53 protein-coding genes and 4 pseudogenes (1 of these 57 cut by a window edge) are annotated in these 56726 nt (G+C 58.3%); 29 read left to right on the top strand and 28 right to left on the bottom strand.

Annotation, left to right across the window (positions count from 1 at the left end):
• Together L248_RS06715 and L248_RS06710 are read right to left on the bottom strand one after the other, a co-directional pair.
• A protein-coding gene (locus L248_RS06715) for an IS4 family transposase (RefSeq protein ID WP_051999884.1) crosses the window boundary here: on the bottom strand, positions 1-844 show its 5' portion. It extends 557 nt beyond the left edge of the window; 844 of the gene's 1401 nt are visible here — the first part of the coding sequence; its start codon is at positions 842-844; its stop codon lies off the left edge, out of view.
• A 147-nt stretch (positions 845-991) separates the two neighbouring features.
• Entirely contained in the window at positions 992-2029 is a 1038-nt protein-coding gene (locus L248_RS06710; RefSeq protein ID WP_022529386.1) for a branched-chain amino acid aminotransferase, read from the bottom strand.
• Between the two features lie 245 nt (positions 2030-2274).
• Between L248_RS06710 and L248_RS06705 the strand changes: the two genes are divergently transcribed.
• Both L248_RS06705 and L248_RS06700 read left to right on the top strand, forming a co-directional pair.
• A complete protein-coding gene (locus tag L248_RS06705) occupies positions 2275-3378 on the top strand; it encodes a phosphomevalonate kinase (protein WP_022529385.1) in 1104 nt (367 codons plus the stop codon).
• Between the two features lie 151 nt (positions 3379-3529).
• Complete coding sequence (locus L248_RS06700) at positions 3530-4639, top strand: lactate oxidase (RefSeq protein ID WP_022529383.1); 1110 nt, start codon at positions 3530-3532, stop codon at positions 4637-4639.
• Between the two features lie 131 nt (positions 4640-4770).
• Here L248_RS06700 and L248_RS06695 read toward each other — a convergent pair whose 3' ends face one another.
• Positions 4771-5172, bottom strand: coding sequence for a GntR family transcriptional regulator (locus L248_RS06695; RefSeq protein WP_196812001.1), 402 nt, complete (start codon positions 5170-5172; stop codon positions 4771-4773).
• A gap of 296 nt (positions 5173-5468) precedes the next feature.
• Here L248_RS06695 and L248_RS16515 point away from each other — a divergent pair.
• The 3 genes and pseudogenes from L248_RS16515 to L248_RS06685 form a co-directional block, all read left to right on the top strand.
• Positions 5469-5966: pseudogene (locus L248_RS16515) on the top strand (coiled-coil domain-containing protein); the annotation flags it as partial.
• Positions 5967-6305: 339 nt separating this feature from the next.
• Positions 6306-6554, top strand: a pseudogene (locus L248_RS16510) (hypothetical protein); the annotation flags it as partial.
• Between the two features lie 93 nt (positions 6555-6647).
• The gene (locus tag L248_RS06685) at positions 6648-7031 is read left to right on the top strand and encodes a hypothetical protein (protein ID WP_022529380.1); all 384 of its coding nucleotides are present in this window, start codon (positions 6648-6650) and stop codon (positions 7029-7031) included.
• Between the two features lie 61 nt (positions 7032-7092).
• Here the strand turns inward: L248_RS06685 and L248_RS06680 are convergent, their stop codons facing one another.
• Complete coding sequence (locus L248_RS06680) at positions 7093-7464, bottom strand: DUF488 domain-containing protein (protein ID WP_022529379.1); 372 nt, start codon at positions 7462-7464, stop codon at positions 7093-7095.
• A 53-nt stretch (positions 7465-7517) separates the two neighbouring features.
• Here L248_RS06680 and L248_RS06675 point away from each other — a divergent pair, with 53 nt between their 5' ends.
• Both L248_RS06675 and L248_RS06670 read left to right on the top strand, forming a co-directional pair.
• The gene (locus L248_RS06675) at positions 7518-8189 is read left to right on the top strand and encodes a DNA-3-methyladenine glycosylase (RefSeq protein WP_022529378.1); all 672 of its coding nucleotides are present in this window, start codon (positions 7518-7520) and stop codon (positions 8187-8189) included.
• 135 nt (positions 8190-8324) lie between these two features.
• Entirely contained in the window at positions 8325-8573 is a 249-nt protein-coding gene (locus tag L248_RS06670; protein ID WP_040535332.1) for a hypothetical protein, read from the top strand.
• Between the two features lie 123 nt (positions 8574-8696).
• Here the strand turns inward: L248_RS06670 and L248_RS06665 are convergent, their stop codons facing one another.
• Both L248_RS06665 and L248_RS06660 read right to left on the bottom strand, forming a co-directional pair.
• Entirely contained in the window at positions 8697-9035 is a 339-nt protein-coding gene (locus L248_RS06665; protein WP_040535330.1) for a DsrE family protein, read from the bottom strand.
• A complete protein-coding gene (locus L248_RS06660) occupies positions 9028-10488 on the bottom strand; it encodes a DUF2252 domain-containing protein (RefSeq protein WP_022529375.1) in 1461 nt (486 codons plus the stop codon). Before L248_RS06660 ends, L248_RS06665 begins: the two co-directional genes overlap by 8 nt.
• Positions 10489-10643: 155 nt before the next feature.
• Between L248_RS06660 and L248_RS06655 the strand changes: the two genes are divergently transcribed.
• The gene (locus tag L248_RS06655) at positions 10644-10823 is read left to right on the top strand and encodes a hypothetical protein (RefSeq protein ID WP_022529374.1); all 180 of its coding nucleotides are present in this window, start codon (positions 10644-10646) and stop codon (positions 10821-10823) included.
• 22 nt (positions 10824-10845) lie between these two features.
• Positions 10846-11505: a hypothetical protein gene (locus L248_RS06650; RefSeq protein ID WP_155828583.1), complete on the top strand. Its 660-nt coding sequence runs from the start codon at positions 10846-10848 to the stop codon at positions 11503-11505.
• 98 nt (positions 11506-11603) lie between these two features.
• Here L248_RS06650 and L248_RS06645 read toward each other — a convergent pair whose 3' ends face one another.
• Positions 11604-13463 carry a heavy metal translocating P-type ATPase gene (locus L248_RS06645; RefSeq protein WP_022529372.1) on the bottom strand — a complete coding sequence of 620 codons (1860 nt, stop codon included), beginning with the start codon at positions 13461-13463 and terminating at the stop codon, positions 11604-11606.
• A gap of 143 nt (positions 13464-13606) precedes the next feature.
• On the opposite strand from L248_RS06645, the gene mutY reads away from it, so the two are divergent.
• The 10 genes and pseudogenes from mutY (at position 13607) to L248_RS06595 (ending at position 21530) form a co-directional block, all read left to right on the top strand.
• The gene (gene mutY / locus L248_RS06640) at positions 13607-14710 is read left to right on the top strand and encodes an A/G-specific adenine glycosylase (RefSeq protein ID WP_022529371.1); all 1104 of its coding nucleotides are present in this window, start codon (positions 13607-13609) and stop codon (positions 14708-14710) included.
• 14 nt (positions 14711-14724) lie between these two features.
• Positions 14725-14976, top strand: a complete 252-nt coding sequence (locus L248_RS06635; protein ID WP_022529370.1) for a hypothetical protein — start codon at positions 14725-14727, stop codon at positions 14974-14976.
• Between the two features lie 273 nt (positions 14977-15249).
• On the top strand, positions 15250-16245 hold the full coding sequence (locus tag L248_RS06630; protein ID WP_022529369.1) for a mannose/fructose/sorbose PTS transporter subunit IIA: 996 nt from the start codon (positions 15250-15252) through the stop codon (positions 16243-16245).
• 45 nt (positions 16246-16290) lie between these two features.
• A complete protein-coding gene (locus tag L248_RS06625) occupies positions 16291-17109 on the top strand; it encodes a PTS mannose/fructose/sorbose transporter subunit IIC (protein ID WP_022529368.1) in 819 nt (272 codons plus the stop codon).
• Positions 17110-17126: 17 nt separating this feature from the next.
• Positions 17127-18033, top strand: a pseudogene (locus tag L248_RS06620) (PTS system mannose/fructose/sorbose family transporter subunit IID).
• Positions 18034-18189: 156 nt separating this feature from the next.
• Positions 18190-18639, top strand: coding sequence for a DUF956 family protein (locus tag L248_RS06615; protein ID WP_022529365.1), 450 nt, complete (start codon positions 18190-18192; stop codon positions 18637-18639).
• Between the two features lie 132 nt (positions 18640-18771).
• On the top strand, positions 18772-19131 hold the full coding sequence (locus L248_RS06610; RefSeq protein WP_022529364.1) for a DUF956 family protein: 360 nt from the start codon (positions 18772-18774) through the stop codon (positions 19129-19131).
• A 150-nt stretch (positions 19132-19281) separates the two neighbouring features.
• Positions 19282-19830 carry a restriction endonuclease gene (locus L248_RS06605; RefSeq protein WP_022529363.1) on the top strand — a complete coding sequence of 183 codons (549 nt, stop codon included), beginning with the start codon at positions 19282-19284 and terminating at the stop codon, positions 19828-19830.
• Positions 19831-19875: 45 nt separating this feature from the next.
• The gene (locus tag L248_RS06600; protein WP_022529362.1) at positions 19876-20706 is read left to right on the top strand and encodes a TIM barrel protein; all 831 of its coding nucleotides are present in this window, start codon (positions 19876-19878) and stop codon (positions 20704-20706) included.
• Positions 20703-21530: an SGNH/GDSL hydrolase family protein gene (locus tag L248_RS06595; RefSeq protein ID WP_040535328.1), complete on the top strand. Its 828-nt coding sequence runs from the start codon at positions 20703-20705 to the stop codon at positions 21528-21530. The genes L248_RS06600 and L248_RS06595 overlap by 4 nt, the downstream gene beginning before the upstream one ends.
• Here the strand turns inward: L248_RS06595 and L248_RS15135 are convergent.
• Both L248_RS15135 and L248_RS15130 read right to left on the bottom strand, forming a co-directional pair.
• Complete coding sequence (locus L248_RS15135) at positions 21520-22092, bottom strand: TetR/AcrR family transcriptional regulator (RefSeq protein WP_022529360.1); 573 nt, start codon at positions 22090-22092, stop codon at positions 21520-21522. The two genes, L248_RS06595 and L248_RS15135, sit on opposite strands and share 11 nt — an antisense overlap.
• Positions 22093-22144: 52 nt before the next feature.
• Complete coding sequence (locus L248_RS15130) at positions 22145-22651, bottom strand: VanZ family protein (RefSeq protein ID WP_051999882.1); 507 nt, start codon at positions 22649-22651, stop codon at positions 22145-22147.
• Between the two features lie 175 nt (positions 22652-22826).
• On the opposite strand from L248_RS15130, the gene manA reads away from it, so the two are divergent.
• On the top strand, positions 22827-23801 hold the full coding sequence (gene manA, locus L248_RS06580) for a mannose-6-phosphate isomerase, class I (protein ID WP_040535326.1): 975 nt from the start codon (positions 22827-22829) through the stop codon (positions 23799-23801).
• A gap of 588 nt (positions 23802-24389) precedes the next feature.
• Positions 24390-24665, top strand: coding sequence for a hypothetical protein (locus L248_RS06570; protein ID WP_022529357.1), 276 nt, complete (start codon positions 24390-24392; stop codon positions 24663-24665).
• 101 nt (positions 24666-24766) lie between these two features.
• On the opposite strand, the gene L248_RS06565 is transcribed toward L248_RS06570, so the two are convergent.
• On the bottom strand, positions 24767-25699 hold the full coding sequence (locus tag L248_RS06565; protein WP_022529356.1) for a hypothetical protein: 933 nt from the start codon (positions 25697-25699) through the stop codon (positions 24767-24769).
• A 274-nt stretch (positions 25700-25973) separates the two neighbouring features.
• Between L248_RS06565 and L248_RS06560 the strand changes: the two genes are divergently transcribed.
• From L248_RS06560 to L248_RS06540, 4 genes are all read left to right on the top strand, one after another.
• On the top strand, positions 25974-27278 hold the full coding sequence (locus L248_RS06560) for a hypothetical protein (protein WP_022529355.1): 1305 nt from the start codon (positions 25974-25976) through the stop codon (positions 27276-27278).
• A 28-nt stretch (positions 27279-27306) separates the two neighbouring features.
• Complete coding sequence (locus tag L248_RS06555) at positions 27307-30066, top strand: transglycosylase domain-containing protein (RefSeq protein ID WP_245585278.1); 2760 nt, start codon at positions 27307-27309, stop codon at positions 30064-30066.
• A 236-nt stretch (positions 30067-30302) separates the two neighbouring features.
• Entirely contained in the window at positions 30303-30944 is a 642-nt protein-coding gene (locus L248_RS06550; protein ID WP_022529353.1) for a hypothetical protein, read from the top strand.
• Positions 30945-31433: 489 nt separating this feature from the next.
• On the top strand, positions 31434-32540 hold the full coding sequence (locus L248_RS06540; RefSeq protein ID WP_022529352.1) for an SLC13 family permease: 1107 nt from the start codon (positions 31434-31436) through the stop codon (positions 32538-32540).
• Between the two features lie 6 nt (positions 32541-32546).
• Here the strand turns inward: L248_RS06540 and L248_RS06535 are convergent, their stop codons facing one another.
• Genes L248_RS06535 through L248_RS06525 form a run of 3 tightly spaced genes read right to left on the bottom strand, consistent with a single transcriptional unit; the run spans position 32547 to position 35081 of the window.
• Positions 32547-33833: a ferric reductase-like transmembrane domain-containing protein gene (locus L248_RS06535; protein WP_022529351.1), complete on the bottom strand. Its 1287-nt coding sequence runs from the start codon at positions 33831-33833 to the stop codon at positions 32547-32549.
• A complete protein-coding gene (locus tag L248_RS06530) occupies positions 33817-34602 on the bottom strand; it encodes an FAD:protein FMN transferase (RefSeq protein WP_022529350.1) in 786 nt (261 codons plus the stop codon). The genes L248_RS06535 and L248_RS06530 overlap by 17 nt, the downstream gene beginning before the upstream one ends.
• A complete protein-coding gene (locus tag L248_RS06525) occupies positions 34599-35081 on the bottom strand; it encodes an FMN-binding protein (protein WP_040535320.1) in 483 nt (160 codons plus the stop codon). The genes L248_RS06530 and L248_RS06525 overlap by 4 nt, the downstream gene beginning before the upstream one ends.
• 164 nt (positions 35082-35245) lie before the next feature.
• Between L248_RS06525 and L248_RS06520 the strand changes: the two genes are divergently transcribed.
• Positions 35246-35590 (top strand): hypothetical protein, encoded by a 345-nt coding sequence (locus tag L248_RS06520; RefSeq protein ID WP_022529348.1) that lies wholly within the window; start codon positions 35246-35248, stop codon positions 35588-35590.
• A 53-nt stretch (positions 35591-35643) separates the two neighbouring features.
• Here the strand turns inward: L248_RS06520 and L248_RS06515 are convergent, their stop codons facing one another.
• From L248_RS06515 to gnd, 4 genes and pseudogenes are all read right to left on the bottom strand, one after another.
• Positions 35644-36312: a DUF6198 family protein gene (locus L248_RS06515; RefSeq protein ID WP_483826410.1), complete on the bottom strand. Its 669-nt coding sequence runs from the start codon at positions 36310-36312 to the stop codon at positions 35644-35646.
• 294 nt (positions 36313-36606) lie between these two features.
• A pseudogene (locus tag L248_RS06510) lies at positions 36607-37958 on the bottom strand (gluconate:H+ symporter).
• A gap of 24 nt (positions 37959-37982) precedes the next feature.
• A complete protein-coding gene (gene gntK / locus L248_RS06505) occupies positions 37983-39548 on the bottom strand; it encodes a gluconokinase (protein ID WP_022529344.1) in 1566 nt (521 codons plus the stop codon).
• Positions 39549-39566: 18 nt separating this feature from the next.
• A complete protein-coding gene (gene gnd / locus L248_RS06500) occupies positions 39567-40463 on the bottom strand; it encodes a phosphogluconate dehydrogenase (NAD(+)-dependent, decarboxylating) (protein WP_040535380.1) in 897 nt (298 codons plus the stop codon).
• A 164-nt stretch (positions 40464-40627) separates the two neighbouring features.
• Between gnd and L248_RS06495 the strand changes: the two genes are divergently transcribed.
• Entirely contained in the window at positions 40628-41476 is an 849-nt protein-coding gene (locus L248_RS06495; RefSeq protein WP_022529342.1) for a MurR/RpiR family transcriptional regulator, read from the top strand.
• A 682-nt stretch (positions 41477-42158) separates the two neighbouring features.
• Here the strand turns inward: L248_RS06495 and L248_RS15125 are convergent.
• The 4 genes from L248_RS15125 to L248_RS06475 form a co-directional block, all read right to left on the bottom strand.
• Positions 42159-43673 (bottom strand): TPM domain-containing protein, encoded by a 1515-nt coding sequence (locus tag L248_RS15125; protein WP_051999881.1) that lies wholly within the window; start codon positions 43671-43673, stop codon positions 42159-42161.
• 49 nt (positions 43674-43722) lie between these two features.
• Positions 43723-44046 carry a hypothetical protein gene (locus tag L248_RS06485; RefSeq protein WP_022529340.1) on the bottom strand — a complete coding sequence of 108 codons (324 nt, stop codon included), beginning with the start codon at positions 44044-44046 and terminating at the stop codon, positions 43723-43725.
• Positions 44047-44107: 61 nt separating this feature from the next.
• Positions 44108-45343 carry a glycosyltransferase family 2 protein gene (locus L248_RS06480; RefSeq protein ID WP_022529339.1) on the bottom strand — a complete coding sequence of 412 codons (1236 nt, stop codon included), beginning with the start codon at positions 45341-45343 and terminating at the stop codon, positions 44108-44110.
• Entirely contained in the window at positions 45340-47295 is a 1956-nt protein-coding gene (locus L248_RS06475; protein ID WP_040535317.1) for a glycosyltransferase family protein, read from the bottom strand. Before L248_RS06475 ends, L248_RS06480 begins: the two co-directional genes overlap by 4 nt.
• A gap of 425 nt (positions 47296-47720) precedes the next feature.
• On the opposite strand from L248_RS06475, the gene nagB reads away from it, so the two are divergent.
• Complete coding sequence (gene nagB, locus L248_RS06470; RefSeq protein WP_022529337.1) at positions 47721-48428, top strand: glucosamine-6-phosphate deaminase; 708 nt, start codon at positions 47721-47723, stop codon at positions 48426-48428.
• A gap of 77 nt (positions 48429-48505) precedes the next feature.
• On the opposite strand, the gene L248_RS06465 is transcribed toward nagB, so the two are convergent.
• Both L248_RS06465 and L248_RS06460 read right to left on the bottom strand, forming a co-directional pair.
• Complete coding sequence (locus tag L248_RS06465) at positions 48506-49021, bottom strand: hypothetical protein (protein WP_040535314.1); 516 nt, start codon at positions 49019-49021, stop codon at positions 48506-48508.
• The gene (locus tag L248_RS06460) at positions 49014-49238 is read right to left on the bottom strand and encodes a helix-turn-helix transcriptional regulator (protein WP_040535311.1); all 225 of its coding nucleotides are present in this window, start codon (positions 49236-49238) and stop codon (positions 49014-49016) included. The genes L248_RS06465 and L248_RS06460 overlap by 8 nt, the downstream gene beginning before the upstream one ends.
• A 160-nt stretch (positions 49239-49398) precedes the next feature.
• Between L248_RS06460 and L248_RS06455 the strand changes: the two genes are divergently transcribed.
• Positions 49399-50373 (top strand): aldo/keto reductase, encoded by a 975-nt coding sequence (locus L248_RS06455; RefSeq protein WP_022529334.1) that lies wholly within the window; start codon positions 49399-49401, stop codon positions 50371-50373.
• Positions 50374-50513: 140 nt separating this feature from the next.
• Here L248_RS06455 and L248_RS06450 read toward each other — a convergent pair whose 3' ends face one another.
• The 5 genes from L248_RS06450 to L248_RS06430 all read right to left on the bottom strand — a co-directional run bounded on the left by L248_RS06450 (position 50514) and on the right by L248_RS06430 (position 56649).
• Entirely contained in the window at positions 50514-51494 is a 981-nt protein-coding gene (locus L248_RS06450) for an ABC transporter ATP-binding protein (RefSeq protein ID WP_022529333.1), read from the bottom strand.
• 16 nt (positions 51495-51510) lie between these two features.
• Positions 51511-52563 (bottom strand): ABC transporter ATP-binding protein, encoded by a 1053-nt coding sequence (locus tag L248_RS06445; protein WP_040535308.1) that lies wholly within the window; start codon positions 52561-52563, stop codon positions 51511-51513.
• Positions 52564-52574: 11 nt separating this feature from the next.
• The gene (locus L248_RS06440; RefSeq protein ID WP_040535305.1) at positions 52575-53591 is read right to left on the bottom strand and encodes an ABC transporter permease; all 1017 of its coding nucleotides are present in this window, start codon (positions 53589-53591) and stop codon (positions 52575-52577) included.
• The gene (opp3b, locus tag L248_RS06435) at positions 53588-54517 is read right to left on the bottom strand and encodes an oligopeptide ABC transporter permease (RefSeq protein ID WP_022529330.1); all 930 of its coding nucleotides are present in this window, start codon (positions 54515-54517) and stop codon (positions 53588-53590) included. The genes L248_RS06440 and opp3b overlap by 4 nt, the downstream gene beginning before the upstream one ends.
• Positions 54518-54705: 188 nt before the next feature.
• The gene (locus tag L248_RS06430; RefSeq protein WP_022529329.1) at positions 54706-56649 is read right to left on the bottom strand and encodes a fructose-bisphosphatase class III; all 1944 of its coding nucleotides are present in this window, start codon (positions 56647-56649) and stop codon (positions 54706-54708) included.
• Between the last annotated feature and the right edge of the window lie 77 nt (positions 56650-56726).

The raw sequence follows: 56726 nt of genomic DNA, 5'->3' as shown, positions 1-56726 counted from the left end.
GATGCTCTCGGCGCAGTGTATCGTATATGTTTTTCACGCTCCGCAATTTGCCCTGGAACCGGTAATACACTTTCTCGGTGCGCTTGACCATACCCAAGCCGTGCATACCCAACCGACGCAATTGGAAGAACATCTTAGGCGAGCTGAACCAACTGTCAAATAACACAATCGATGCATGGAGACCGCACTCCTGTGCTTTCTGAAGAAGAATAAGGGCGACTTCATTCATCGGCCTCATCGCCAGGGTCCGGCGTTGGCCTGCATTGGAACGGCAATCGATAGTCTGTGCTGGTGCACCGACCCGATTCTTAGCCGCCTTGCTCGACAGTGGGAGGTTATTGACCGGCATGAAGTTTTTCCCGTCGCTCAGGCCCAGGGTGAGATCGCGAAAGCTGCGTTTGTACTGACTGGAGTCGTGGTCATATCCGTTGGCGAGCAGCTCAGTTTTCTTACCCTGAGGACGAGGCATGATCGTATCATCCAGGATAAAGGCCAGGTTGGCGCGGTTGTCGAAGATAAAACCAGCGTTGACCAGGAGTCCGGCAAGGAATCCGCTGGTCAGCTTACACCAGTTGATACGTCCGTCTTCTAAGACGTTATATGCGGTCCGCTTGGTAAAGCAGGCCGGCCAATCTGACCGGTAAAGCGACCGACCGGCAAATTTCACCCAAGAAAGGATGGCCCCCAAGACATCGGGGAAGGAAAGAGACGACCGCCGCTTATAATTAACTTGGCGGGTCAACCGGGTTATGTGGACCAGGTGAAAGGCCATCTGGATTGGCTTCTTTAGCCAACTTTCAACTTTGTTCTGCTTCTGAGACCGGTTCTGTGTTATATTACTCATGGCGCAAGCTCTCCTTTGTTACTGATTTTCGTCGAATCCAGTATACAACGCAGGAGAAAACTTGCGCTTTTATTGTGCAGTCATAAAGCCCAGAACGACGGGCTTGAAGAGCAAAAAAAGACCGATTGAACTTTCACATTTCAGAAACTAAGTTAAAGGCACTTCCTGTACCCAGCCAGCGGGGCCGTCCACATCGCCGAACTGGATCCCCGTCAGCAAGTCATACAGCTTGTGGGTGATCGGGCCGACTTTCTTCTCGTCGTAGAACACGTGGTAGTGGTCGCCGTACTGAATGCCGGCAATGGGAGAGATGACCGCGGCGGTACCGCAGGCAGCGGCTTCGCCGAACTCGTCCAGCTCGTCGATGCTGATGCGGGTCTCCTCCGTCTTCATGCCCAGCACGTGCTCGGCCAGGTAGAGGCTGGAGTACTTGGTGATACTGGGCAGGATCGAGGGCGACTTGGGCGTCTTCAGGGTCTTGCCGTCCTTCGTGAAGGCCAGGAAGTTGGCGGAACCGACTTCTTCGATGTAGCGGTGGTGCACCGGGTCGAGGTAGATGGCGTCGCTGAAGTGGTGGGTATGGGCCTCCTGGCCGGCCAGGAGGCTGGCGGCGTAGTTGCCGCCGACCTTGCTTTGGCCGGTGCCGTTATGGGCCGCGCGGTCGTAGTCCACGACCAGGAAGCTGGTGGGAGTCAAGCCGCCCTTGAAGTAGGGGCCGACCGGCATGGCGAAGATGCGCAGGACATACTCGGGCGCTGGGTGCACGCCAATGTTTTCACCGACCCCGATGAGCAGCGGGCGAATGTAGAGCGTGGCACCGGTGCCGTAAGGCGGGACGTAATCGGCGTTGGCCGCCACGACCAATTTGACGGCGTTGAGAAAGTCGTCGGTGGGGTATTCCGGCATCAGCAGCCGGTCAGCGGAATGCTGCAAGCGCTGGGCATTTTGGTCCGGGCGGAACAGCAAGATGCGACCGTCCTTGGCCCGGTAAGCCTTCATGCCTTCGAAAGCGCCTTGACCATAGTGGAGAATCGGTGAGCTTTCGTTCATTGTCATATTAGGGTCTTTGGTGAGCTGGCCCGGTTCCCAGGCCCCATCCCGCCAGTGTGCTTCAAAGCGGTAAGGTGTCTGCATGTACTCGAAGCCGAGATGCTGCCAGTCAATCGTCTTGGGATCAGTGAGCATGGGTATTCCCTCTTTTTCAGTAATTTACTACACATCATACACTCACTTTCTGAGATGTCCAGAGATTTCATAATATTTTTGGCAAGTTTCTTAACATTGTCCATTTCTCTGGTCCAGTCCCGCTGGCCGAGAATTTCTGATGATTTGGGAAAGATGGCGGACCGCGGTTGCGCCGCAGGGGTGGTGACTGGTACTATTTTCCCTAGACTTACGATAATGTCACATAGACAAGGACGGGCTATTACGTGATTACTGTCAAAGCACCAGGAAAGTTATATATTGCCGGCGAGTACGCTGTTGTGGAAGCGGGCGAACCCGCAGTCATCGTGGCCCTGAACCAATTCGTCACGGTGCGCATCGAAGCCGCCCACGGGATGGGCCGTATCCAATCGAAGCAGTACCAAGAAAACTCGATCACCTGGCAGCGCCAGGGCGACGAAATGGTCTTCGATAACCGGGACAATCCCTTCCATTACATCCTTTCGGCGATTCGGCTGACGGAAGCGTACGCTAGCGAGCAGGGCAAGGCCTTACGGCTGTTCAATCTGTATGTTGATTCCGACTTGGATTCTGCCGACGGCCGTAAGTTCGGTTTGGGCAGCTCAGCGGCGGTGACCGTCGGCACGGTCAAGGCTCTGCTGCAGTTCTACGGCCTGGCCCTCAGTCAGGAACAGATCTATAAGCTGGCCGCCATCGCTCACTTGGACATCCAAGGAAACGGGTCGCTGGGCGACATCGCCGCCAGTGTTTTCGGCGGCTGGATCGCTTACCGGTCCTTCGACCGGGAATGGCTGCGGGCCCAGCGCAACCTGGCCTCGCTCAGCGAACTGCTGGCGATGCCCTGGCCGGGGCTGGATATCGAACTGCTCACCCCACCGGAGAGCCTTCGCTTGCTCATCGGCTGGACCGGTTCGCCGGCTTCTACCTCCCACTTGGTGGACCAGATCAAGGCGGCCACGTCCCGCTCCCGGACCGAGTACAAGCATTTCTTGCACCGCAGCCGGGCCGTTGTGGAGAAACTGGTCCAGGGTTTCCGGGAGGGCAACTTGGCCCTCATCAAGCAGCAGATTGGCCGCAACCGTTTCTTACTCCAGCAACTGAGTCAGTTCAGCCACGTCCATATTGAGACCGCCAAACTGACCCAGCTCTGCGACCTGGCCATTGCGGCCGGCGGGGCGGCGAAGACCTCCGGTGCCGGCGGCGGCGATTGCGGCATCGTGATCCTCGACCGGCATATCGACCCGGAGACACTGATCGCTCAGTGGCACCAAATCGGTGTCCAGCACTTGCCGCTCAGCGTTCATCTGATTCCGGCGCCGGCGGTCACGGCCCTGCGGGAAGCACGGTAGCTAATTAGTCCACATTCGCATCCAGGGGAGTCCCGGTTTGGGGTTGTCCTGGTATTTTTTTGCAGAAAGCCTTGCTTACTTTTTGTAAGTGGATATAATGGGTCTTGTAGCGGTGCAGGTGCCGCATTGAAATTGGAGGTTGATTTTACTTATGACAATGACCAATGGTTACGAGCAAAGTGATCGTGAACAAAAACTGGATTTCATTAATGTCAACGACTTGGCCAAAGAGGCCCAAGCCATCATCCCTAAGGGCGGCTACGGTTATATCCGCGGCGGCTCCGAGGACGAGTGGACGTTGCGGGAGAACACGCTGGCCTTCAACCACGCCCAGATCATTCCCCGGGCGCTGACGGACATGGAGAACCCCGCCACCGACACCGAAGTCTTCGGCTTGAAGCTGAAGACCCCGCTGATGATGGCGCCGCTGGCGGCCCAGGGCTTGGCCCACGCCAAGGGTGAGACCGACACGGCCCGCGGCGTCGCAGCTGTCGGCGGCTTGATGGCCCAAAGTACTTACTCGTCCACGTCCATTGCGGACACAGCGGCGGCCGGCAACGGGGCCCCGCAGTTCTTCCAGCTCTACATGAGCAAGGATTGGGACTTCAATCACCATCTGTTGGACGAAGCCAAGAAGGCCGGCGTGAAGGGCATCATCTTGACCCTTGACGCACCGGTGGACGGCTTCCGGGAAGACGATTTGCGCAATCACTTCCAGTTCCCGATTCCCATGGCCAACCTAACGGAGTACTCTGAGGGCGATGGTTCCGGCAAGGGTATTGCGGAGATTTACGCCGCAGCGGCCCAGAAGATCGGCCCGAAGGATATCGAGCGGATCGCCGAGTACACCGATTTGCCCGTCATCGCCAAGGGCATCATGAGCCCGGACGATGCGATGAAGGCCATTGGCGCCGGCGCGGCCGGGATCTACGTTTCTAACCATGGCGGCCGTCAGCTGAACGGCGGCCCGGCCTCCTTCGACGTGCTGCCGAGCATCGCCCAGGCGGTCAACCACAAGGTACCGATCATCTTCGATTCCGGCGTTCGCCGCGGTTCCCACATCTTCAAGGCCCTGGCCGCCGGTGCTGATCTGGTTGCTTTGGGCCGGCCGGTCGTCTACGGCTTGGCTTTGGGCGGTGCCCAAGGTGTCCAGAGCGTCTTCGAGCACTTGGCCGACGAGCTGAAGATCGACATGCAGCTGGCAGGGACGAAGACCATTGCTGATGTGAAGAACACCCGCCTGGCCCATTTCCCAGCTTAATTCGGACAACATTCGGACAACATAATATAGATAGAAAAGCGCCTGTGCGGACGATTCGGTCCGGGCAGGCGCTTTTCTCGTATGCTGGTAAGGATGGGGATAGGGGGATGACACGAATACGGGAATGATGGCTAGGATTGGGGCATCTTCGGTGTCGATTGCGGCAGCGGGTGGAAATGGAGCAGGATCTGCTGGCAAAGGTCTTGCAGCTGTCGAATGGTCAGACCCTGCAATAATCCCTTCGCCAACGCCACGGTCAATTCCGGCGTGATGATCTCGTCTGTGGTGATGGGCAGCTGGGTGCTGATGCGGGTGCCGCGGTGGCGGTCGCCCTCCACGTAGCCGTCCGTCTTAAGTAACTGGTAACACTTGGAGACGGTCATCGGATCGATGTTCAGACTGGTGCCGAGTATCCGGGTGGCAGGGAGCTGCTCGCCGGGGTGCAGCTCGCCCGTGGCCACGCCGATAATGATCTGTTGGGCCAGCTGGATGTAGATAGGTTGGGCACTGTCTTCCGTGATGTGGAACTGCACGAAAATCACCGCCTTGGGTTGTATTGCTTGCATTAATACAATAACGGCAAGTTACGTATATTATAGAACAGCTTGTATGACATTCATAGACCGTTTACATTATTTGCTGAACCCGTGTTGATACGCGTATCTAGCGGGTTTCATGACATTCAGGCCCTGTCAATATTGCTTATAGGCCCTCCTTTATTACAGATTTGTTGACCTTACAAGTTGAATGTGGCAACCTGTAAAGATCTCGTTACGAAACTGTAACAATCACCGTGTTATCGTGTACAGAGTTCAGGAGGTCATCAAACATGAAGAAAATTTCACGCGTTTTAGCAGGGATTGCCGCCCTTATGATGCTCGGCAGTCTCGTCACTCCCGTGAATGTACACGCTGATTCGGTCTCCGATGCGAAGTCCGCCATCAGCAGCAAGAAGGATATTTCGAACAAGCTGGTCAATGAAATCAATGACCAGACCAACAAGTTGAACGATTTAAACAAGCAAGTCGTCGCCAAGCAAAGCGAGTTAGACAGTACCGAAGAGGCGATCGACACCGCCCAGGCGCGGATCAGTGAACTGTCGGGGAAGATCAGTGCCATGCAGACCCAGATTGCGCAGCGTAAAGACACGCTGAAACAGCAGCTGATTGCTTTACAGAAACAGAACGCCGATACCGTAACCGGTAATATCTACATCGACTTTCTGCTCAAGAGCGACAACTTGTCCGACTTGATCAGCCGGACCTTCACCGTCAACAAGATCTCTGGGGCCACCAAGGATGCCTTAACGGCCGTCCAGGACGCCCAGAAGCAGCTGGCCAGTCTGAAGACTGAGCAGCAGCAGAAAGAAACCCAGCTGCAGAGCCAGAAGCAGCAGATCGTGCAAGACCAGAATGACTTGCAGGCGGCGCAAAAAGCCGCGCAAGACCAGCAAACGAAGCTCCAGCAAGAATTGAATGACAATAAGTCCCAGCTGTCCGGCCTGCAAGCCCAGCTGACTTCTGCCCTGGCTGCCCAAAAGGCCCAGCAGGAAGCCTTAGCGGCGAAACAGTCCAGCAGTACCGCCGCGAGCAATACGAGCGCCGCGCCGACGAATACCAGCACCAGCACCGGTACCAGCAGCAGTTCATCCGGTATGCGGGTCATGAAGATTTCGTTCTATGACCCCGCCGTTCTCGGGTCCAGTATGGGCTACGGCGGTGTTGCCGCCGCACTGTCCATCTATCCGAAGGGCACTCGGTTGAAGATCGTCTTCGCCGATGGTACCGAGATCCACCGGGTCGTCAACGATACCGGTACGTTCGCCTACAGCAATCCGAACCAGTTGGATGTCGCTTGGCCCAACGCGTCAGTACCCTCTTACGGGGTGACCACTGCGGTCGTTACCGTCGAATAATCAATGAAACTTTCATTCTCCAGGCTGCGGTCTGGGGATTTTTTTCACCCCGGCTTACCAAACGCGCTATAATGGTGTACGAGGCGATGAATTATGGCAGATAGCGAAAAGAAAGACACTGCAAAGAACACAGCACCCAAAGTCGAAATCAAAGACGACGTGAAGGCCCTTGGCGAAAAGCTGATGACCCGCGGCTACATTACCGAGAAGGACACCCCGAACATGAAGGATGCCGTATACGCCAAGGCACTCGCCAAGGCTATCGACAAGGAAGTACGGAGTGAAGAAAAAGACCCGTTCATCCAGTTCGAGAGCTTCGACTACCAAAAGGGCGACATTAAGAACATCATCTTCAACATGGATATTATCAAGTCCCGGGACGACGCCATGGATACCTTGAGCGCCGAACTGGGCGAGAAAGAAATCAAAATCACCAAGCAAGCCGAGGAAGAAATCAACGAAATCGGCAACGTTTGATTGTTATTTAAAATGCCGGATCCCTGCGCGTGAGCAGAGAACCGGCATTTTTTCGTCGTTGTTATTGGATGCCTTTAGCCGCTAAGTAGTCTTGCAGGACGACGGCTTGGTTGTGCGTCTCGTCCTTGGCGCCGAAGAGCAGGACCACCGGACCGGTTGCGGCCTTATCCTTGACCAGCTGCAAGAAGTCCGGGGTCGCCGGATTGGCGTCCAGTTCTGCAATGTAGCGCTGCTTGAACTCCGGGTACTTCTCCGGGTCATGGCCGAACCACTGGCGCAGTTCGGTGCTCGGGCCAATCTGCTTATCCCATTCGTCCAATTCCGCCTTGACCTTCGACACACCCCGGGGCCACAGCCGGTCCACCAGAATCCGGTAGCCATCCTTCGGGTCGGGTAACAAGTCCCCGTAGATACGTTTGATTTTGACACTCATCGGACTCACCTCTAAGATAAGTTTAGCATTTCAGGAAGAAAGGAGCGGAGCAAATGGCATACGCCGACTTTTTCACCGGACGTTCAACGCAGGCCATTGCCCAGGACTTGTTAGGCCGGCCGCTGCTGTACCATTCACCGGCAGGGCTCGTAGGCGGCTGGATCGTTGAGACCGAGGCCTATCTCGGTCAGGCCGATAATGCGGCTCACGCCTACCAAGGCCACCGGTCACCCGCCAACGAGGCCCTGTACGGCCCGCCGGGGACGATTTATATCTATGAGCGGCGCGGCTTGTTTATGTGCGATATTGCCGTGCAAGCCGCAGAGGTCCCCCAGGGGGTGCTGCTGCGCGGCATTCAGCCCGTCTGGGGGATCGACATCATGCAGGCCAACCGTGCCGGCCGGTCCTTGGGCGAGCTGACCAATGGGCCAGGCAAGCTGTTTCGGGCGTTCGGCGTGCGCGACAAAAGCTTGAACTTACATCATTTAGCGACGGCGCCGCTGACGGTGGTGCTGGCCGATGAATGGCGCAGCCTTCCCCGGACGATCGCGGATTCTGCCCGGGTTGGCGTCCGCGCCGGCGGCTGGCATGACCGGCCGTATCGGTTTTACGTTGCCGGGAACCCGTGGGTGTCGAAGACGGCGAAGCGGTCGTGGCGGGCAGATCATGGCTGGGCCCGCGAAGCTCCGGTGGATTTGCCGAGGACATTATTACCTGGGAAATAATGGCGCTTCTCATTGATGTGTCAGTACGCACGGGTGACAGAGCAGACCCAATCCCGAATTGAGAACTGCCAATGTAGAGATATACGTTCTTACTGTGATACAATTTCTTCAGGGTCAAAGATTGGGGTGTTGACGATGAGTTTCCTAAACCTTTTGACTGTAGTGACGAGGCCCTTCGTCCAAACAGTTACTGGTGTTAGCCGCATCATTACTAAAGTGATGCAGCCTGTGGCGGCCAAAAAGCGCTCTTACTACCCAGCCATGTCAAAGAAAAGCGATGAAGCGAAAATTTCTGGTGATTTTCGAGCAATTGGAAATGACCTCTTTAAGGTGCTGAATAATTACGAGCAAAAACACCGACACCCACTCACCAACCGGTGGTAATGATATCGACCGTGCGGTAAACCAAGTGCATCAATTACCGCCAAGCGATAACCAGACTCAAGACGTCAATCAGAAATAGAAAAAAAGAGAGCGCGGATTTTGTTCGCCCTCTCTTTTTCTATTCTAGGGCTTGATGTATCGGTACCCGTCATCCTGCAGCGCCGCCAGGTCAGCCACCCCCGCCGGCACCACCGTCACGCCCGCCGGCAGCTGGCTGTCTGCTAAGCCATGGCTCTGCATCGAGTTATGGCAGGCGTGGAAGGCCACACCGGCGCTTTGCAAGGTATCCACCTGGTCCCGCAAACGGGCTACCAAATAACCCATGATGGCGTCGCCGTTGATCAGCACAACGATGGTGTAGGACGTGCCGCTGCTTTTGCCGTAAGCCAGCAGGTTCTGGACGTTGCTTAGTGCGTGGTCCCACTTTTCTAACTCATCCACATGGAATACGACCTTAGTCATCGTCATCGTCCTCCTCATCTTCGGCAGCCGGCAGCGCCAGCGTCTGGTCGTTGATGGCCGCCATGAAGGCGTCGTAGTCGGCGTGGACTTGCTGGGCATAGGCCTGGGACCAGTCGATCAGCGCACTGACCAGCTTCCTCTTCTGACCGGCGTAACCCCGGACCAGGGCCCCGGTGGGACTCTGGGCGTGGCCCCGGGCCAGCAGCAGCGCACAGATGCGGGCGTAGGTATCGAAGTCGTCCTTGTCCATTTTCTCAATATCCATGGATTCCTTCATGTCGCGGAATTGGCGGACGTAGAAACTGCGGCCGGTGTCGTCGTTATGGTAGAAGCCCAGGAACGGGTCGGAGGCGCGCTGCAGGATCTGCTGGCAGGTGACGATACGCTCGCCGTTGTCGGGGCCGTCCTGGCTGAAGCGGGTGGTCACGTCGAAGCCTTGGAACCGGCGAGTGGGCAGGGCTTCCTTGATCTGCAGGACCAGGTGGCTGCCGTCGATGGCGGTGAGCAGGACCAGGTAGCAGCGGGTGCCGAAGCTGCCGACCCCGACGCTGTGGCGGACGATGTCGCTGACGTGGAACTGGGACAGGAGCACCGCCACGTCGGGCTTGACGGTCTGAATATAGGTCCGCAGATGGGTGGCGATCTCCTTGAACCGTTTGTCAGAAACATGTACCGTCCTCGGTGCGTTCTCCTTGAAGATCAGGTGACCGCGGTCGTCCAGCGTCGTGAACTTGCGGACGACTTGCTCGGAATCCCGGGCGGGGGCGTTGTCCTTGATCTTGCGCCACAACTTGGGCAGTGACGCCCCCTCGGCCTGGGCCGTCAGGAAGCTCTCGACTTCAGTGGAGAAGTAATAGCGTTCCAGGGCACTATGGTCGTCGAAGCACTCGATGATGATCTGCTGGTAGGTCTGGACGGTGTGGGTCATGATATCTTCCAGATCGTCCTCGTCCAGCTTGATCTGCTCCCCCGCCAAGATAATGCTGACGAGCAGCCGGCGGACGTCCCAATCCCAGCTGCCGATGGTCGACTCATCGAAGTCGTTGAGGTCGAAGAGCAGCTTGCGTTCCGGCGAGGCATAGAAGCCGAAGTTGCCGACGTGGGCATCACCGGAGATGACGACGGGAATATTCGTGGCCGTCTGCTTGGTCAAGTCGTAAGCCATCAGTTCATCGGTACCGCGAAAGAAAGAAAAGGGCGAGGCCGCCATCCGCTCGTGACGCAGCGGGACCAATTCCTTAATGAAGGCCCGTTCCACGTGCTGGATGCCTTGGACGACATCCCGGTGGACGGGCTTGAACTCTGCGAGCGCACTGAAGGGCACCTTGTCCCGGATGTCCTTGCCCATATTCTGCAGCTCGCTGACCGTGTTCTTGATGCGGATCTGACTTAGGTCATACCGCAAACGGGACACCTTTTTAGGTGTCGTGAGCGGTTTCGTTTCGTTCGCCATACTAAGACCCCTTTGCGTACAATGATTACTTCCATTGTGGGCACGGCAGGCAGTCAAGTCAACGGTTTTGCTAATCTGACAAATTGTGAGACAGTTTTGTTCACGCTGGCACATGTAAGCGGTACACTATGGGCAATATGGAGGAGGTTGCTGGCATGCAAAATTTCAAAGGAATTCAAGGCATTCTGCGTATCGTCGCATTGATTGGGCTGTTGCTTGCAGTGGTCACGTTCTTCGTGCAGTCACTGCGTCAGTTTTTGCCGGTAGCAATCGTTTTGGCTGGCGTTGCCGGTATTGCCGGCCAGCTGGTCAACAGAACCCCGCGGCCGCACTGATCGGCAGATTGGAGAAAATATCATGGGCACTCTACTGTGGTCTGAATGGTGTCAAATGGGCCGGGATTGGTTTCATTGGTGGGGCCTCGCGGGGGTGGCCGTCGTCCTGGCCGCCGGGGCGATTTTTAGTCAAGGCGGCTGGTGGCTTGGCGCAGTTATTGTGGCCATAGTCGCCATTATTGCCGCGGTCTATCACCTTTTTGCGCTTGACACCCAGCACCAGCAACTGGCGGGGGAATTGGCCGCCGGCCAGTCCCCGCTGACCGTCGCCGCCGTGCGCTGTCTCAGCGCTCTGTTGGCTTTGGTGGTCGCTGGGGCCGTCGCACTGGGCTATTTAGCCCTGCTGCACCGGTTTGAGCCGGCGGTCGTCTCTGCCCGGGCAGTGGCCGTTATTGGCGGTGCAGCCATTGTGATTTTTTGGTGGCTGCTTTTCTGGTTAATGCCGTTTCTGTTCTCCGGGTCGCCCAATGGACCCGTGGGCGGTATGCTGCTCCTTTTCGGCGGTGCCTACGCGCTGGTCCAGTTCGTTATTCCGCCTCAGGTCATTACGGCGTTCACCGCACCGGCCCGCCGGGTGATGATGTTGGTCACCGTGAGCGCAGCCTCGGCGGGCCTGATGCTCCTTTCATTTCTGGCAAGTATCCTGGTACTCCGTCACCGTATCCGCACCAATGACTTCTAGACGGCATACAAATACCCCTGACCGGATCATCCCAGTCAGGGATATTTTCTGATCGTAATAGAATTCAGAAACGGGGCGTTTCTTACCTCACCCGGGCATTATTCCCGCACAGCGTTGGCCTTGCCGACCACCCGGTGCTGGGGCCGGTTGTTGCTGTCGCTGGGCGCTAGGGACTTGCCGTGACGCGCCCGCAGTGCCCAGAGAATGGAGACGGTGTCGATGACTTCCTGGAGCATCGCGCCGAAGAGGGCGGGGATGGCGCCAGTCGAGGCCACCAGCATCAGTGCGGTACAAATGAAGATGCCCAGCAGAACGGACTGCTTGGCCACGTTCATGGTGTCCCGGGAGATGCGGACGGCACGGGTCACTCGGCCCAAGTCGTCCTTGAGAATGACCATGTCGGCCGATTCACTGGCCGCGGTGGAGCCGTGGGCGCCCATGGCGATCCCGACATCGGCTACGGACAGGGACGGGGCGTCATTGACCCCGTCACCGACCATCACGCTGGGCCGCTGATCGTCAGGGAGACTGTTCAGCATGTCGATCTTATCCTGGGGCAGGCACTCGGCCTGCAGGTCGTCAATGCCCACCTCGTCGGCAATCGCCTGGGCGGTCTCCTTCTTATCCCCCGTGAGCATCATGACGTGATTGATGCCCAGGGTATGCAAGTCGGCAATGGTGTCCTTCGCTTCGGGCCGCAGTTCGTCATTGAAGGTGATCAGACCGGCATAGGTGCCATTGATGCTGACGTAGACCGCGGTCCCGTCCACGACGGCACTAGCCGGTGCGCCCGCGAAGTCGGCCTTGCCGACGCGGATGGTCTCGCCGCCGACCTTGGCGGTGACCCCGGCGCCAGTGGTTTCTTCAATACTATCGGTGGCCAGCAGCTTATCCCGGCGGGCACTCTTGACCAGCGAGCGGGCGAGAATATGGTTAGACTGCTGCTCAGCACTGGCGGCCGCTTGGAGCAGATGGGTGGCAGAAATGTGGTCCGTGGGCCGTACTTTGTCCACGGCCAATACACCGCGGGTAATTGTGCCGGTCTTATCGAAGGCAATCGTCTTGGCGCCGGCCAATTTCTCAATCACGGTCCCCGTCTTGACGATAATGCCGTTGCGGCTGGCCCGGCTCATGCCAGAAACCAGGGCCACTGGCGCGGCCAAGATCAGCGGGCAGGGTGAGGCGACGACCAGCACTTCAGCGAACCGGTGGGGGTCGCCGCTGACCGCCCAGGCAATGCCGGCGATCAAGTACGCAACGAGGGTAAAGGGCACGGCGTACCGGTCAGCTAAACGGACAAAGTGGGCTGGCCGGGCTTCGGACTCTTTAACCAGCGCAACGATCTTCTGATACTGACTGTCGGCGGCGGCCTTCGTGGCCCGAATCGTCAGCGCCGTATCGCCGTTGACCGCCCCGGACATCACTTCGTCGCCGGTGCGCCGCTCCACCGGCCGGGATTCCCCGGTCAGCGATGATTCGTCCAGCGTGGAGCGCCCGTTAATGATGATGCCGTCGACAGGAACGACTTCGCCGGGCTTGACCAGCAGATGATCGTCGATGTGCACATCTTCAATGGTAATGTCCTTCAGCCGGTCCCCTTCGAAGCGATGGGCCGTGGATGGTGAATTATCGAGTAAGCTCTTCAGCTCAGAGCCGGCTTTATGCTGGGCATAATCCTCCAGTGCATCGCCGCCGGTGAGCATCACCAGAATCATCAGCGCGGCCCAGTATTCACTGATCGCCAGGGTGGCGATGATGGCGGTGATGGCCAGGATATCGACCCCGTACTTGCCGGACCGTAATGTTTTGATCATTTCAATAAGCATGGTGAACGCAATGACTGACCCCATGAGGGTGACGATGACTTGGGCAGCAATATTCAGATGGAAGACGAATTGCAGGACGAGTGCCAGGACACCAATGGCAATGGTGGTCAGCAGCTTGGTTTTGTGTGACATAAGAAACGCCCCTTTCTGTAACTACTCCTAAATTATAATCATTCTAAATTAGGAATGCAAGCGTGGAGATGGGAATATACCGAGGTATCTTTACATATCCATGGTACCATGATGGAGCAAGAAAAGCGAAGGGCGGATTCAAAATGATCCAATGGGATGCAGCAACCATTAAGCAATTTCAAGACACCTTACTGGGCTGGTACGATGCCCATGGCCGGGCTTTGCCCTGGCGGCGGGACCACGCGCCATACCACGTCTGGCTGTCCGAAGTGATGCTCCAGCAGACCGGGGTGCAGACCGTGATTCCTTACTATGAGCGGTGGCTGGCCCATTGGCCCACCCTGACGGATCTAGCCGCCGCGGATGAGGCAGCCGTTCTCAAAGAGTGGGCCGGCCTGGGCTATTATTCCCGGGCCCGCAACCTGTTGAAGACCGCCCAGATCATCACCCAAGAACGGGGTGGTCAGTGGCCGACGACGGCAGCGGGGCTGAAGCAATTGCCGGGCATCGGCGATTACGTCGCCGGCGCCGTAGCCTCCATTGCCTTCGGCGAACCCGTCCCGGCCATTGACGGGAATGCCTACCGGGTCTTTGCCCGGCTGCTGCTGATCGATACAGACATCCGCAGCGGCGCCGCCCAGAGGGTGTTCCGGGCAGCCATCACCCCCCTGATCCCCCAGGACCGGCCAGGGGATTTCAACCAGGCGGTCATGGATCTAGGGTCCAGCTACATGACGGCGAAGCATCCGGATAGTGCCCATTCTCCGGTGGCCGCTTTCGACGCTGCGTACCAGCAGGGCGTCACAGATCAGTATCCCGTGAAGAGCGCGAAGAAAAAGCCAGTGGCAAAGACATACACCGCCCTGGTCCTGACGACACCGGACGGGCAAGCAGTGTGGCAGCAGCGGCCCAGTCGAGGGCTGTTGGCCAGTTTGTGGACGTGGCCGCTGCTGACCGGGGACCAGCGGGCAGCGACCGTACCGGAGCTGCTGACGCAATTGGCGGCCGCTCACGCCATCACCATGGCGTCAGCGGCAGTGCTGCGGGACCAGTCGGTGGGCGCCGGCAGCGTCACTCACGTGTTCACCCACCAGCACTGGACGGTGTATCTGCGGCACTTGACCTTGGCGGCGCCAACAGCACTCCCGGCCAATGCCCGCTGGCTGCCGCTGGCTCAGCAGACGCTGGCTGAACCCACACTGCAGAGGAAGATGGCGGCGTACTATAATAAGAACAAGACAGATTAAGGAGGCGGCCAGCCATGCGGGCAGCAGCAGCAACGATCGGCATTTTTCTCCTCGGCCTAGTGGCCATCATTATCCTCGCCCGGGAAGTGGGCTTACTGCACCGCATCAAACCCGCGGGGATGAAATTCGTGGGCTGGTGTGCCGGCTTAGGGCTGGTCTTCCTCCTGCTGGGGGCCTCTTGGGCCGCCGTCGCCGGCACTCTGGCGGCCCTGGCGGCGGTGGGCATCTTACTAGCCGCCCTCCACTTCAGCAATCGGTTGCAGTAATATTCACTTTTTAGAAAAAAGGCTTCACAAATCGTTCGAAAGCGGTTAAAATAATTGAGGTCGAAGTTGTCTAGACCAGTTGGGCGTTCGCCATGCATTGACAAGTGTTATTGCTAACAGGTGCCCTGGTCAAGATGCTATGATATTTACAGATGGGAATTTTCCTCGGCAAAGCCCTGCGTGATGGGGTTTTGCCGGTTTCGTGCCCATTGCTAGTGCCGTTTGGAACGGCCTCGCGGCTGTTCCGCACAGAAGTTTATAGGAGGCGAAGTTATGGTTGGCATCATTCTTGCAAGTCACGGTCAATTTGCCGCCGGGATCAAGCAATCCGGGCAAATGATTTTCGGTGAGCAGGAGAAGGTCGAAGCAGTGACCTTCATGCCCAACGAAGGACCGGCTGATTTGAAGGCCCACTTGGAAGAAGCCATCAGCAAGTTCGATCCGGACGATGAAGTGCTCTTCCTGATTGATTTGTGGGGCGGTTCTCCGTTCAATCAGGCCAATGGCTTGTATGAGGCCCACAAAGATAAATGGGCGATCGTCACCGGGTTGAATCTGCCCATGCTGGTGGAGGCATACGGCTCACGGTTGACGATGAATTCCGCGCAAGAGATTGCAGCGCATATCGTTGAGGCGGGTCGCGACGGTGTGAAGATCAAGCCCGAAGACTTGGAACCGAAGAGTACTGGGAATGCCGCCGCGCCGGCTGCCGATGCGGCACCGACGACCACCAACGGTCAGGTGGGGGCACCTGGGTCGATGCAGTACGTGCTGGCCCGGATCGATTCCCGGCTCCTCCACGGCCAGGTTGCCACGACTTGGACAAAGACATCCGGGGCAAACCGCATCATCGTGGTATCGGATGCCGTCGCGCACGACGAGTTGCGCAAGAAGCTGATCATGGAAGCAGCACCAGTGGGTGTGCATGCCCATGTGGTGCCGATTGACCAAATGATCAAGCTGGCCAAAGACGACCAGCATTTCGGCGGGCAAAAAGCATTGCTGTTATTCGAGAATCCAGAAGACGCATTGAAGGCTATCGAAGGCGGCGTGCCGCTGAAGGAACTGAACATCGGTTCCATGGCTCACTCCGTCGGCAAGGTCCAGCCCAACAAGGTGCTGGCCTTCAACCAGGAAGATATCGATACATTCAAGAAGTTGAAGGACATGGGCGTCAAGTTCGATGTGCGTAAAGTGCCGGGCGACAATGCCGACAATATGGACAACATCTTGAAGAAAGCCCAGTCCATGCTGGATCAGCAGAAATAATTGAATATCCTATTTCATTGAGAGAGAAAGAGAGGACTAATACCCATGAATTTGAACTGGATTCAGATCGTATTAGTCATCGGCGTGTCGTTTTTGGCGGGGATGGAAGGTATTTTGGATGAATTCCACTTCCATCAGCCGATTATTGCCTGCACGCTGATTGGCTTAGTCACTGGGAACTTGATTCCCTGTGTCATTTTGGGCGGTCAATTGGAAATGATCGCCTTAGGGTGGGCCAACATTGGTGCCGCCGTTGCGCCTGATGCCGCCTTGGCATCTGTTGCATCTGCTATTATTCTGGTTCTAGGCGGTCAAGGCCAAAACGGTGTCCACGCGGCCATCGCTATTGCCATCCCGCTGGCCGTCGCCGGCTTGCTGCTGACGACTGTTGTCCGGACCTTGGCCACTGGTGTTGTCCACCTGATGGACCGGGCTGCTGAAGAGGGCAGCTTCGCGAAGGTCGATATGTGGCAAATCGTTGCCATTATCATGCAGGGCCTGCGGATCGCCATTCCGGCCGGGTTGATTCTGGCCGTCGGGGCGTCTCGGGTGAGCGACTTGCTGCACATGATGCCGGCTTGGCTGACCGATGGCCTGGGCGTCGGCGGCGGCATGGTCGTGGCCGTTGGGTACGCGATGATCATCAACATGATGGCCACGAAGGAAGTTTGGCCGTTCTTCGCCATCGGCTTCGTGATGGCGACGGTGAAAGACTTGACCTTGATCGGCTTAGGGGCTATTGGTGTTGCCTTGGCGTTGATCTACTTGACACTGTCCAAGATGGGCGGCAGTTCAAACAGCGGCAACGGTTCTGGTAACAACAATACCGGTGATCCCGTCGGTAAGCTGATTGACGATTATTGAGAAAGGGGGGCTAACCAATGGCAGATCGTATTACGTTATCTAAAGCCGACCGGCTGCACGTTTGGTGGCGGTCGACGTTCATTCAAGGGTCTTGGAACTACGAGCGGATGCAGAACGGCGGCTTCGCCTATTCCATGATTCCGGCACTTAAGAAATTATACAAGACAAAGGAAGACCGGGCGGCAGCACTGAAGCGCCACTTGGAATTCTTCAACACGCACCCGTACTTGGCCTCCCCGATTATCGGGGTCACCCTTGGAACAAGACCGGGCCAACGGCGCACCAGTCGATGATGTCGCCATTCAAGGGGTCAAGGTCGGCATGATGGGTCCGTTGGCCGGTATTGGGGACCCAGTATTCTGGTTCACCATCAAGCCGATCATCGGTGCCCTGGCCGCTTCCCTGGCCATGACTGGGAATATCCTCGGCCCGCTGATTTACTTCTTTGCTTGGAACATCATCCGGATGGCCTTCACCTGGTATACACAGGAGTTCGGCTACCGGGTGGGATCTCGTATTACCGATGACTTATCCGGCGGCTTGCTGCAGGATGTCACGAAGGGCGCCACGATTTTGGGTATGTTTATCCTGGGATCGTTGGTCAACCGGTGGGTCGCAGTGAAATTCACACCTGTCGTTTCCACTGTGCCGAACCAAGCCGGTGCTTACATTGACTGGAGCAAGTTGCCCAGCGGTGCCAAAGGAATTCAAAAGGCACTGCAGCTGCAGCAGCAAGGCTTGTCTCTTACCCGAGACAAAGTCACGACCTTGCAGCAAAACCTGGACAGCTTGATTCCTGGGTTGGCAGCCTTGGGCCTGACCTTCCTCTGCATGTGGTTACTGAAGAAGAAGGTTTCACCCATCGTCATCATCCTCGGCCTGTTCGTGGTTGGTGTTGTGCTCCACGTTGTTGGCTGGATGTAATTCAATCACCTAATCAGCGTCAGTACGCAAACAAGTGAAGCTGCATACCCCTTACCGGATATGCAGCTTCATTGCGTTCAGCCCCCGGCCAGCGCGGGTTGAACCGGGCGTGTTACAATAGAAATAACATCAAGCAGAGGAGAAAGCGAGCACGATATGGTTGAATCATTGAACACAAAAGTCGACTTGGTGGTAGATGCCACATCGTACCTGGGCATGCCGGAATACGGCAAGATCATGGTGGGCGACAAAGGTTTCGAGTTCTACAACGAGAAAAACCTGAACCATTATATCCAAATCCCTTGGGACGAAGTGCGTCTGGTGATCGTCTCGTTCGTTTTCTGGAATAAGTGGATTCCCCGTTACGCCGTGGAAACCCAGAAAGCCGGCACGTATTCTTTCTCCTCCAAGGAACCTAAGCGCGTCCTGCGGGCGATACGGGAGTACATCCCGGCAGACCACATCGTCAAGTCGCTGAGCTTCTTCCAGGTCATCGGCCGGGCGTTCCACCGGCGCAAACAGCCGGCGGGCCAGACGGCTTCTGGGCCGGCCGTAAAGACAAGCAAGCTCACCAAGAAAAAGAAAAAAAGAGCGGGTAAGAAATGAGCGTATTCGTTGGCAGAAACCCGATGTTGTGGTAACCTCGACGCATCGATGAAGTGACGACTGGTCATCGGCCCTGCCGGCTGGTGGCGGCACCGTTGTCAGGAGACTGGCAGCGAGAAAGGAGCGGTCCCTATGGATCAACCGCTAAATCAAGAAATCGAATTGACCGTGCGCGCCCGCACCAACATGACGGGCAAGTATCGGGCAGGGATGCTGGCGTTGGGTAATGCTGGCATCGAATTTATCACCCGGGCCGCTCACGCCAAGAATTTTACCTGGCTGCCCTGGGCCCAGATCCAGTATGTCTGGATTGAGACGTTCTTCGGCGGCCGGATGACCAAGGGCTTTCAAGTGACCACTGTGGACGGCAGCCAGTGGGACTTTACCGTGAGTCACAGCCAAGCAGTGCTGGATTACATGGCTCGGCACTTGACCAGTCGTCAACTGTTGCAGGACGGCCGCACGTGGCGGCCAACAAATACCGCTGAATAAGACAATACACAATGGGTCGTCGCCAGTCTGGGCGGCGGCTTTTTTCGTGGGCGCCTTTCTGTTAAAAGTACGCCCTGGGGCCGATTGCGAAGACCTGGCCCGCGCCCGTACAATGAGGATAATGACACCTTCGGAAAGGAGACCGGGTCCATGCGCCGCATTGGCATCATCATCAGTGTTCTCCTGGCGGCCGCGCTAGTCGGCTACCGGGTCTTCGTGCGGCCGAGTCTGCCGCTGTTCACCGCCCAGCAGTACGATCCTTACTTCTTGGGCGCTGTTGGGCTGCTGGTGCTGGGCTGGGGTATCGTGCTGGTGCACTTCCTGCTCCGCTTCAGCGGCGGGTTGGCGCGCATTGACCGGATGGACGGTATCGCCTTCGAAGAGTATACGGCCCAGCTGCTGGTCCACCTCGGCTTCACTGACGTCAAGGTGACGCCGGCCAGCCGGGACCAGGGTGTGGACATTATCGCCCGCGCAGACAACGAGAGCTTCGGCATCCAGTGCAAGCGGTACAACCACGATGTGGACAATAGCGCCGTTCAGCAGGTCTTCACCGGCTGCGCCTTCTACCATCTGGACCATCCTGTGGTGATCTCGAATTCATACTATACCGCGAGCGCTAAGGAACTGGCTGCCGGCGTCGGCGTGCGCCTGATCGACCGGGATGAGCTGGCAGAAATGCTCAGCGATGCCAAGTGACCGCAGCCACTGGAGCCCTGACACAGTAATCGCTACAATATAGGTATGATGACACAGACAGAATTTCCTTACCTTGGCCTCAAGGCCAGCACGGATCCAGATCAGATCGCCGAACGGCTGCGCTGCCAGCCGCAGGTTTTTGAGTTCTTTACCACCCCGGCGGACGTGACCCCAGCCGGGGTGGCTCATCTGCGGGCGATGATTGCCTGGGTCCAGCAGACCACTCGGCGGATCGTCATCCACCACCCGATGAGCTGGCACGGCGGTCACGTAGAAATCGCCAGTGACGACGCCGCTTTGCAAGCCTTCGTGGAAGCCAGCACGACGGCCCTATTACAGGTGGCCCGGGACACGGATACCCAGCTCTTGCTGCATGGGTCCTATAATGAACCCGCCGCGCGGATTCAGGCAGAATTTGGCAGCGTGGCGGCCGGCCGGGCGGCCGTTCTCGCCCAGCTGGACCATTGGCGGGACGTGGGCGGTGACCGCATCATGTTCGAGAACTCCATCTCGCCCACATTTCCGTACACGGACCCCGCGTTCAACGCGGTACTGCTGGCCCATCACTACCGCTTGGCCTACGATACGAGTCACACGTTCATTGCTGCCCACGGCAGTAATGACGTGCTCGCTGCGTCGTTGCGTCAGCTGGCCCCGGCCGTTGTCCACTATCACTTGGTGGATTCCCAGGGCCTGCGCCACGACAGCTTGCCGCTGGGGCAGGGCAAGATTGAATGGGCCCGCGTCTGGCCGCTGTTGAATCCCCAGGCCACGAACATTTATGAGATCACCTTGGCCGACCAGCTGGACAGTACGGCCCAACGGGAGAGCCACGCGTACTTAGAACGCATCAAGCAGAAAGCGGCCCGGTCATGAGACGCCGCCCGCAGCCGCAGCACCACGCCGCCCGGTTCTTTCTCGGGGCCGCCGCGGTGTTATTTGTGTTGGCCGGCGTGATCGGGCTGGGCAGCCTGCTCCATACTCACGCGGCGGAGTGGGGACTGACCGCCCCGGCAGCCACTGCCTCGACTGCGCGGCAGAAGAAACGGGCGCCATTGGCCGACAAGCCGGCGGCCAAACGCTGGTCCGACTTTTCTGCCCGGCGGCCCTTCGTCTATACGGCCCTGGGGGACAGCTTAGCCGCGGGCTACTTCGCCACGGCCAGCAGCAGGGGGTATGTGGCCCAAGTCGCCCAGCAGGTCAAGACCCAGCAGCACGTGCCGGTGACTGTCCACAACTTCAGCGAAAACGGCGGCAGCATCAACACGGTGGCGTTCCCCCAATTGACGGAAATCTATAATACTCAGCCGGACTTGGTGACGATCGAATTCGGAACGAACGAGTCGGTGTACGACGATCCGCCCCATTCTGCGACGCCGGCGAAGTTCGAGAAGAATCTGCGGAAGCTGATCAGCGACTTGCGGGCCAACACCCACGCCCGCATCGTGCTTCTGACGACGTGGAATCAGCCTCGCTCGCTGACCTACGATGCCCGTATTCAGGCGGTGGCCAAGGCGGACCATCTGCCGGTGGCCAACCTCCAGCCGATTTGGCAGCAGGCACAACAAAACGGCGCCCTTTCTGTCAAAGGCGCCGCGTCATTCTTAGGTTATGGGGACGGCTTCCACCCCAGCGATACGGGGCACACCCTCATCGCTCGGGCGGTTTACCAGCAGGTCAAGCCGCTCTTCACGCCTTGACCGGCAGCAGGGCGCGCATCTTGCCGGCGGCTTCCTTCAGGTCGAAGCCGCCGTTGGTCGATGCCCACTCGCTGATCAGGCCCAGCAGGTCATGGACGTAATTCTGGTACAAGTCTTCACCGGGCATGTCCACGGTCCACAGCCCCTGGTCCTTGCCTTGGGTGAACAGCGTGTGCAGCGCGGCCAGGTAGTTGACCAGGTAGCCGCCCTCTTGGAGCAGTTTCAAGTCGCTGGCCTGGGTGAGGTACAGCACCAGCAGCCGCTTGAGCAGGTCCGGCCCCAGGGTGACGGTCGCGTTGACCGCGATGTCCGTGAGGGTCTTGATCTTGCCGGTGAGCGGCGCCGGGCCGGCTAAGATCTGGTCCAGCAGCACATTCGAGTTCAGCAGCAAGTTGTTATAGTAGTCCAACAAGATGTCGTCCTTACTCTTGAAGTAGTGATAGAACGACCCCTTGGTGACGTTGAACGACCCGGAGATGTCGTTCACCGACACGTTGTCGAAGCCCTTCTTGCGGAACATATCCAGCGCACGGCCGGCCAGTTCGGCTCGGGTAACTTTCATTGCCAATGTCCTCCTTTAATTGAGAAAAGAAACTCCGTACCACGGTATGCCATCATTGTACCCGGAATCGCTCCCATAGTCCACGCAAGAGACTTCCCAACAGGGTACCGGTGACGTTGGTGATGATATCGTTGGCGTCGGCCCAGCGGTTGAGCTGGACGGTCAGGCCGGCCAGGAACTGACCGCCCTCAATGAGGACGGTCAGCGCTAGACCGGCGAGGAAGATCTGCGACCAGCGCCAGTGATACAGCTGGCGCAGAAGCCAACCGAAGGGGACCGTCATCAGAATGTTGAGCCAGAAATCCGGGGTGAACGCCCCGCGGAAGGGGATCGGGTTGGTGGGGGCCGTCCCCACCATGATCGGCTGCATCCCGCTCCACGCCCCATGGTGGGTGGCAAACGGCGTGAAGCACAGGGGAATGAGCAGGAGCAGGTAGCTCCACAGGGCAAATTGAGCCAACTTTTGCGACCAGGTCGCTGCTTGCCGCCAGGGCCGCACCCGCAGCAAACTGCCCAGCCACAGCAGCAGTAAGAGACTTGCCGGTATCCATTTGACCATCACGGCCGCCTCCTTTTGCGTTTATTATACCGTGGTTTCGCCGCCGCCTGACCTCAACCCGCAAAACTTGGTATATCGTTAACCAACGACTTCTCGGCCCAATCCCCGGAATCGCCGGTTTCTGGCGATTCATCTTGGTATAATGAAAGGGAAACTACTATTGGAGGCAGTGTCCATGGCAATCGAACCATTATTTCTGCACCCGTATTTCCAACCCAAGATCTGGGGCGGACGCAAGCTGGCCAGCGAATTCGGCTATAAGATCCCCGACGGCAAGATTGGGGAATGCTGGGCCATCTCAGCCCATCCCCACGGTCCCAGCCGGGTGATCAACGGACCCTTGGCCGGCTTGGCGCTGGATGACGCGTATAAGCTGCACCCGGAATACTTCGGCGATCCCAGTGAGAAAGTCTTCCCGCTGCTGACGAAGATCCTGGATGCGGAAGCGAGCCTTTCTGTCCAAGTCCACCCGGACGATGCCTACGCTGAGGAACACGAGCACGAGCTGGGCAAGACGGAGTGCTGGTACGTGATCCAAGCCGACCCGGGCTCTTACCTCATCTACGGGCACCACGCCCAGACCCGCCAGGAGCTGGCGGACATGATCCACGCCGGCGAGTGGGACAAGCTGCTGCGCAAGGTGCCGGTCAAGACCGGCGACTTCATCTTCGTCCCCAGCGGTACCATCCACGCCTTGAATAAGGGCATCATGGTCCTGGAGACCCAGCAGTCCAGCGATACCACATACCGGCTCTACGATTACGACCGGGTGGACGCGAAGACCGGCAAGAAGCGCGATCTGCACCTGCAGCAGTCCATCGACGTGACCAACGTGCCGCACCACGACCCCAAGCTCGACATTCAGACCGAACAGCGCGGGGCGTCCACCTTCACCACCTACGTCCAGCCGCCCATCTCCCCGTTCTTCAGCGTCTGGCAGTGGCGGATCAAGGATAAGCAGGCACTGCACCACGTCAGTGCCCCCTACACCCTGGTCTCTGTGCTGGCCGGCGACGGCACCTTGACCGCTGACGGCGACCCGTACGAACTGCACAAGGGGATGCACTTCATCATCCCAGCCCAGATCAAGGACTGGACCGTGGACGGCGACATGCAGATCATTGCGTCAGAACCAGGACAGCAAGAATAGTCTGACATTTTGAGAAAACTGGCAAGAGCCGTTAAGGCTTGCGCCAGCTTTTTATTTCTCCCGGAAAAAGAAGGAAGGGGGGGACCGTGGCGTGTAAAGAGCTGAGAAGCACCGATCAAAATGAGCCGTGCACATTTGTCAATCATCATATTGACATTTGGGGGGGCAAGATTAGACTGGCCTTATCTCAGCGCGAGAGCACTTTTTCCACATACGTGCATCTCGCCGAAAACGCAGGTGAGCGCCATGCCCCAGCCAACGACCAGTAAGCGCCAGTTCTATCGGTACTTGTTCCACGATGCGAAAAGATGGCTCTTCTTGAGCATCGTGTTTTGTGCGCTCATGGCACTGGACGGCATTGTTTCCCCGGCGTTTGTGGGGCAGTTGACGAACGCTGTCACCGCAGGGCCGGTTTGCGGCCGTCCCGCAAATCGAAATCGAACATGCTGCGACGGCACGGTATGCCGCCCAATTCGATAAAATCTATCGGGTTGCCGACAGAACCTTCCGCCAAGTACAATCGCTGGCCGAGTAATTCCGCCAGAACGGCACATTGCTTATTCCCTACTGTAAAGGAGGAGCACCACCATGTCCCTGCTCAAAGATCTCATCCAAGGGCATCCCTCGCAGCGCTTTTCGAGAAATGCCTACCGCACCACCTTCACCTGCGCAGTCATCGGCGCCGCCATCATGCTATATCGCCTCACTGTCAGCGACCGCCAACTGGTTCAATCCCCGCACATCTTCGCCACGCCCCAGGATGGTCAACTTTACTTAGGGATGGACGGCGTCCTGCTCATTCTGTTCCTGGTCAGTGCCGGCGTGATTGCCTACCACCTGCACCGCCTCAAACACAAAAAGTAAGGTATCGGGCAGACAAAAAGGGCGTCAATATCGCAATTGACTGCCCCATTGTGCGCGGCGCTCACTGCTCCCGCTCCCGATAAGCGGCGCTTTCCCGCTTATCATCCGTTTCGCTGGTTGCCTGGATTTTGGTCCCCGACCCGTAATTGTGTGAATTTACTCTTGTTCCGATCGAACACGAGGGTGAGCGGCTGCCGCTTGCCCTCTTTTTTGACCACCAGGGTGAAGCGGGTCACTCGCGGCGCGTCGGTGACGACGTAACTGGTAATGGCGGAATTGTTGAACTTGCCGTTGCTCCGGCGCAGGTACATCTGCAAGCCGGCAGCGCTGGCGTCGTCCAGCCCGAGCTGGCGGGCGATGCCGACGAAGAGGGACCGATCGTTGATTTTCTCGTAGAGGTCGGCCCGCCCCAGCCCGTTCTTGATCTGGGTCAGAAAGTTGACAGCCGTCGCGTTCCCCGGCGTCCCCAGCCCCACCTTGGGGACGATGAATTGCGGCTGAACGGTCCCCTGGAAGCGGCCGGCGAAGTATGACGAGAGCAGCTGATCGCCCCGGTAGTAGATGCGGTAGCGGTACGACCAGATGGCGGGCGTGTCCTGATACCGGTTCGCGCTCAGATACAAGAAACTGCCCTGAGTGTCGCGGCCATAGCCCAGCATCGTTAAGTCGCTAATATATTGGTAAGGCTTGTCGTTGACCCACTTTTTCAAGCGCTTTGCTTCGGTGGGAGAAAGGAAAGTCGTATAGTTTTGGTCCGCGACCGAGAAACGCTGCTGAGCCACGGTAAAAGCGGCCACGGCGGCATTCCGACGCTTGCTGTCGTTCCCGTCCAGGTCGACGCCCTTGACCGTTTCCTGCGCCGCCGCGGCATCGGGGCTGACCACCAGGTTGAATGGGATCGTCTGCTTCGTCAGCCACGTGGACAAGCCGTTGGCGATTTCCGTCCGGCGGACAAAGCCAAACACCCCGATGACGATCAACACGATCAGTACAATACTCCAGCGTAAAATCCGCCGTTTCGCTTTCTTACTCATCCGGCCGTTCCTTCCCCCACAATTTCTTTCTCTAGCTTAACTGATTGGCCGGGGGAGCGCAAAAACTGCGGTCGTTCTCGGCGACCGCCCGCCTTTCTTCTATACATCAATCACGGCAAAAAACGGTCACAATGTCAACCGCACAAGCATCTGCCCAGCCAGACCGCGGCACAACTAACCGGCCCTGATCCCGGGATGATTCGCCCGCCCCTGGCGAATCATCCCTTGTCTCGGTACAATAGGAACAGATTGTAACGCAGAAAGGACGATTGGGGTGGCCCAGGGGGCGCGGCGTTCGCCGCAGTATCAGCGTGCCAAACGGATTATGCTGGTCATTGCGAGTTTAGTGATGGCCCTCTTTGTGGTCGCTTTGATGGGCTGGTGGTTCTTGAACCACCACTTCAGCAGCACGGTGGAAGCCCAGTACACCAATCTGGAACAGCGGGCGCTGAAGACGGACGTCGCGCCCAGTGACCGACGGCAGCTGGCCGGTACCCGGGCGACCTGGCAATGGGCCTTCACGGACCGCAGCCAAACCCTTTGGCAGCATTTTGCCACGGATTACGCCCGCCGCCAAGACCGGGCGAAGCAGGTGGCGGCGCTGTACGACGGTCAAGGCGATTACCGGGATAGCGTGACGGCGGCCGGCTTGAGCAAGCTGGACCAGACGCTGCTCCAAGAGAAGAATCAGACCGTTTACCAAGACCAGAAGAACAAGCTGGACACGGTCCAGGTCTGGTTCCAGCAGACCACGGACGCCAACACGTTTATCCAGAAGATCTACGGGGATTACCAAGCCACGAAGACCGCCCCCACACTTCAGCAGATTGCCCAGACCAAGGCGTATTACAGCCTGATCCGTAACCGCACCGTGGCGAACCGCTGGCGCCAGCCGGTGAAGGACTTGGATGCCGCCTTCGAGAAGAACACCTCGGAGACCAACGCCGCCCAGTCGGCCGCGGAGCAAAAAGCCCTGGACGCCTTGAAGAACGCCCCGCTGACCCAGGGCTATACCCCCGCTCAGGTGACCATCACCCAGGGCGGGTCCACGGTGGCCGGGAACAGCGGCAGCGATTATGACGCCATTTTGAGCAACGCCGGCATCACGGCCAGCCGGGTCCTGCTGGTGGACCAGGCGACCCAAGCGGCCCGTTTCCTCACCCGGACCAGCGGCCACTATTCCGCCGACGGCAACACCATCACGCTGGACAGCCTCAGCTTGAGCGGCGGGCAGTACAGCGTCAGCGCCACCATCGACGGCGGCCAGGGCGCTGTCGTCACCGACCCCAGCGCCAGCGACTTCGGCACGTACTACGCCCAGACCAGTGCCGCCCCCAGCACCAGTCCCGTCGCCGACACCGCCAACAGCAACGACACCAGCGACTTCAACGCCGCCACCCCGGTTTTCTGGCTGCGCAACAACACCGACCTCCAGACCAGCATCCTGCTCAAGGGCCGGACCACCATCGGCTTCATTGCCGCTGGCGCGAGCACTCTGAGCAACATGATCAGTACCAGTGCCGGTTACAATACCATTGCCAACCAGATCACCCCCAGCACCGTCGTTTACGTTTACTGAGTTGAAGGAAGAAAGGAGAAAACTGCCCGTGGATGAGCAACAGCCCGGGGTATTATCCCGCACCGCCCGCCGCCAAGCCGCTGAAGCCGCGCGCCGGCACCATCACGGGCACCAGCCGCATAAGAAGCACCGCGGCTGGAAGATCTTTCTCCTGGTCCTGCTCACCCTGCTGGTCCTGGCGGGGACAGCGGCGGGCGTGGCCTGGGCCAAGTACGGCGGCCAGGCCAAGCAGGCCATTACCGACGGCTACACCATTGCCGCTACCGTGAAACGGGCGGACTTTTCGCCTAAACAGCCCACCGTGGTCAAGGACAAAAATGGTCAGGTCATTCGGACGCTGTCGCCGAACCAGCCCATCTACTTGAAGTATGCCCAAATCAATCCGGGGATCACCAAGGGACTGGTGGCGGTGGAAGACCGCCGGTTCTATGAACACCACGGAGTCGATCCTTACGCCGTAGTCCGCTCACTGGTCAGCGTGCTGCGCCGGCGCCAGGTCCAAGGCGGCTCTACGCTCACCCAGCAATTGGTGAAGAACGATATTCTCAAGGACCAGAGCCAGACCCCCATGCGCAAGGTGCGGGAGATGGTCATCGCCCAGGAACTGGAGAAAAAATTCAGCAAGCACGATATCCTGGAATTCTATCTGAACGACACGTACTTCGGCCATGGCCAATACGGCATCGGCAGCGCCGCCAAGTATTACTTCAACACGGACCAAAGCAAGCTGACACTGAACCAGATTGCGCTGCTGGTGGGGATTCCCAACAACCCGACGCTGTACGACCCGTTGAATAATCCCACCGGGGCGCGCAACCGGCGCAATACGGTGCTCTACGTCTGGCAGCAGCAGGGCCTGATTGGTAGCAAGGTCTTCGCTCGGGAGTCGGCCAAGCCGCTGGGGCTGAACGTAACGAACACCAATACCAATAGCAACATCACGGACAATTATGCCGTGTCGTATGCCTTGACCAATGCCACCGAGGCGTTGATGTCGGCCAACGGCTTCACGTTCCAGTATGCCTTCAAAGATACGAAGGCGCAGCAGAACTATAACGCGCAATATAATCGGCTCTATCAGCAGGACTATGCCCAATTATTGAACGGCGGCTACGTGATCAATACCACCATCGATATGGGTATCCAGCAGAAGATTGAGCAGCTCGCCAGTCAAACTTATGCGCCGTACACGGCCAAGGACAGCCAGGGCCGCCTGCAGCCGCAAGTGGCCAGCACTGTGGTCGACAACCAGACGGGGGATGTGCTGGCCATCATCGGCGGCCGCTCTCCCCAGAACGACCAGGTCAACCGGGCGCTCAGTGCCCGGCCCTTCGGTTCCACGGCCAAGCCGATCGTGGCCTACGCCGAAGCCTTCAGCCGGGGGTATACGCCGATGAGTACGATGGTCGATAAGCCCGTCACTAACGTCAATGGGCAGCCGTTGCAGAACTATTACGCTGGTTACCATGGTAGTATGACCCTGCGCCACGCCCTGGAAGATTCCGTCAACACGGTCGCCTTCCAACTGGCCGCCCAGGATACGCAGAAGTCTTATTATGAAAAGCTCGGTCAGATGCAGTTCTCCGCCATCACGCCGAGCGACCTGGCCAATGGTCCGGCCATGGCCCTGGGCAGCTTCCGCACCAATACCACTGAGATGGCCGGCGCCTACAGTACGTTCTCCCGCAGCGGCCAGTTCATCGCCCCCAGCAACCTGACCACCCTGTACGACAGTTACAACCGGCGGACGGTGTTCCAGAACGGCCACGAGAAAAAGAACGTCTTTTCTGCCAATGCCAGTTACATGATGATCAACACGATGCAGGGCGTCTTGAAGAATGGTCTGGGCAAGGCGGCGGCGCTGAACAATTACCCGTACACCGCCGGCAAGACCGGGACCACCGATAACTACCACGACATCAGCTTCGTCGGTCTGACCCCGCGCTTCACCATCGCGAATTGGACGGGCTATGATTCCAATAATTCGGGTAATAACGGAGAACTCACCGAAAGTATGCAGATGCTGCCGATGGCCCTGTTCAAAGCGGAGGGGCAGTACCTGGTCTCGGCGCTGAAGGAGACCAAGACGGACTTCCCGATGCCCAGCACGATCCGCAAGGTGGGGAATAATAATCTGGAAGCCTTGCCGGAGAAGCAGAAGAAGACCGCCAATGACGTCATCACGGCCGACCTCAGCCAGCTCGCCAGCGAGCGCAAGCAGGCCAATGCTGACCGCTTGACCAACCTGGATTATCGGCTCATCTACCACCTGTCGAAGAAAGAAGAAGACAAGCGGGAGAAAGTTGTGCGCACGGCTATTGCCGACTTCAACGACCAGGGCGAGCTGCCCAGTCTGAAGAAGTACGACACCTGGCTCAAGCAGATCCAAGATATTCGTTATAAGAATCAAAAAGTGCGCCGGCAAAGTGCCAAGCGCAGTTTCGACGACCAGCTGAATCACCTGGTGCGGGATCTGAATTACCAGCAGGCCCTGCTGCAAGAAGAAGAAAGCAACGCTAAACTGGCGAAGTATAACCAGCAGAAAGCAGCCATCGAAAGCGAGCGGGACAAGGAGCGCCAGGCCAAGCTGGCGGAACTGCAGAGCCAATACGACACGCAGCTGGCCGCCACCCGCCAAGCCTATGAGACCAACGCCAGCGACAAGGAGACCCAGCGGCAGAAGCTCATCAGCATCATGAACGAGATTCGGTCTTACGGCGGCAGTGCGCCGGACGTGACGCTGAACGTACCCAGCGACAACAGTGCGAGCAGCAGTACCAGGCGGTAGTTCATCACAGCAGTCAACAAGTCTTCACAAAAAGATCTTAAAGTGTTCAACAAAACAGTGAAGGACTCATCGCTCCCCGGTGTAGAAGGATGAAAAATGAATTTTTTGTGAATTCTATATATATTTGAAAGAATGGAGTAAAGCACATTCGGCTCTGAGGGTTGACTGTAAGAATGTAAACATATATTCTTTGTGTGTTGGAACCTCGGTACTTGCATATTAAGGAGTGTCTACTTATGAAGCTTATCAAAAGTATGATTGCCACTTCTGCCACAGCATTGATTATTGGTACAATTGCACCAACAATTGCGGCAGCGGACACTGCAACTGAGCAGCAGGCTACAACCGAAAACGTAAAAGGCGGTAGTAAAGCGGTAGCTCTCACACCGCAACAGAAAACTATCATCGACAACGCACCCGTGTTGTCAGATGCCCGCAAACAACAAATGCAATATGGAGAATCTAAGACTGGCGAATTTAGTGGTTCCACCTATAGCTATGATTGGCAGTTTGAACGGAACTATTATGACGGGCGTGCAACAGCTCGGGAAGCGGCAGTGGCAGGTGACATTCTGTCAATTGCCGGCCTTGGCGTTACAGGCCTTTCAATCGTTGTCAAAGCCGCTAAGATCAAGGCTGCACTGGGCATCGCCGGAGTAGTTTTAACAGGTGCAAGTGGTGCAGCGGCCATTCATGACCTGGTTAGTGATGGCTATGTCTCACCCTACTATGTTATGAGAAAGAGGTATGTCGCTCCGGCTGGAAACGGAAAGGTGTATATCGAGGACGATTACTATATGTATGAAGACTCCAGCTATACAAAATTGGCATACGCAGTGAAGAGCAGTATCCCCCAACAAACAGTGTCTATCGGATAGACCCATAAATTTGAGGTGATATCATGCATTCAAAAAAAGCCATGTTAGTAGTAATCTATTTGACGTTACTCTTGGCCGCACTCTTGGTCCTTTTTGGCGACCTGGCCGGCATGCCGAGAATTGTGCACGATTGGTGTGCGATTATCATTTCTATATGTGCGGTAGTGACTTTCATCTGGGCAATGTTGAAACCGCGACATTGAGTTCGGTTCTCGCACAAACGAGAGGAACTGGGATAACCTCCCACTCCTGGCGCACTCAGTACTAATCCAGAACCTTGGTGTGACGTGCAGGAGAAGGGGGTTATTTCGTTCCTTTTTTTACTCAGATTATAGTTGTAACCATTTATAGATTCCTGTTACAAGCGAGCATTTACCCTACCTTGTACCCCCGCCCAAAAAGGTGCAAAATGGAAACGTTCGGTTTTTACTTGCACGGGCGGTCTGGTTTGGGACCCGCACGCGTTATCTGGGTTGAGAGAGGTTTGCCATGGCTGTTTGGAAAAGGATCGCCAGCGACCGGGTCTTGCAGATCACCACGGTGATCGCGGGCCTGAGCCTGCTTTTGGCGCGGCCGCGCTTAGCGGATATTCACTTCGCCACCCTGTGGTCGGTGCTGGGGATGCTCACGCTGATTCAGATCTTTGAGTACCTGCACGTATTGGACGTGGCCGCGTACCATTTGACCAGCCACGCGCCGGATGCCCGGCGGCTGACGTGGATGTTCATGCTGCTGGCGTTTGGGTCTGGCATGTTTTTGACCAACGATATCACCGTGCTGACCCTGGTGCCGCTGTACCTGCGGATTGCCCGCAAGCACCAGCTGCCCCAGATCCTGCCGGTGTCGCTGATCGGCATGACGGCCAACCTGGGCAGTGCGGTGACGCCCTTCGGCAATCCCCATAACATCTTTCTGGTCTCCCACTTCACGGTGGCTCCCAGCACGTTCTTCCGCTGGTCACTGCCGCTGGCGGTGTGCAGCATCCTCTTTCTCTTCGCTTTGAGCTTCTTCGTCGAACCCCGGCCAGTGCCGACCATCAGCATCGCCAACGTGCAGATTGCGCCGCGGCCGTTCATTGTTGCCTTGGGCGTCGCGCTGCTCATCTTCTTGGGCGTGTTCAAAATTATCCCGCCGTATGTGGGAACCTGCGTGGCGATCATCGTCGCCCTGGGGGTGGCGCCCCGCATCATGGCGAATGTGGACTACGCCTTGGTGCTCACCTTCGTGCTGTTCTTCGTCGTCGTCAGCAACATCTCCCAGGTGAGCGTGATTTCTGACACGTTAAAGGCGCTGGAAGGCGACCATCTGTCGGTCTACTTCAGCGCTTTGGGGGTCAGTCAATTCATCAGCAACGTGCCGGCGACGATCCTGCTGGCCCGCTTCACCGGCCATGCCCAAGCCTTGATTTACGGTGCCAATCTGGGCGGCTTAGGCAGCCTGGTGGCCTCCATGGCCAACCTGTTGACGTTCAAGCAGTATTGTGCTGAGGGCAGCGCCAGTCCGCGGCGATTCTTCGCCGGGTTTGCCGCGCTCAACGGCATCGGTCTGGTGGTCATGGGAGCGGTGGGCTGGTTCCTGCTTACCCTAACTGCTTAGTCCTGTTTACCAAGTGAAGGCCTCATAGTAGATCTGCCCGCGGCCGATGCCTTGCTGGGTCAATACCTTGATCCAGTGGCGGGCCATCACAGCCGGACCGCCGATGAGGACGGCCACATCGTGCAGGTCGGCGGGCAGCCGGCTGAGCACATCGTCGTCCGAGAAGCGTCCGACCCGCCGATACACGGTGAGGGCCGGGCGCTTTTCCCATGCCGTGAATTGGTCCGGATAGAGCATACTGGCCACCGTGCTGGCGTTATAGAAGACCGTTGTCGGCACCGCTGGGGCAGGGGGCGCCGCCAGCAGCGACAGCAGCGGCACCACCCCGGTCCCGCCGGCGATCATCACCACGTGGGCCGGCCGTTGTTCTTGCAGAAAGGCGTGGTAGCGGCCGTACCCGCCCTGCACCTGGACGGCCTGGGGGACCGGTACGGCGGCCAGTAAGCGAGTGAAGTCCCCGTCACCGCGAATGGCCAGCCGAATGCGGTGTCCGTCGGCCTGGGGGTCATTGGCCAGCGAGAACGGATGCGGTTCGCTCAAGCCGACCAATTCGGGAAAGCTGAGAAAGATGAAATCCCCCGGATACAAATCCAGGCCGCGCGGACGGCGGGGCAGCCGAATCGTTAATTCTTGCAAGTTCGGCGCCAAGGGGACATTCGCTACCAACTCGCCCGCGGCCCTGGGCCCTAGCTTGGCCCAGAGGTAGCTGCCGGCCACCAGGACTGATGCCCCTAAGAACCAGGCCATGAAGGGTATGATCGCCCGGATGTACGAAATCAGCAGAACGTGGATGAATACCAGGACCGTGGCGACCAGATTGAGCCGGTGCACCCAGACGTTGAATTCATGGTGGAACACCTTTTCTAACCAGGTCTTGAGCTGGGCCAGGGGCGGGATCCGGCTGGTCAGCCAGCTGGCGAGAAAAATCAGGGAATAGAGCATCACCGCCAGGAAGAGGTTGAATGCCCAGTCGCCGGTGGTCTTGGTCCAGCCCTCGGAGGTCGTGCCCGTCTTGTGCAGGTAAGCCAAGGCGATGGCCGCGATGCTGACCAACCCATGGATCATATACATCTCGGGCAGGCCAATGAGCCGGTCAAGCCAGCGAGGCCGGGTGCTCAGGTAGATGGCGGCGAGCATCCAGGCATAGGCGATGGTGCCGTAAAGAATGGCTTGGCGCTGGTCGTTATAGATGGCGGGCAGGCCGGTGCTCACCGTCTGAAGGAAGGGCAGAGGCACGAGGAAGAGCACCGTCAGCCAGGCCAGGCCGAGGGCGAAGTTATGCCGTTTGAGCATTGGCCAGCACCCCCTTTGCGAATGGCTGCACGCGGTGGGCGGCGGTGACGAACAGCCCGGTCAGCTGGGCCTGGGCAATATGGTCAAGCAGCCGCACCTGCCCGCCCGCCAAGCCGGCGGTGGCCCAAACATCGGCGGCGGTCAGGTTCGGGGCCAGAATCGTCACCTGGGCCAAGTCCGCCGGGCCGCGGCGCAGGATGTGCTCGCCCCGCTTGCTGGTCCCCGACGTGGCGACGGCGCCGGTAGCGACGGTATAGGCAGCAATCAGCCGCTGGGGGTCGGCCGGATCCTCGATGCCCACGTGCCACTGGAAGGTGCTTCCCGGCCGTGTCGCCAGCTGCATGTCGCCGCCGCCGTTGACTCCCACCGCCACGACGGCCGGGTCGTTCAGCAAGGGGGTGAGAAAGGCTCGGGTGACCTGGGCCACTGCCCAGCCCTTCACGTAGCCGGTGGGATCAAAGGGACCGTTGAAGAACGGGTCGAAATCGCCTTGCGTGGTCTCGGTGGCCGCCAGCACCGCCGCGTAGATCTGCTGAAATTCTGGATCATTCAACAGAATACTTTGGTCACCAGCCTGGTACCGGCGCACCAGCGAGTCTGACCGGAAGGGCGAATAGGCGCGATCGATCCGTGCCAGCTCAGCGGCCACTTGGGCGGCGGCCGGGCCGAGCAGTGCTTCACCGGCGGCCCGGTCGGTAACGGCTAGACTCACGATGAAAGGCACGTTCATCTGGTGAATCAGGCGGTGAAGCAAGACCGGTGCAGTCATTGGGTCGTCCTCCCTTCCTGGGCCAAGGTCACCGCGTTTTGCAGGGATTCCTGGAAGCCGTCGCTGGTCTCGGTCGCCCCGGAAACTTGCTGGATGGCTCCGCTTTGGGCCTTCAACGCCTCTTCTTTTAGAACGGGCAGTGCCTGGGCATTGATCTGCTCTGAACGCCGCTCTTCATTGGGATACGCCAGCACGTTGACCGTGCTGATTTGCCCAGACTTGACGACAATCTGCAATTGGACCGCCCCATGGGGCGTGTCCACTGATTTGCCGGTATAAGTACCGTCTTTCAGGCCTGCAGTTTTCGTCGTGGCCGTTGTGTTACCGGTCGTGCCAGAATCACCCGTTGTGTTATTTTTAGTTGCACTCGCCGCCGGCGCAGCGGTCTCGCTTTTCTTGAAGAATACCAGATACGTATCAATGATCATGGCCAGAGCCACAGCAACCGTCAGGAGCAAACCCACGATTTTCCGATACATCGCGTCCACCTCCATTGAAGTGCTTTCAGTATACTGGAGAATTGCGAATTATTTGTTATTTTTGCTCGTCTGAATGATGACCGCGGCGACCGCGGTACGGTTGCACTGCTCGGCCAAAACCAGTACCCTGAAGACATGCTGAATGGAAGAAAGGACCCTCACCCATGACGATTCAAACCACCGTGATTACCACCGACAAAACCAAGCTGACCGCTGACTTGGGTATGTACTTAGAAAAAACCTTCCCCGGGAAACAGTTCTCCCGCACGACGGACCGCTACGAAGGTGTCGCCGAGCGCCTCACCGCCAGCGGCGTCCAGGACGAACTGGCTGAGATCATCGGCTACTACCCGGAAGCCAGTGCCGTTGAACTGAAGGCCACCCATGTCAGTGAGACCAATGATGTCACATTGACCCTGACCGTGGTGTACCCCGATGTGCAGGGACCGCGGACGGAGACGATTCAGGTGCCGCTGCGGGTGGCCGAGCTGGCGGCGGACGCGGAATAACTTGAAAAGTAAAGAAAGACCAGTCCTGACGTTTGGAAAACGTTGGGACTGGTCTATTTTCTGCCCGCCGGCTGAATCTTGAAGTTGTGCTTCAGACGGGGCCAAATGTGGGTATCGGACCAGGCGATGATGACACCGTTGAAGAGCATGGAGAAGACGGTGGCGACGTTGATGCCCAAAAGCTTACCGGAGAACGCCCAGGTGATAATAATCGCGATGATCGGCGGGATGAAGTCTACCAGCTGGGAAGCGGTGGCGTTGCCGTGGAGGTACCGGAAGCGGAGGATGTTGCTCGTATCGTCGTTGGGGTGCATGATCAAGTTCGCCCGCTGATAGAGGGAGATGGCGATGCCAAAGGTGACCACCCCGAAGCACGACACGAACGCACGCGCCAGCACGGGCCAGCTGCCCACACCCAGCGCCGTGAACAGCCAGGTGAAGATGTTGACGAAATAGCCGTAGAGGAAGGCATAGGCCACTTCGGCGACAAAACGGGGCAGGTCGACGCGGTGAATCAGAAACTGGTTGGTCAGGGCACTGAGAATACCGCTGACAAACAGAATGATGCCAATATTCCACCCTTGCCAGGCATTCAGATTGATCGCTGCCGCCGTCCAAATCCCACTGCCCATCGCGCCCACGATACATAGACCCTGGCCCATCGCGTTCAGTAACAGCCCCACAATCAGGCCGGTCCAGCGCTCCGGTAATGTATTAACGATAATGGCCGCCTTCCTTTCTCTTTCGGTCTCTATTATCTCGGTCGAAGAGATAACTGGCAAGTGATATATCAGATGATATAAAAACAAAAGCTAGGACCGCACTCACTGTCTGCGCACGATTCGGCGGGGCTGATCAGTGAAGTTGGTCCTAGCCTTGTTTTCTTTTTTGTTCTGCACGGGTCTTGACAGCTAAGGATAGATGGTAATGTGGGATGGTTCGCGTGAGAGACAAGTTTAGCGGCTTATCCCGGCCCCCAAGCCAGGCAGTCCCCGCCACGCCTTTCTCACGGCAAACTACACCACCAAACTCAACAACAGCACGCCGCCCAGCCCCACCACCGAAATAATGGTCTCCAACAACGTCCACGTCAGCAGCGTCTGCTTGATGGTCAGGTCGAAGTACTCCCGGAACATCCAGAACCCCGCATCGTTCACGTGGCTGGCCGCCAGGGAGCCCGCGCCGATGGCCAGGACCATTAACGCCGGATTGACCCCGGCACTCTGCATCAGCGGCAGCACCAGGCCGGAAGCGGTCATCGCTGCGACGGTGGCACTGCCCAGGGCGACGCGCAGCACGACGGCGATGAGCCAGCCCAGGATCAGCGGCGAGATGTTGCTGCCCATGAACAAATTCTTCACGGAATCGCCGACGCCGCCGTCGATCAGCACCTGCTTGAACGCGCCGCCCCCGCCGATGACCAGCAGGAGCATGGCGATGGACTTCACGGCCTCTTCCAGCGTGCTCATGATGTCCTTCGACGCAATGTGCCGGTGCCAGCCCATCGCCCACATGGCGAAGAGCAGCGAGATGAGCATCGCAATACTGGGCGAGCCGATGAAGCTGATGATGTTATCCAGCGTCCCCGGGGACTTCGGCGCCCGGCCGCCGTGGACGATCATCTGGTAGACCGTGGCGATGGCCATGAGAATCACGGGGAATAGGGAAGTCAGCGTGGACAGCCCGAAGCTGGGCGTCTGGTTCAGGGTGAATTCTTTTTGCGGACCCAGGGCAGAAAGGTTCCCCGGCGTGCGAACGCATCCGGGACGATTTTCTTGGCGAACCGAGAAAAGAGCGGGCCGGCGATGTAGACCGCTGGGATGGCCACCAGGATACCGTAGGCCAGGACCGTCCCGGCGGGCGCGCCCAGAGCGGTGGCGATGGCGGTTGGTGCCGGGTGGGGCGGCAGGAAGCCGTGGGTCACGGAGAGGGCGGCGGCCATGGGGATACCCAGCGTGAGGATCGGCACGCCGGCTTCAGCCGCAATGGCGAAGATGATCGGGATCAACAGGACAATGCCGACTTCGAAGAAGAGGGCAATCCCGATGATGAAGGACGCCAACACCACGGCGATTTGGATACGTTTCTTACCAAACGCATTGATCAGCGTGTGGGCAATGCGGTAAGCGCCGCCGGCGTCGGCCACCAAGCGGCCGAGCATGGCGCCGAAGCCGAAGACCAGGGCCAGTTCGCCCAGCTGGGCGCCGATCCCATTTTGAATACTGGTGGCGATCTTCGCCGGCGGCATACCGAGGCCCAGGGCGACGGCCACGGCGGTGATGATCAGCGCCACGTAGGTGTTCATCTTGAATTTGATGATCAATAGGAGCAACAGGGCGATGCCGATGACGAGCACGATTAAGTCCATTTCTACTCACTCCTTGTTGAACGCCTAGTCCTCCGGCGCGATCCGGGCCGTGGGGTCCGGGTGGCGGCGCTGGAAGTCGGCGATGGCGGTGTATTCGGTAGACAGTTCCCGGGTCAGCCGGATCCAAATCGGCAGCAGTTCGCGGTAGATTGGGAAGACGCTGGGATCCGGGTGGTGGGTGTTGGTGACGCCCACCATATCCTTGACGGCGCTGAGGTCGTCGATCAGGCCCAGGCGCTTCATGGCAATGACGACGGCCCCCAGGGCGGAGCTTTCGAAACTCTCGGGGATGTTCACGTCCTGCTCGAAGATGTCGGCCAGCATCTGGCGCCACAACGCGCTGCGGGCGAAGCCGCCGGTGGCCTGGATGGCCTGGGGCTTGCCGGTAATGCCTTCAATCATCAGCATTACCATGTAAAGATTGTAGACGATGCCTTCCAGGGTGGCCCGGACCATGTGGGCGCGGGTGTGCTGGCGGGTGAGGCCGAAGAAGCTGCCCCGGGCGTTAGCGTCCCAGATGGGCGCCCGTTCCCCGCCCAGGTAGGGGTGGAACAGGAGGCCATCGGCACCGGCGGGGATCTTGCTGGCAATCGTGGTGAGCAATTCATAGGAATCGACATCCATCTGTTCCGCCGTGAGTTTCTCCGGGGCAAAGAGCTGGTCCCGCACCCAGCGGAAGACGATGCCGCCGTTGTTCACGGGGCCGCCCACGACCCAGCGGCCGGGGGCCAGGTAGTAAGTGAACAGCCGGCCCTGGGGATCGACCACGGGCTTATCGGTGACCACCCGGACGGCGCCGGACGTGCCGATGGTGACGGCGAGGACGCCGGGATCGATCGCGTTGACGCCCAAGTTGCTGAGGGTGCCGTCGCTGGCACCGATGATGAATGGTACGGACGAATCGATTCCGATGACGTCGGCGTAGGCGGGGTTCAGGCCGGTGAGCTGGTAATCGGTATCGACTAACTCAGGCAGCTGGTCCCGGGTAACCTGGGCGACGGCTAAGGCCTGATCGTCCCAATCCATGGTGTGGATGTTGAACAGGCCGGTGGCGTTGGCCAGGGAATAGTCCTGAACGTAGCGGCCGAAGAGGCGGTGCAGGATATAGTCTTTGATTCCGATGACATGGGCCGTCTGCCGCATCAAGTCGGGGTGTTCCGCATTCAGCCAGCGCAGCTTGACCAACGGGGACATGGGGTGGGTGGGCACGCCGGTGTTTTTGAACAGCTGCATACCTAGACCACTGTCTTTCAACTCTGTTGCATATTGAGCCGCCCGGTTATCGGCCCAGGTGATGACCCGCGTCAGGGGGGTATTGTCTTGGCCCATCAAGATTAGGCTGTGCATGGCGGCAGAGAAAGAAACCCCAGCCAGTTCCCCGGGCTTCAGGTGCGCCCGGCGCATCACGGCGGTCAGGCCGGCAATGGTGGCGTCGAAGATTTCTTCCGGGTCCTCCTCAGCCATATCCGGCGTATCTTGATAGAGCGGATAGGGGGTGTTGGCACTGGCGACGACTTGGCCGCGGGTGTCAAAAAGAACGACTTTCGTACTGGTGGTGCCGAGGTCGACACCGATGAGGTAGTTTGTCATAACGCGGTCCTTTCTGCCTTACTGATGATCCACTGCGTGGCCGCCGAACTGGTTGCGCAGGGCGGCGACGACCTTGCCGCTCATGGCGTCGGGGGCTTCGGAACGGTAACGGGCCATGAGGGCGGCGCTGATGGCGGGCGTGGGCACGTGGAGGCGGATGGCTTCTTCGACGGTCCAGGCACCCTCGCCGGAGGAGTGCATGACCCCCTTGATGGCGGTCAGGTTGGGGTCGGCGGTGAAGGCATTCTCGGCCAGGCCCATCAGCCAGCCGCGGATGACGGAGCCGTGGTTCCACATCTTGGCGACGGCGGCGTTGTCGTAGTCGTATTCGCTCTTCGCCAGGACCTCGAAGCCTTCGCCGATGGCCTGCATCATACCGTATTCGATGCCGTTGTGGACCATCTTCAGGTAATGGCCGCTGCCGGCGGGGCCGGTGAACAAGTAGCCGTCGGGGGCGGCGATGGCTTGGAAGAGCGCTGCAATGCGGGGGAAGACGTCTTCCTCGCCGCCAATCATGAAATTGCCGTCGCGGCGGGCCCCGGCCATGCCGCCGGAGGTGCCGGCATCGAAGAAGTGGATGCCTTGGGCACTCAGCGCAGCGGCCCGGCGCCGGGAGTCCTTGTAGAAGGAATTGCCGCCGTCGATGAGAATGTCGTCGGGGCTGAGCAGGCCGGTCAAAGTTTCGATGGATTGTTCCGTCGGGGTGCCAGCCGGTACCATGAGCCAAACGATGCGGGGCGGGGTGAGGGCCTGGACCAGGGCTGCCAGGGAATCGACCGCGGTCGCGCCGTATGCCGCAACCTGGGTGCGGGCCGCCGTATTCAGGTCATAGGCGGTCACGGCGATGCCGCGATCGCGCATATTCTGGACCAGGTTCATGCCCATTTTGCCTAAGCCGATCATGCCAATGTGCAGTGTTGTCATTACGATTTTCCTCTCTTGGTGGTGGTCTTGAAACGCTTTCGTCAACTGTTGAGGCTAGTATATGCAAAATATTTCCATAATGCAAGTGTGGAAAATGAAAATAATTTTTATCCCCGTCGAATTATGGTATAATTCTGGCGAAAGGTGGGAGTGGGATGACCCAGTTTGCATTGCAGTTACAGACGTATAAGCCGCGCTTGCGCGGACAGGAGAAACGCTTGGCCGACTATTTACTGGCCCATCAGCGGGCGGCCAGTGAGCTGTCGATCGGACAGCTGGCGGCAGCCACGGGGGTTTCCGCTGCCACCATCTCCCGTTTTGCCAAGGCTCTGGGCTACGATAACTTCCAGGCGCTGCGCCTAGCCCTGGCCCAAGCGCCAGCGGCGGGTGACCCGCCGCTGTTCCAGGAGTTCAGCCCGGATGACGATATTGCTACCCAAGCCCGCAAAATTTTTGCGGCGAATATCGACGCGCTCCAGGCAACCAGCGAAAACTTGGACCCCGCGGCGCTGGCGGCGGCGGTCAAAATGATTACCGGCGCTCGGCAGCTCGGGTTATACGGCTTAGGCGCCAGCAATCTGGTCGCCCTGGACGGCTACCATAAATTTTTACGAACCGCTCTGCCGGTGGCCTACGCCGCTGATTTTCACATGCAGCTGATGAGCATCACTCACTTGACCAAACGGGATGCTGCCGTCGTCATCTCCCACTCGGGGGAAGACCGCGACGCCTTGGCTTTGACCGCCATTGCCAGCCAGCATCACGTGCCGCTGATCGTGATCACCGGCGCTCCCCACAGTACAGTGGCTAAGCAAGCCGCGGTGGTCCTGGTGGCGGTGGCTGAAGAATCTCAGTACCGGCCGGAGGCACTGCACGCGCTGATTGCGGAGATGACGCTGATGGATACCCTGTTCATGCTCAGTGCCCTGCGCACTGGCAGCCAGACCGCGCCGCTGTACCAGGAAATACGGGCCGTCATTGATCAAACGCGAGAGAAGAACTAGATTGAGCCGCTGTATGAACGTGTCAATTTCAATAATTGTTGTTATCTCTGCATGAGATTGGTGGCCGCGGCCCTTGTTCACCGCCGGTGGCAGATGCTATTCTAGCCATGGGAAGAAAATCACAAAAAAGTTTGGTCCACGAGCAGGCTGGGGGCTTGCTGGGGAGTCCGGATCACCCGCGCGGGTAGAAAACGAGCACCGTTTCCAGGGGAGGAAGCGGTGCTCGTTTTTGTATATCAGAGGGCGCAGGCGGGCGATTAGGCCGCCTGGGCGGAGTGGCCTTAAGCCGTCAATCCCTGCATTTGGGAGTGATGGCTTAAGGTCCTCAGACCAGGGTGGCCTGCCCGCCAGAGCCTGTTTATATCAGAGGGCGCAGGCGGGCGATTAGACGCCACCCGTTTCTTATGCAGCCTTTTACGCTGCGATCAGTAAGCTAGGTAAGGGCGGCCGCCGCTGCTTTGTGGAGAGTGTGTGGTTTCTACGGCGGCCGCGCCAACGTGGTACGAGGTACTTTAGGAAAAAAGGGCCTCGTAGTAGTGGGGCTACCACGAGGCTAGGGGTTTGGGAGGATTTGGGATAAATTGCTCCTCGGAACAACTCTATAGTACCAAGAAAAGTGGGCTTATGAACTTTCAATATCTTCCCATTAATTCACAGTTTTTGAAAGTAGTGTGGGAAAAACTCACCAGCCGCCGGAGAAGCCGCCGCCGCCGGAGGAACCACCGCCGAAGCCGCCGCCAAAACTGCCGCCGTCCCCGCCGCCACTGGAACCGCCGGAAGAACCGCCGCCCCAGAAGCCGCCGAAAGGACCAGAATCATCATTGTGGTGATCATTATTTGACATTAACAACGCCAAAATGGCGTAAAACTCCATATCGTTGACCCGGCTCAGCCGTTCCAGACTGCTGTCAGGCAAGCCGTTCAAGCGGGCGAGAAAGACGTCGTAGTCCGGCACCTTTTCTGGATGTTCGTCAGCGAGCTGACTGTAGCGGTCGGCGACGTTTTCCCGCAGCGCCGCTTCTTTGATGGCCGGCGTCAGCCGGCGGGCAATGACATCGCTGGGCTTGTCCAAATCCACCGTGCGGTTCACCCGGTTGGCGACGTCTTCTGCTGCGACGTGCAAGTCGTTATGTTCCGCCAAATACTGGTTCACAGCTTGCCGGATCATCTGCTGATTCGCCGCCCGCCGCTGTTCCCGTTGAGCGATGTGTTCTTGAATGGCGGTGAGCAGCGCCGCCATGGTGAAGTGGGGGATGAGGGGCGCCAAGTCCATGTCCGAGATAATGTCGGCATAGTCCAGAGGTTTGCCCCCGCGGCCCTTCCGCACGATACCCGGCTCTTGGTTCTCCAAATAATTGAGGACCACATTTTGGTCGGCGTACTCCAGCATTTCGTCGTCATCGGCATGACGATCCAAGCCCGCACTCTTCACGGCTTGCCAAGTATCGACACCGCGGAAGTAAGGGGCCAGCACGCCGGTGTAACGGTCCTTGGTCAAGGCCAGGAAGCGCCGCCGACGCTGCCAGTGACGCAATAAGGATTGCAGCACGAAGAAAATAATGATCAAGCCGACGACGGCTGCCGTGGCAATCATCACTGTCCGCCAGAAGCGCTTTTTGGCGGCGTCTTGCTGGCGCCGCTCAGCCACCTGCGCGGGGGTGTCCAGCTTGGCGTTCTGCAATTTCTGAACGATTCGCTGGCTGATCTTGGTGATCGCCGCATCGTAATCCTTGGCTTTCAAGTCTGCGGTGACATCGGCCGTGATCAAGTCGTCCTTGGCACTGTCGGTAATCACCGGCTCTAGACCATAGCCGACTTCCAGATGGTACTTGCGGTCGTCGGTGGCAATCAGGAACAGCAGGCCGTTATCCCAGCCCTTGTGGCCGATGCCCCACTTCTGGAACAGGTCGGCACCCTGGGTCTCGATGTCGGTATCCGCCGGCAGGTGCTTCTCGGTAATGACGGCATACTGGGGTTTGCCGTTCAGCTTGGTCAGCTGGTGGTTAGAAATGTCGTTGATGTAGTTTTTGGTCTGAGCGCTAAGCACGCCGGCGTTATCTTCCACGTACACTTGGTCAGCAGCGTGGACCGGCGTGGCGGCCTGAAAGCCGAACCAGGCAGCCAAGATCAGCGTCAAGAGAATTAAAACAAGGGCCGGCACGCCCCGCTTGGGTTGGTTCGATTGGTGAATAGGCATCGAAAAAGAACGGCCTCCTTTGGGTACTGCTGGATGGTCGGTTTTCTGCTTAAACAAATTCATCATAGATGATCTCGACCAGCTGCTTGCGCCGGGCGATGTTCAGACCGCTCACCGGCTGGGTGAGGATCTTGTGGTACTCGTCCAGGACATCGGCGCGCAAGGGCGTCGAGTTGTGCAGGTCTTGGATGACCGCGTCGGCGTCAGGGGACTCACTCAGGTCGACGAATAGTTCCATCTTGTTCAGCACATCGTGGAGCAGGTCGGTCAAGACCGCGTTGGGCTTGCCGCTGTGGTCGGTCATGACGACCACCGGGGAAGTGAGGGGCTGGTGGTCGATTTGAATCATTTTCAACATATCGAATACCGTCATTTGATCGTCTTCTTTCTGCGGGACGTGCCTACATTCTACCAAATTGCCCGGGTGGTTGCAGTCATAAGACACCGTGGGTCGTCTTCACCCAGTCGGTATCATGCCGTAAGAAATGGGCGATGGCGGTGAGGGTGATGGGGATCGTCAGCAAGGCAACCAGCGGCAGGGACCAAAACAAGCCCCAGGCCGTGGCCCAGCCGCCCTGGACCATCCGGGTGTAGACACCGATGTAGAACAAATACTCGGCCAGCATCAGCGCCAGCACGACCACCACCGCGATGCTCAGGTGGCCGGTGGCGATAGCAAAGATTTGCCAGGCCAGCATGGCCAGGCCGCCCAGCCAGAGTAGCAGTCCGGTCAAGGGCAGGGCCATGAACCAGAGCATTTCTAACTTCGCCGGCCAACGGAGGGCACGGCTTCGCCGGACCGGGGCGGCAAAGGCCCGGGCTACTTGCAGGCCGCCGGTAGCCCAGCGGACCCGCTGGCGGAAGTACGTGCGCAGGGTGATCGTCGGTTCTTGGCGCACGCGGGCCGTCATGAGATAGGCGGTGCGGTGACCGGCAAGAAGCAGACGGGTAGAGATCTCGAAGTCCTCCAGCAGCGTCGTGCCCCACTGGATCCGGCTCAGCGCCGTGAGCCGGAAGAACTGGCCGTTGCCGCTGCCGGCGGCATCCCCCAGATGGCTGCGGACGTTCTGGGTGAGGGCGTTCAGGACAGAAAACTCGAAGTCCTGCACCCGCGCCAGCCAGTGACTGGTCCCCAGCACCGTCACGCCGGTCTGGACCATTGCCACGGCCGGGTCGCCGGCGAAGGCGTCGGCCACTTGGCACAGGTCAGCGGCACTGATCTCGCCGTCCGCGTCGAGCACCCCGACCACGGTGCGGTCAGCTGCGTGGGGCGCGTGCTGACGTATGTAGGCCAGGGCGGTGTTCAGCGCCCGGCCCTTCCCCCGGCCGCCGACGTCGGGCCGGCGGTAGAGAATGTGGATATTCGGATGGCGCTTGGCCGCCTGGGTGAGCAAGTCGTTGGTGTCATCCGCGCTGCCGTCTTCCACCACGACCAGATGCAGGCGACCATACGCCAAGGGCCATTGCAGGCGGGTGAAGCGTTCGATCGCTGCCTGAACAATGGCCTCTTCGTCGTGCATGGGCATCAGTAAGAAAATATCTTGGGGCCGGTCAACTGGTTGCCCTACTGGCCGGGGCGGCACTTTCACCGCCAGTAAGAGGGCATTCACCGTGAACCCGCTGACGGCGATGATCCAAAAGATCACCGAAACAACGTGCAGCAGTGTCATCCTTTAGCCGCCGCGGGCGTCAGGGTCAACGCCTCCGGCAGCGCGTCGGCCGCTCCGGTAGCGACGTAATCCACAGACAGGTCCCGGTTGGTGATCTTGCCCAGCGCCTGCTGGTCGGCTGGGGTGCTGACCAGCAGCTGGTCCCACGGATAAGTCTGCAGGGCTTTCTTCACGGGCGCCGGCTTCGCGGCGACCGCACTGAAGTACGGCAGCTCGCGGTCGGCGAAGTCGCCGGCGAGCCGGGTAAAGATCGGATCGCGGGGGTCGCCGATGACGAACAAGTCGCTGTGCTGCTGCCAGAAGGAGGACAGCCACCAGTAGGCCAGGTCGTGGGTGCTGTTGAACACGGTATAGAGCAGACCGTTGGTGTCGTACATCTGAATGTTGTCCACTTTCTCATCCACATAATGGAAAGAAAGGACCAGGGTGCCTTCAATGCGGTAGTAGTCGACTTGCTGCATCTTGCCGTCCTTGGCGAAGGTGGTGGTGCGGGACAACTGGCCGTGCTCGTTGAACTCGGAGCGCTTGGAGAGGCGGTCTTCTGAGTAGTAGTCGATCTGGGCAATGTGTTCTGCGTCTGTGTAGTCGACGTGCATCAGGTGCTGGTCATGATCGTAGATATCCCGGGTGCGGCGGTCGTCAGACCAGACAGAGCGCCAGTGATCGTTGTCCGGAATCGTGATCTGCTGGGCGGTATTCGGGGCGCTCTTCTGCAGTTCGGTGAAGAGGTTGTAGACCGTCGGGGTATGCAGGTCGTGCTTGGCGGCCCAAGTCTGGACATGGTCGGCCAGGGCTGGGTCGTAGGCGTAGCTGATGAGCGTCGCGGGGTGTTTAAGGTGCGCTTCCAGGTACTGGAAGATGGCGACGAGGTCCTTTTCTTGAGCCGCGCCAAAATCGGAGGCCAGGACACCGTATTGGTGACTATCCTTCAGCTGGAAGAGACGAATCAAGTGGTCCGCCTTGAAAATGTGCTGAATGTCGTCTTGCAACGCGGCCAGTGCGCGCTGCTGGGCCTCGAATTGACTGACGATCTCCTGGTGCTCCCGGCTCGCTTCTTTCTCCCGGGTCTGCAGTGTGTTGAGCTGGGCGTGGCGTTCCCGCTTAGCTTGCTCGATCTGCTGCTGGACTTGGCGGATCTGCTGGGCGTTCTCGTCCATCTTGGCGTTAGTGGCAGTCAGTCCGTCTTGGGTGTTGGCCAGTTCATCCTTTAACCGCGTGCTCTTATCCTGCAACTGGGTGGCTTCCTTTTGCAGCTTTTCAGCCGCGGTGTGCAGGGCGTAGACCTCGTCTTTGTTCTTCTCGATGATTTGGACCACGGCCACCAGGTCGTTTTCACCCTTGATCTCGGCGGACAGCTTATCGTTATCGGCCTGGTTCTTCTTCTGGGCAGCCGCGTTGTCCTGCAGCGCCGTGTTGTTCTCATCGACGCCCTTTTGCAAGTTCGTCACTTGCTGCTCCAAATTGGCGATTTGTTTTTGCAGATCGGCTTTGGCGGTATTCAGGTCGGTGAGCTGCTGGTTAAGGGCAGTATCGTCCTCTGCGGCCAGCTTCTTTTGCTGTTCAGCAATGTCGGCGAGCTGGACCGTGATCCGCTTCTCCCGGGCACTGACCTCCCGCAAGGCCTGCTTAATGGCGTCCCGGCGGGCAAACATCTTAGTTTGCAGCTCCTGGCGCAGTCCCTGGTATTGCGTTGCCAGGCCCTTCATCTGTTTCTTCAGGCGGTCAATTGCTTCCGGCAGGTCCGTTGCATCGGCAGTCGATACGGCGGTCGAGACCGCAGTGACCGCCGGGGCCGTTGCTGGTGCGGCCGTGCCGGATTGGTCGGCAGGTGCTGCACTGGTCTGCTCCGGCGCTGCCGGTTGCGGATCAGCTGCCGCCTCTTGTTTATTGACGCTGAGCAGCGTCGTTAGTGCTGACTGCTCCGTCTTTTCCTTACTCTTGAATAATCTCATGATCATACCCCTCTGTGCGCACGACGATAGTCTCTACCACATTGTACTAAAGATTTAAGGAAATTGGTAAGAATTCTAGAGGGCGGCGCTGAGCGGTTAGGCCGCCTGGGCTAAGGGGCCCTAAGCCGGAAATCCCCGCACTTGGGATTTGTGGCTTAAGGTCCTCAGACCGTGTGCCGCTGTCGGCCGGAGCCCGTTTTGGCTAGAGCACTAACAGGGGAAGGAATCTTCGCCCTCATGAGTACAGTGCAGTGGACGTTACCGGGTTAGAAATTGTTTTCTTCCGCGCAGGATTCAAAAAACCGTAAAAAGTCCCACAAATCCCCAATCTGCAATATTGACAGCGCCAACGAACGTGTTAAAATTGGACTAGACCAGTAAGAACGAAGAAAAACACTGACTTTTTCGGAAAAGGGGAATCATTGATGAATATTATTACGGTGAAGGATGCGCAAGAGGGCGGCCAAAAGGCGTTCAACATTTTCAAGGAAGCCTTAGCGGCAGATGCCAAGGTCTTTGGTTTGGCGACGGGTTCTACGCCGATCACGCTGTACAATGCGTTGACAGCGTCCGACTTGGATTTCTCCCAGAAGATCTCCATTAACCTGGATGAGTACGTCGGTTTGGCGCCGGACAATCCGCAATCTTACCATTACTTCATGCAGCAGCACTTGTTCAACCAGAAGCCATTCAAGACGAGTTATGTGCCTAACGGCTTGGCGAAGGATGCGGACGCTGAGACGCAGCGATATGACGACATCATTGCCGCTAATCCCATTGACCTGCAGATCCTGGGCATCGGCCGCAACGGCCACATCGGCTTCAACGAGCCCGGCTCTCCGCTCAACGGTAAGACTCACAAGGTACCGCTGACTCAGTCGACGATCGACGCCAACGCCCGCTTCTTCGACAACGAAGAAGACGTGCCCCGCTTCGCCTATTCGATGGGCATCGGCTCCATCATGACGGCCAAGCACATCCTGCTGATGGCTTACGGCGAGAACAAGGCCGATGCCATTCAGAAGATGGTCGAGGGTCCGGTCACGAACCACGTGCCGGCCAGCGCGCTGCAGAACCACAACCACGTGACCGTGATCGTGGACGAGGCCGCAGCGAGCAAGCTGAGCAAGTAATTTACTGACAGAAAAGAAAAGCAGCGGAGCGACGCCACGCAGATTGCGTGGTGCGTTCCGCTGCTTTTTTGCACGGGTTAATCGTCTTCCCAACTGCGGTGAATGCGGCGCAAGTCGTTTTTGTATACCCACCGGGCATAAAAGAACCCGAAAATGGCTCCGGGGATAAGCGCGGTGAGAAGATTGATATTGAAACTGTACCGGTCCCCGTCCCGAAGGAAATAGAATGATGCCAGCCAGCCGGCAGTGGCTAAGAGCGTGAATTTAAGAAAATTCCCGAAGCGGCGATCCTTAAAGCCTTGACGGAGGCGAACCACATCGGCTTCGCTGGCCGCATCCACTTGGTCGAGAGCGCTTTTCCGAATACTGCGGATCATCCCGATCTCGAAGGCCGCCAGAAGACCAAACAAAAGCCAAGAGCCCAGCGAAATGTAGTGGTAGAAGAAGCAATCCCAGACGACAGAAGCTAGTGTAGCGAGACTGAGAGCGAGATCGCCAATGGCCGCATAACGGCCGCCAATCCGGTCAAATGTCCGCTGCTGATATTCGTCCGCCGGTGAGATGCCAAAGACCAACCGATTGAGTCTATCCATCCTGCTCATCCTCCTTGGCGGCCGCCAGTGTGGGCGGCCAAAACAACGTGTTCAGATCCGTGTGTAAAGCTTGAGCGAGGCTGATGCATAAGTCCAAGCTGGGGTTGTATTTGGCATTTTCAATCAAATTCACGGTCTGTCGGGCAACCCCAATTTCATTCGCCAGCGCGAGTTGTGACAAATGCAGTGCTTTCCGGAACTCTCGGACGCGATTCATGACGGCCTCCTTGGGATATGTCACATATAATTGACATCCTAACGATATTGTCTCATGGGTCAGGGGGAATGTCAATTATATATGACAAGGCGTGAAGGGTCGTCGCTCTCGATTACCACGACCAGGATGTTTTGCGAGATAATGGACATGAGGTGATCACATGGCAAAAACAGTAACAATCGGCAAAAGTGATGTTACGTCCATGCCCTTGGGCTTGGGCACCAACAAAGTGGGCGGGCATAACCTGTTCCCTGACTTGGATGACAAGCAGGGCGCTGAGGTCGTCCGCACGGCCCTGGACAACGGCATTCAGATGCTGGACACGGCTTTCCGTTACGGTAATGGCCGTTCGGAAGAAATTATCGGGCAGGTATTGAAGGACTACGACCGGCACCAGGTTGTGCTGGCAACTAAGGCCTCCCACGACCCGGCCCAGAACATGGCTCACAATAATCGACCGGAATTTCTAAAAAAAGCCGTGGATGATGCGCTGCTGCGGCTGCAGACAGACTATATTGATGTCTTCTACATTCACTTTCCCGACGAAGACACACCGAAGTACGAGGCAGTCGGCGCCTTGGAAGAGGCCCGGGAGGCTGGTAAGATTCGCGCGATTGGGGTCTCCAACTTTTCTCTCGACCAGATCAAAGAGGCTAACCAGGACGGTTATGTGGATATTGTCGAGGGGAAGTACAGTCTGATCCACCGTAACCCTGAGGCGGAGGAGTTTGCGTATCTGAAAGCCAATCACATTTCTTTCGTACCTTATGAGCCGCTGGCTCTGGGCCTCCTGACCGGCAAGTACCAAGCCGACCAGGTCTTCCAGAAGGGGGACTGGCAATTCGACCATGATCCGGTGAACTTCGGCCCAGAACGGTTCAAGAAAAATGTTGCGGCGATTGACCAAATCAGGCCGATTGCCCAAGCACACCACACCAGTTTGGTCGACGTCTTTCTTGCCTGGTACCTGGCTAACCCCAACGTGAGCGTCGTTATCCCCGGCGCCCGTAAGCCGGAGCAAGTCGTTCAGAACATTAAGGCTTTGGATGTGCGATTGAGCCCAGCGGAATATCAGACGATTGCCAACGCGTTCCCGGAAGCGGCAGGCGGGTCTGATGCCCCGGCATACGTTTAGCGACCAATTCTTTTGAGAATCAATCATCATGCATCACCCGAGAGCCTTGCCGCGGCAAGGCTCTTTTTGTTGCGCATCCGATGACAAAAAGTTCCGCAGAAGCCTACGCTTTCCACGGAACTTTTTGGTATCTGCGCCTCTTAGCGCTCTTCTCTATGTTGCCGCACCGCAGCAGCCTGATACGCGGCCACCTCGTCCGCCGCGGCCCAGACATAGTGCTCGGGATAGACCGCCACCAGCTGCCGCGGCCGATTATCTTCCGCCTCTCGGGGATCGTAAACCAGCGGTGTCCGCTGCCGCTCGATTGCTGGGTCCGGAATGGGAATCGCCGACAGCAAGCTTTTCGTATACGGGTGCAAGGGATGGTTGTAGACCTCATCGGCGCTGGCCAGTTCGACCAGCCGGCCATTGTGCATGACGGCGATCCGGTCAGAAATGTATTTGACCATCGCGAGGTCGTGGGCGATGAACAAATAGGTCAGACCCTGTTTGGCCTGAATGTCCTTCAACAAGTTCACCACCTGGGCTTGGATGGAAACGTCCAGCGCAGAAATCGGTTCATCGGCGATGATGAATTCCGGTTCCACGGCCAGTGCCCGGGCAATCCCGATGCGCTGCCGCTGGCCGCCGGAGAATTCGTGGGGATAGCGGTTGGCGTGGTCCTGGTTCAGACCCACCTGAGCGAGCAGGGCGTTGACCCGGTTGTCCCGGTCGGCGGCGCTGGCGGCCAAGTGGTGGATATCGATCCCCTCAGCGATGATGTCTTTGACCTTCATCCGCGGATTCAAAGAAGCGTAAGGGTCTTGGAAAATCATCTGCACCTTGCGGCGAAAGTCCCGCATGGCCGGGGAACCGGTGCGCAGCCGGGCAATGTTTTGGCCGGCAAAAAGTACGTCGCCGCCGGTGGGCTGGTATAAGCGGATCAGCGAGCGTCCTGTGGTAGTCTTGCCGGATCCGGACTCGCCCACCAGCCCCAGGGTCTCGCCTTGGTAGATGGAAAAAGAAATGTCCTGGACGGCTTTGACTTCATCCTTCTTTCCCGGGTTAAATGTTTGCACTAAGTGGTCAACTTGCACCAGCACGGGCCGCTTGGCGGACGTCGTGACAGAATCATTGGTCATTTCACAGGGACACCTCCTAATGAGCGAACCGCGCCGCCCAGATTTGGCGGCGGCGGGCGATTTCCGGCGGCAGGGTGACCTGGGGCGCTGCCGGATGCAGCAGCCAGGTCGCCGCCGCGTGGGTCGGGGAGACGGGGAAGAAAGGCGGCTGCTCCGCCAAGTCAATCTGCATGGCAAAGGGATTGCGCGGAGCAAAGGCATCACCAGGCGGCGGCGCCAAAAGGTCCGGCGGCGTACCGGGGATGGTGTACAGCCGGTCCGCACTCGTCGTCAGCGTCGGCATCGCTTCGAGCAGCCCCCACGTATAGGGATGCTGGGGGTTGTAGAAAATCTCGTCAACCATGCCGTATTCGACGATTTTGCCGGCATACATGACGGCGACCCGGTCCGCAATACCGGCCACGACACCCAAATCATGGGTAATGAAGATAATCGACGTGCCGGTCGTGGCCTGGATTTCCTTCAACAAGTGGATGATCTGCGCCTGAATCGTGACGTCCAAGGCCGTGGTCGGTTCATCGGCCAGCAGGATCTGGGGCTGGGTGATGATGGCCATGGCAATGACGATTCGCTGCCGCTGGCCGCCAGAAAATTGGTGGGGATAATCCTTCAACCGTTCAGCGGCATCCTGGATGCCCACCAGCTGGAGCACCCGGACCGCCTCCGCCAGGGCTTTCTTCTCTGATATCGAGGTATGCAGGCGGAGCGGTTCAGCGACCTGCTTACCGATGGGCATCGTCGGATCCAGACTGGTCATGGGGTCTTGAAAGATCATCGCAATGTCGTTGCCCCGCAGTGCATTCAGCTGCCGCTTGGTGTTTTTAAGTATATCCGCGTCTTGGAACATGATACGGCCCGCCACGATGCGGGCATTGTTGGCCAGCAGACCCATGATCGAGCGGACGGTGACGGACTTGCCCGAGCCGGATTCGCCGACGATGGCCAACGTTTCTCCCTTATTCAGGGTGAAGCTGACGTCGCGAATGGCGTGCACCGGACCAGCGAAGGTCGCGAAGTCGACCCGGAGATTTTCAACGGACAATATCGGACTATCTGTTGGTTGAACCATACATATCCTCCTTATCTGCTGCTGCGGGGATCGAAGGCATCCCGCAAGCCGTCCGCCAGCAAGTTGAAGGCCAGCATGAGCACCACGATGATGATGGCCGGGAAGACCAGCTCGCTGGGATAGAGCTGGAGAACTTTCTGCCCGTCCGCCAGCAGCGTGCCCAGACTCGCTGTCGGTGCCGGCAAGCCGATGCCGATGTAGCTGAGAAAGGCCTCAAAGAAGATGGCCGACGGGATCGTGAACATGGTCTGAATGATAATGGTCGAGCTGAGGTTGGGCAGCAAGTGCTTGACGGCGATGCGGCGGCTGGTTTCGCCCAGGGTGCGGGCGGCCAGAATGAATTCCTGGTTCTTCAGCTGCAGCGTTTCTGCCCGCACCAGCCGGGCCATGGTGACCCAGCCGGTCATGGCGATGGCCAGAATGATGGAGGTCAAGCCGGGCTTAAACACCAGCAGCATCAAGATGACCACGATCAGGTTGGGCACCGACGAAATGATTTCGATGAGGCGCTGCATGATCGTATCCGTGCGGCCGCCTCGCCAGCCGGCGATGAGGCCGTAGAAGACGCCGATCGTCAGGTCAAAGAAGGTGGCCAGCAGGGCAATGAACAAGGAGACCCGGGTGCCCACCAGGATACGCGCGAGCAGGTCCCGGCCTAAGTAGTCGGTGCCCAGGAAGAAATACGTCCCCCGGGGCACCCCGCTGCGGGCATACAAATCCACGCCGTCCCGGTACCCGTTAAAAAACGGCACGTTCAAATTGCCCCACTTCGGCGGCAGGTGGGTATACGCCAAATGCTGCGTGTTGGGATTCGCCGGAGAGAACCAGAGGGACAGCAAAGCGGCGCTGCCGATGAAAACAAGGAGCCAAAAGGACACCAGCGCCAGCTTGTTTTGCTTAAGCCGGCTGCGGGCGTCTTGGCTGAACGTCAGGGAGGGCGCGGCAATCTGTTCCTGGGCTTGGGTATTCACCGGCACCGGCTTAAAGGCTTCCGGACCGAGGGGCCTGCTTGGTGATTGAGGCGTCATGCGTTCACCTCCCCGGACAAGCGGATACGCGGATCAATGATGCCGTACAGAATGTCGACGATGAGAATGACCCCGGTGAGCATGGCGGAATACAGCATCGTCAGTCCCATGATAACGGGATAGTCATTGGTGGTGATGGACTGGACGAATTGCTGGCCGATGCCGGGAATGGCAAAGACGTTTTCCACCACCAGGGACCCCAGCATCAAGTCGACCGCCATCGGCCCAATGATCGTCACGACGGGGATCATGGAATTGCGTAGGGCGTGGCGGGCGACCAGCTGCCATTGAGAATTTCCCTTGGCCCGCGCCACTTCGATATAGTCGGAATTCAAGACGTCCACCATTTCTGTCCGCATGAACCGGGCGGTGTTCGCCAGTGGGGCCATGGCCAGGGCCAGGGTGGGCAGAATGCTGGACGAGAAGCCGGTCCACAGCGCGATGGGGAACCAGTGCAGCTTGTAGGCCAGCCAGAATTGGAGCAGGGCGGCAATCACGAAGTTGGGGATCGACCGGCCGATGATGGCGAAGATGGTGGCGGTGGCGTCGACCCAGCTGTTCTTGCGCATCGCGGCGACCGCCCCCAACAGGATGCCCAGCAAGGTGCCGATGAGCATCGCCTGGACACCCAGTTGCAGCGACGGGCCGATGCGGGTAGAAATAAGATAAGAAACGCTCTGGCCGGTGAACTGATAGGATTCGCCAAAACGGCCGTGGACCACGCCCACCATGTAGTTGAGGTACTGCTGCCAGACGGGCAGGTCCAACCCGTACTGTTTGCGCAGGACAGCGATTTGGTCCGGGGCAATCTTCGGGTTGTTGAACGGCGTCCCGGGCAGCAGTTTCATCAAGAAAAACGTGAACGTGGCGACAATGAAGAGGGTCAGGACGAGGTAGCCCAGGCGTTTCAGAACATATTTGATCATTTCGGCTCCTTCCAAAAATAATGGCGGACAGACGAAAGGACCGGACATTCAGCCCGCGTCGCTGACGCTGGCTGAATGTCCAATCCCGCAGAAAGCTGATTCGGAGTTGGTTACGATAAGTAACCAATACTTTAACGGAAAATGGGGTCAATTTCAACTGAAACGGGCTGGCCAGAGCAGCGGCAAGGTCACGCGCTGGGTTCCGAGCCGCCGGATTTTTCTTGCAGCAGACTCAGCAACGTCTGTACCTCATCTCTCAGCCGGCGGCCCACATCGGTCTCGGCGACGGTCTGGCGGGCCCGGGCCTGTTCCACGATGCGCTTGGTGGTGACGATGTCGGTCAAATCAGCGATGGCCTGAGCGCGGGTGGTGAAGGGCTGGAGGGTGACCAGTTGGAGCCCGTAGGAGTTATAGAGCAGGGTGTAGCCGCCGATACCGGTGGTGGGCTGATAGGCGCGGGCGAAGCCGCCGTCGATGATCAGCATCTTGCCGTCGGCGAGGATCGGCGACTGGCCTTTCTTCACCGGGGTGTGGCCATTGATCACCCGGCCGTTCGTCGGGTTCAGGCCGAATTCGGTGAGGATGTGTTCGATGAACTCGGGCTGGTGGCGCAAGGTGTAGTAACTGTTGGGCACTTCCTCATGGGTCGCCTGATCGGCGATGAAGTAGCGCTCGAAGGTGGTCATTGCCCGCTTGCCGAAGAGGGGCGATTCCGGACCAGTCCACAAGTACCAGAGCAGGTCGGTGGAGAGGTCGTCGCCCTGACTGGGGGTGGCGTAACTCTCCCGCAGGTTTTCTTCCAGCATGTCGAACAGGACCTTGCCCTTGTACAGGTGGCCGTCCAGGGCCAGGCCCTCCATCTCGCCGGCCGGCGTGACGGGGACGCAGCCGTGGATGAGCAGGTTGCCGTTATAGGCCAGGTACATACTGCCGTGGGCCATGAAGAAGTCCATGTGGCGGTGGAGCTTCTCGGAGTTGACGAAGGCCCGGGTGAGCTGGTCGATGACGTCCTGTTCCTCCGGCAGCAGGGCGTAAGGATCCTTGGCGTCCACGGTCTGGAAGCAGCCGTGGATCAAGGGATACGTGTGCCCGCCCAGGGTAATGGTCTGGCGGTCCGGGCTGATCTTGTCCAGCAGCTTGCGCGCTTGCATCTTGAACTCCGGCCGGCGGTCGATGGCTTGGCCCTCCAGCTTGAACTGAATGATGGCGATGGCCTGGTGGATCTTGGTCAACTGGCTCAGTTCCGCCGGGTTCGGCTGGCGGTCAGCGCGTATGATCTTCGGCGCGAAGCCGGGATTGTCCTGGTAGTATTTCTCGGCTAAGAGAGAAAGGTGGCGGAGATTGATGCCGTACGCATCTTCCACGATCGCCAGGTTATTGTAGCGGGCGCAGATGCGCAGCAGGTTGGCGATGCACAGCTGGGAACCGGCGGCCGCCCCCAGCCAGAGGATGTCGTGGTTGCCCCACTGCAGGTCGACGGAGTGGTGGCGCATCAAGCGGTCCATGATCTTGTCCGGGGCTGGGCCGCGGTCGTAGATGTCGCCGACCACGTGCAGGTGATCGACCACCAACCGCTGGATCGTGTGGCAGAGAGCGATGATGAAGTCGTCCGCCGTGTGCAGGGCAATCAGGTCATCGGTGATCTGGGCGTAGTATTTCTTCTTATCTTCCGTGCTGAAGTCGCCGTAGAGCAGTTCTTCGGTGATGTAGACGAACTTCGGGTCCAACGCTTTGCGCACCTTCGACCGGGTGTACTTCGTGGCACAGTACCGCAGCATCTCCAGCAGGTGACGGAACGTGTCCAGGTACCACTGGCGCAGGTCGTCCGGGTCGGTCAGATGTTGCTGGACGATCTTGATCCGGTCGGCGGGGTAATAGATGAGAAAGGCAAAGACCTTCTGCCGCTGGGGTGTCATCTGGCCGCTGAACAGGTCTTGGATCTTGATGACGATGTTGCCGGAGGCGTTCCTGAGAATATGGTCAAAGGCATCGAACTCTCCGTGGATGTCGCTCATGAACGCTTCGGTGCTCTTGGGCAGGTTCAAAATGGCTTCCAGGTTGATGATCTCGGTGGTCAAGGCTTCTTTGGTGGGGAACTTTTCTTGCAGCTCGGCTCGTTCCAGTGCACGCATACTGCCACGTCCTTCGTTTGAGATGCTTTCATTATAGCAAGTGCGGGAGATGTGAGAACTACAAAATTTGTCCCCGG

It is taken from the genome of Schleiferilactobacillus shenzhenensis LY-73, from assembly GCF_000469325.1.
Lineage (GTDB): Bacteria > Bacillota > Bacilli > Lactobacillales > Lactobacillaceae > Schleiferilactobacillus > Schleiferilactobacillus shenzhenensis.
Note: the sequence above shows the minus strand (reverse complement) of the source record. Positions and strands in the feature narration are given on the sequence as shown.

What these genes read in the sequence shown, in the direction of transcription:
- L248_RS06710 (WP_022529386.1), bottom strand. Translation starts at nt 2,029, where the DNA reads ATGCTCACTGATCCCAAGACGATTGACTGGCAGCATCTCGGCTTCGAG.
- L248_RS06700 (WP_022529383.1), top strand. Translation starts at nt 3,530, where the DNA reads ATGACAATGACCAATGGTTACGAGCAAAGTGATCGTGAACAAAAACTG.
- L248_RS06685 (WP_022529380.1), top strand. Translation starts at nt 6,648, where the DNA reads ATGGCAGATAGCGAAAAGAAAGACACTGCAAAGAACACAGCACCCAAA.
- L248_RS06680 (WP_022529379.1), bottom strand. Translation starts at nt 7,464, where the DNA reads ATGAGTGTCAAAATCAAACGTATCTACGGGGACTTGTTACCCGACCCG.
- L248_RS06675 (WP_022529378.1), top strand. Translation starts at nt 7,518, where the DNA reads ATGGCATACGCCGACTTTTTCACCGGACGTTCAACGCAGGCCATTGCC.
- L248_RS06670 (WP_040535332.1), top strand. Translation starts at nt 8,325, where the DNA reads ATGAGTTTCCTAAACCTTTTGACTGTAGTGACGAGGCCCTTCGTCCAA.
- L248_RS06665 (WP_040535330.1), bottom strand. Translation starts at nt 9,035, where the DNA reads ATGACTAAGGTCGTATTCCATGTGGATGAGTTAGAAAAGTGGGACCAC.
- L248_RS06660 (WP_022529375.1), bottom strand. Translation starts at nt 10,488, where the DNA reads ATGGCGAACGAAACGAAACCGCTCACGACACCTAAAAAGGTGTCCCGT.
- L248_RS06655 (WP_022529374.1), top strand. Translation starts at nt 10,644, where the DNA reads ATGCAAAATTTCAAAGGAATTCAAGGCATTCTGCGTATCGTCGCATTG.
- L248_RS06650 (WP_155828583.1), top strand. Translation starts at nt 10,846, where the DNA reads ATGGGCACTCTACTGTGGTCTGAATGGTGTCAAATGGGCCGGGATTGG.
- L248_RS06645 (WP_022529372.1), bottom strand. Translation starts at nt 13,463, where the DNA reads ATGTCACACAAAACCAAGCTGCTGACCACCATTGCCATTGGTGTCCTG.
- mutY (WP_022529371.1), top strand. Translation starts at nt 13,607, where the DNA reads ATGATCCAATGGGATGCAGCAACCATTAAGCAATTTCAAGACACCTTA.
- L248_RS06635 (WP_022529370.1), top strand. Translation starts at nt 14,725, where the DNA reads ATGCGGGCAGCAGCAGCAACGATCGGCATTTTTCTCCTCGGCCTAGTG.
- L248_RS06630 (WP_022529369.1), top strand. Translation starts at nt 15,250, where the DNA reads ATGGTTGGCATCATTCTTGCAAGTCACGGTCAATTTGCCGCCGGGATC.
- L248_RS06625 (WP_022529368.1), top strand. Translation starts at nt 16,291, where the DNA reads ATGAATTTGAACTGGATTCAGATCGTATTAGTCATCGGCGTGTCGTTT.
- L248_RS06615 (WP_022529365.1), top strand. Translation starts at nt 18,190, where the DNA reads ATGGTTGAATCATTGAACACAAAAGTCGACTTGGTGGTAGATGCCACA.
- L248_RS06610 (WP_022529364.1), top strand. Translation starts at nt 18,772, where the DNA reads ATGGATCAACCGCTAAATCAAGAAATCGAATTGACCGTGCGCGCCCGC.
- L248_RS06605 (WP_022529363.1), top strand. Translation starts at nt 19,282, where the DNA reads ATGCGCCGCATTGGCATCATCATCAGTGTTCTCCTGGCGGCCGCGCTA.
- L248_RS06600 (WP_022529362.1), top strand. Translation starts at nt 19,876, where the DNA reads ATGATGACACAGACAGAATTTCCTTACCTTGGCCTCAAGGCCAGCACG.
- L248_RS06595 (WP_040535328.1), top strand. Translation starts at nt 20,703, where the DNA reads ATGAGACGCCGCCCGCAGCCGCAGCACCACGCCGCCCGGTTCTTTCTC.
- L248_RS15135 (WP_022529360.1), bottom strand. Translation starts at nt 22,092, where the DNA reads ATGAAAGTTACCCGAGCCGAACTGGCCGGCCGTGCGCTGGATATGTTC.
- L248_RS15130 (WP_051999882.1), bottom strand. Translation starts at nt 22,651, where the DNA reads ATGGTCAAATGGATACCGGCAAGTCTCTTACTGCTGCTGTGGCTGGGC.
- manA (WP_040535326.1), top strand. Translation starts at nt 22,827, where the DNA reads ATGGCAATCGAACCATTATTTCTGCACCCGTATTTCCAACCCAAGATC.
- L248_RS06570 (WP_022529357.1), top strand. Translation starts at nt 24,390, where the DNA reads ATGTCCCTGCTCAAAGATCTCATCCAAGGGCATCCCTCGCAGCGCTTT.
- L248_RS06565 (WP_022529356.1), bottom strand. Translation starts at nt 25,699, where the DNA reads ATGAGTAAGAAAGCGAAACGGCGGATTTTACGCTGGAGTATTGTACTG.
- L248_RS06550 (WP_022529353.1), top strand. Translation starts at nt 30,303, where the DNA reads ATGAAGCTTATCAAAAGTATGATTGCCACTTCTGCCACAGCATTGATT.
- L248_RS06540 (WP_022529352.1), top strand. Translation starts at nt 31,434, where the DNA reads ATGGCTGTTTGGAAAAGGATCGCCAGCGACCGGGTCTTGCAGATCACC.
- L248_RS06535 (WP_022529351.1), bottom strand. Translation starts at nt 33,833, where the DNA reads ATGCTCAAACGGCATAACTTCGCCCTCGGCCTGGCCTGGCTGACGGTG.
- L248_RS06530 (WP_022529350.1), bottom strand. Translation starts at nt 34,602, where the DNA reads ATGACTGCACCGGTCTTGCTTCACCGCCTGATTCACCAGATGAACGTG.
- L248_RS06525 (WP_040535320.1), bottom strand. Translation starts at nt 35,081, where the DNA reads ATGTATCGGAAAATCGTGGGTTTGCTCCTGACGGTTGCTGTGGCTCTG.
- L248_RS06520 (WP_022529348.1), top strand. Translation starts at nt 35,246, where the DNA reads ATGACGATTCAAACCACCGTGATTACCACCGACAAAACCAAGCTGACC.
- gntK (WP_022529344.1), bottom strand. Translation starts at nt 39,548, where the DNA reads ATGACAAACTACCTCATCGGTGTCGACCTCGGCACCACCAGTACGAAA.
- L248_RS06495 (WP_022529342.1), top strand. Translation starts at nt 40,628, where the DNA reads ATGACCCAGTTTGCATTGCAGTTACAGACGTATAAGCCGCGCTTGCGC.
- L248_RS15125 (WP_051999881.1), bottom strand. Translation starts at nt 43,673, where the DNA reads ATGCCTATTCACCAATCGAACCAACCCAAGCGGGGCGTGCCGGCCCTT.
- L248_RS06485 (WP_022529340.1), bottom strand. Translation starts at nt 44,046, where the DNA reads ATGACGGTATTCGATATGTTGAAAATGATTCAAATCGACCACCAGCCC.
- L248_RS06480 (WP_022529339.1), bottom strand. Translation starts at nt 45,343, where the DNA reads ATGACACTGCTGCACGTTGTTTCGGTGATCTTTTGGATCATCGCCGTC.
- L248_RS06475 (WP_040535317.1), bottom strand. Translation starts at nt 47,295, where the DNA reads ATGAGATTATTCAAGAGTAAGGAAAAGACGGAGCAGTCAGCACTAACG.
- nagB (WP_022529337.1), top strand. Translation starts at nt 47,721, where the DNA reads ATGAATATTATTACGGTGAAGGATGCGCAAGAGGGCGGCCAAAAGGCG.
- L248_RS06465 (WP_040535314.1), bottom strand. Translation starts at nt 49,021, where the DNA reads ATGGATAGACTCAATCGGTTGGTCTTTGGCATCTCACCGGCGGACGAA.
- L248_RS06460 (WP_040535311.1), bottom strand. Translation starts at nt 49,238, where the DNA reads ATGAATCGCGTCCGAGAGTTCCGGAAAGCACTGCATTTGTCACAACTC.
- L248_RS06455 (WP_022529334.1), top strand. Translation starts at nt 49,399, where the DNA reads ATGGCAAAAACAGTAACAATCGGCAAAAGTGATGTTACGTCCATGCCC.
- L248_RS06450 (WP_022529333.1), bottom strand. Translation starts at nt 51,494, where the DNA reads ATGACCAATGATTCTGTCACGACGTCCGCCAAGCGGCCCGTGCTGGTG.
- L248_RS06445 (WP_040535308.1), bottom strand. Translation starts at nt 52,563, where the DNA reads ATGGTTCAACCAACAGATAGTCCGATATTGTCCGTTGAAAATCTCCGG.
- L248_RS06440 (WP_040535305.1), bottom strand. Translation starts at nt 53,591, where the DNA reads ATGACGCCTCAATCACCAAGCAGGCCCCTCGGTCCGGAAGCCTTTAAG.
- opp3b (WP_022529330.1), bottom strand. Translation starts at nt 54,517, where the DNA reads ATGATCAAATATGTTCTGAAACGCCTGGGCTACCTCGTCCTGACCCTC.
- L248_RS06430 (WP_022529329.1), bottom strand. Translation starts at nt 56,649, where the DNA reads ATGCGTGCACTGGAACGAGCCGAGCTGCAAGAAAAGTTCCCCACCAAA.